This is a genomic window from Nonomuraea zeae (assembly GCF_005889725.1).
Taxonomy (GTDB): domain Bacteria; phylum Actinomycetota; class Actinomycetes; order Streptosporangiales; family Streptosporangiaceae; genus Nonomuraea; species Nonomuraea zeae.
Window position 1 is genome coordinate 1 of the sequence record NZ_VCKX01000008.1, and the last position, 57,106, is coordinate 57,106.

General features: G+C 72.0%; 49 protein-coding genes (1 of these 49 cut by a window edge). 25 read left to right on the plus strand and 24 right to left on the minus strand.

Annotated features, from left to right (window positions below; genetic code table 11):
- Nucleotides 1-931, minus strand: a 931-nt coding sequence (locus ETD85_RS04115) for a dihydrodipicolinate synthase family protein (protein ID WP_138688237.1), incomplete at its 3' end; no start/stop codon positions are given.
- Nucleotides 932-1,127: 196 nt separating this feature from the next.
- Here ETD85_RS04115 and ETD85_RS04120 point away from each other — a divergent pair.
- The 8 genes from ETD85_RS04120 (at nt 1,128) to ETD85_RS04155 (ending at nt 8,457) form a co-directional block, all read left to right on the plus strand.
- Entirely contained in the window at nt 1,128-2,174 is a 1,047-nt protein-coding gene (locus tag ETD85_RS04120; protein WP_138688238.1) for a LacI family DNA-binding transcriptional regulator, read from the plus strand.
- 37 nt (nt 2,175-2,211) lie between these two features.
- The gene (locus ETD85_RS04125) at nt 2,212-3,141 is read left to right on the plus strand and encodes an ABC transporter permease (RefSeq protein WP_138688239.1); all 930 of its coding nucleotides are present in this window, start codon (nt 2,212-2,214) and stop codon (nt 3,139-3,141) included.
- Nucleotides 3,138-4,013 (plus strand): ABC transporter permease, encoded by an 876-nt coding sequence (locus ETD85_RS04130; protein ID WP_138688240.1) that lies wholly within the window; start codon nt 3,138-3,140, stop codon nt 4,011-4,013. The genes ETD85_RS04125 and ETD85_RS04130 overlap by 4 nt, the downstream gene beginning before the upstream one ends.
- Before the next feature lie 61 nt (nt 4,014-4,074).
- Nucleotides 4,075-5,613 (plus strand): ABC transporter substrate-binding protein, encoded by a 1,539-nt coding sequence (locus ETD85_RS04135; protein WP_138688241.1) that lies wholly within the window; start codon nt 4,075-4,077, stop codon nt 5,611-5,613.
- Nucleotides 5,610-6,629, plus strand: coding sequence for an ABC transporter ATP-binding protein (locus ETD85_RS04140; RefSeq protein WP_138688242.1), 1,020 nt, complete (start codon nt 5,610-5,612; stop codon nt 6,627-6,629). The genes ETD85_RS04135 and ETD85_RS04140 overlap by 4 nt, the downstream gene beginning before the upstream one ends.
- Nucleotides 6,629-7,480 carry an ATP-binding cassette domain-containing protein gene (locus tag ETD85_RS04145; RefSeq protein WP_138688316.1) on the plus strand — a complete coding sequence of 284 codons (852 nt, stop codon included), beginning with the start codon at nt 6,629-6,631 and terminating at the stop codon, nt 7,478-7,480. Before ETD85_RS04140 ends, ETD85_RS04145 begins: the two co-directional genes overlap by 1 nt.
- A gap of 47 nt (nt 7,481-7,527) precedes the next feature.
- Complete coding sequence (locus tag ETD85_RS04150; RefSeq protein ID WP_138688243.1) at nt 7,528-7,866, plus strand: hypothetical protein; 339 nt, start codon at nt 7,528-7,530, stop codon at nt 7,864-7,866.
- A gap of 129 nt (nt 7,867-7,995) precedes the next feature.
- Entirely contained in the window at nt 7,996-8,457 is a 462-nt protein-coding gene (locus tag ETD85_RS04155; protein WP_138688244.1) for a nuclear transport factor 2 family protein, read from the plus strand.
- Between the two features lie 56 nt (nt 8,458-8,513).
- Here the strand turns inward: ETD85_RS04155 and ETD85_RS04160 are convergent, their stop codons facing one another.
- Together ETD85_RS04160 and ETD85_RS04165 are read right to left on the minus strand one after the other, a co-directional pair.
- A complete protein-coding gene (locus ETD85_RS04160; RefSeq protein WP_138688245.1) occupies nt 8,514-10,310 on the minus strand; it encodes a hydroxysqualene dehydroxylase in 1,797 nt (598 codons plus the stop codon).
- A 95-nt stretch (nt 10,311-10,405) separates the two neighbouring features.
- Nucleotides 10,406-11,032 carry a TetR/AcrR family transcriptional regulator gene (locus ETD85_RS04165; RefSeq protein ID WP_240778945.1) on the minus strand — a complete coding sequence of 209 codons (627 nt, stop codon included), beginning with the start codon at nt 11,030-11,032 and terminating at the stop codon, nt 10,406-10,408.
- 108 nt (nt 11,033-11,140) lie between these two features.
- Between ETD85_RS04165 and ETD85_RS04170 the strand changes: the two genes are divergently transcribed.
- The gene (locus ETD85_RS04170) at nt 11,141-12,514 is read left to right on the plus strand and encodes an NAD(P)/FAD-dependent oxidoreductase (RefSeq protein WP_138688246.1); all 1,374 of its coding nucleotides are present in this window, start codon (nt 11,141-11,143) and stop codon (nt 12,512-12,514) included.
- On the opposite strand, the gene ETD85_RS04175 is transcribed toward ETD85_RS04170, so the two are convergent.
- The 3 genes from ETD85_RS04175 to ETD85_RS04185 form a co-directional block, all read right to left on the minus strand.
- Nucleotides 12,489-13,121: a LysE family translocator gene (locus ETD85_RS04175; RefSeq protein WP_138688247.1), complete on the minus strand. Its 633-nt coding sequence runs from the start codon at nt 13,119-13,121 to the stop codon at nt 12,489-12,491. The genes ETD85_RS04170 and ETD85_RS04175 overlap by 26 nt on opposite strands.
- Before the next feature lie 143 nt (nt 13,122-13,264).
- Nucleotides 13,265-14,329, minus strand: a complete 1,065-nt coding sequence (locus tag ETD85_RS04180; RefSeq protein ID WP_138688248.1) for a serine hydrolase domain-containing protein — start codon at nt 14,327-14,329, stop codon at nt 13,265-13,267.
- Between the two features lie 168 nt (nt 14,330-14,497).
- The gene (locus tag ETD85_RS04185; protein ID WP_138688249.1) at nt 14,498-15,637 is read right to left on the minus strand and encodes a YbfB/YjiJ family MFS transporter; all 1,140 of its coding nucleotides are present in this window, start codon (nt 15,635-15,637) and stop codon (nt 14,498-14,500) included.
- Between the two features lie 78 nt (nt 15,638-15,715).
- Here ETD85_RS04185 and ETD85_RS04190 point away from each other — a divergent pair, with 78 nt between their 5' ends.
- On the plus strand, nt 15,716-16,309 hold the full coding sequence (locus tag ETD85_RS04190) for a TetR/AcrR family transcriptional regulator (protein ID WP_138688250.1): 594 nt from the start codon (nt 15,716-15,718) through the stop codon (nt 16,307-16,309).
- Nucleotides 16,310-16,884: 575 nt separating this feature from the next.
- Here the strand turns inward: ETD85_RS04190 and ETD85_RS04200 are convergent.
- The 4 genes from ETD85_RS04200 to ETD85_RS04215 all read right to left on the minus strand — a co-directional run bounded on the left by ETD85_RS04200 (nt 16,885) and on the right by ETD85_RS04215 (nt 20,132).
- Nucleotides 16,885-17,739, minus strand: a complete 855-nt coding sequence (locus ETD85_RS04200; RefSeq protein ID WP_138688251.1) for an alpha/beta hydrolase family protein — start codon at nt 17,737-17,739, stop codon at nt 16,885-16,887.
- 97 nt (nt 17,740-17,836) lie between these two features.
- Nucleotides 17,837-18,691, minus strand: coding sequence for an SMP-30/gluconolactonase/LRE family protein (locus ETD85_RS04205; RefSeq protein ID WP_138688252.1), 855 nt, complete (start codon nt 18,689-18,691; stop codon nt 17,837-17,839).
- A 77-nt stretch (nt 18,692-18,768) separates the two neighbouring features.
- Complete coding sequence (locus tag ETD85_RS04210; RefSeq protein ID WP_138688253.1) at nt 18,769-19,386, minus strand: LysE family translocator; 618 nt, start codon at nt 19,384-19,386, stop codon at nt 18,769-18,771.
- Nucleotides 19,383-20,132: a metallophosphoesterase gene (locus tag ETD85_RS04215; protein WP_138688254.1), complete on the minus strand. Its 750-nt coding sequence runs from the start codon at nt 20,130-20,132 to the stop codon at nt 19,383-19,385. The genes ETD85_RS04210 and ETD85_RS04215 overlap by 4 nt, the downstream gene beginning before the upstream one ends.
- Nucleotides 20,133-20,224: 92 nt before the next feature.
- Here ETD85_RS04215 and ETD85_RS04220 point away from each other — a divergent pair, with 92 nt between their 5' ends.
- The gene (locus tag ETD85_RS04220; protein WP_276617166.1) at nt 20,225-20,839 is read left to right on the plus strand and encodes an ABATE domain-containing protein; all 615 of its coding nucleotides are present in this window, start codon (nt 20,225-20,227) and stop codon (nt 20,837-20,839) included.
- Nucleotides 20,840-21,004: 165 nt separating this feature from the next.
- Here the strand turns inward: ETD85_RS04220 and ETD85_RS04225 are convergent, their stop codons facing one another.
- Complete coding sequence (locus tag ETD85_RS04225) at nt 21,005-21,829, minus strand: helix-turn-helix transcriptional regulator (protein ID WP_206058065.1); 825 nt, start codon at nt 21,827-21,829, stop codon at nt 21,005-21,007.
- An 83-nt stretch (nt 21,830-21,912) separates the two neighbouring features.
- Here ETD85_RS04225 and ETD85_RS04230 point away from each other — a divergent pair, with 83 nt between their 5' ends.
- On the plus strand, nt 21,913-22,254 hold the full coding sequence (locus tag ETD85_RS04230) for an iron chelate uptake ABC transporter family permease subunit (RefSeq protein WP_240778947.1): 342 nt from the start codon (nt 21,913-21,915) through the stop codon (nt 22,252-22,254).
- A gap of 51 nt (nt 22,255-22,305) precedes the next feature.
- Nucleotides 22,306-23,100 carry a carbon-nitrogen hydrolase family protein gene (locus tag ETD85_RS04235; RefSeq protein WP_138688257.1) on the plus strand — a complete coding sequence of 265 codons (795 nt, stop codon included), beginning with the start codon at nt 22,306-22,308 and terminating at the stop codon, nt 23,098-23,100.
- Here ETD85_RS04235 and ETD85_RS04240 read toward each other — a convergent pair.
- A complete protein-coding gene (locus ETD85_RS04240; RefSeq protein ID WP_206058066.1) occupies nt 23,018-24,439 on the minus strand; it encodes a cytochrome P450 in 1,422 nt (473 codons plus the stop codon). The genes ETD85_RS04235 and ETD85_RS04240 overlap by 83 nt on opposite strands.
- A 113-nt stretch (nt 24,440-24,552) precedes the next feature.
- Between ETD85_RS04240 and lexA the strand changes: the two genes are divergently transcribed.
- From lexA to pafA, 5 genes are all read left to right on the plus strand, one after another.
- Nucleotides 24,553-25,209, plus strand: coding sequence for a transcriptional repressor LexA (lexA, locus tag ETD85_RS04245; protein WP_138688258.1), 657 nt, complete (start codon nt 24,553-24,555; stop codon nt 25,207-25,209).
- A gap of 116 nt (nt 25,210-25,325) precedes the next feature.
- The gene (locus tag ETD85_RS04250) at nt 25,326-25,916 is read left to right on the plus strand and encodes an ankyrin repeat domain-containing protein (RefSeq protein ID WP_138688259.1); all 591 of its coding nucleotides are present in this window, start codon (nt 25,326-25,328) and stop codon (nt 25,914-25,916) included.
- A 102-nt stretch (nt 25,917-26,018) separates the two neighbouring features.
- Complete coding sequence (locus tag ETD85_RS04255) at nt 26,019-26,591, plus strand: dihydrofolate reductase family protein (protein ID WP_138688260.1); 573 nt, start codon at nt 26,019-26,021, stop codon at nt 26,589-26,591.
- A 123-nt stretch (nt 26,592-26,714) separates the two neighbouring features.
- Nucleotides 26,715-27,890, plus strand: a complete 1,176-nt coding sequence (locus ETD85_RS04260; RefSeq protein ID WP_138688261.1) for a trypsin-like serine peptidase — start codon at nt 26,715-26,717, stop codon at nt 27,888-27,890.
- 186 nt (nt 27,891-28,076) lie between these two features.
- Entirely contained in the window at nt 28,077-29,435 is a 1,359-nt protein-coding gene (pafA, locus tag ETD85_RS04265) for a Pup--protein ligase (RefSeq protein WP_138688262.1), read from the plus strand.
- Between the two features lie 38 nt (nt 29,436-29,473).
- Here pafA and ETD85_RS04270 read toward each other — a convergent pair whose 3' ends face one another.
- From ETD85_RS04270 to ETD85_RS04295, 6 genes are all read right to left on the minus strand, one after another.
- A complete protein-coding gene (locus tag ETD85_RS04270; protein WP_138688263.1) occupies nt 29,474-30,121 on the minus strand; it encodes a response regulator transcription factor in 648 nt (215 codons plus the stop codon).
- Nucleotides 30,106-31,365, minus strand: a complete 1,260-nt coding sequence (locus ETD85_RS04275) for a sensor histidine kinase (RefSeq protein ID WP_138688264.1) — start codon at nt 31,363-31,365, stop codon at nt 30,106-30,108. Before ETD85_RS04275 ends, ETD85_RS04270 begins: the two co-directional genes overlap by 16 nt.
- Before the next feature lie 236 nt (nt 31,366-31,601).
- On the minus strand, nt 31,602-33,716 hold the full coding sequence (locus ETD85_RS04280) for an alpha-galactosidase (RefSeq protein WP_138688265.1): 2,115 nt from the start codon (nt 33,714-33,716) through the stop codon (nt 31,602-31,604).
- Between the two features lie 11 nt (nt 33,717-33,727).
- Entirely contained in the window at nt 33,728-34,585 is an 858-nt protein-coding gene (locus ETD85_RS04285; protein WP_138688266.1) for a carbohydrate ABC transporter permease, read from the minus strand.
- Nucleotides 34,582-35,496 (minus strand): carbohydrate ABC transporter permease, encoded by a 915-nt coding sequence (locus ETD85_RS04290; RefSeq protein WP_138688267.1) that lies wholly within the window; start codon nt 35,494-35,496, stop codon nt 34,582-34,584. The genes ETD85_RS04285 and ETD85_RS04290 overlap by 4 nt, the downstream gene beginning before the upstream one ends.
- Nucleotides 35,493-36,818: an ABC transporter substrate-binding protein gene (locus ETD85_RS04295; RefSeq protein ID WP_138688268.1), complete on the minus strand. Its 1,326-nt coding sequence runs from the start codon at nt 36,816-36,818 to the stop codon at nt 35,493-35,495. The genes ETD85_RS04290 and ETD85_RS04295 overlap by 4 nt, the downstream gene beginning before the upstream one ends.
- Nucleotides 36,819-37,019: 201 nt before the next feature.
- Between ETD85_RS04295 and ETD85_RS04300 the strand changes: the two genes are divergently transcribed.
- The 4 genes from ETD85_RS04300 (at nt 37,020) to ETD85_RS04315 (ending at nt 42,219) form a co-directional block, all read left to right on the plus strand.
- Complete coding sequence (locus ETD85_RS04300) at nt 37,020-38,162, plus strand: ROK family transcriptional regulator (protein WP_170246490.1); 1,143 nt, start codon at nt 37,020-37,022, stop codon at nt 38,160-38,162.
- A gap of 34 nt (nt 38,163-38,196) precedes the next feature.
- Nucleotides 38,197-39,915, plus strand: coding sequence for a beta-galactosidase (locus tag ETD85_RS04305; RefSeq protein ID WP_240778948.1), 1,719 nt, complete (start codon nt 38,197-38,199; stop codon nt 39,913-39,915).
- A 91-nt stretch (nt 39,916-40,006) separates the two neighbouring features.
- Entirely contained in the window at nt 40,007-41,497 is a 1,491-nt protein-coding gene (gene mqo / locus ETD85_RS04310; protein ID WP_240778949.1) for a malate dehydrogenase (quinone), read from the plus strand.
- A gap of 86 nt (nt 41,498-41,583) precedes the next feature.
- Nucleotides 41,584-42,219, plus strand: a complete 636-nt coding sequence (locus ETD85_RS04315; protein WP_138688271.1) for an acyl-homoserine-lactone synthase — start codon at nt 41,584-41,586, stop codon at nt 42,217-42,219.
- 80 nt (nt 42,220-42,299) lie between these two features.
- Here ETD85_RS04315 and ETD85_RS04320 read toward each other — a convergent pair whose 3' ends face one another.
- The 5 genes from ETD85_RS04320 to ETD85_RS04340 all read right to left on the minus strand — a co-directional run bounded on the left by ETD85_RS04320 (nt 42,300) and on the right by ETD85_RS04340 (nt 52,220).
- A complete protein-coding gene (locus ETD85_RS04320) occupies nt 42,300-45,386 on the minus strand; it encodes a DUF5722 domain-containing protein (protein WP_138688272.1) in 3,087 nt (1,028 codons plus the stop codon).
- A gap of 11 nt (nt 45,387-45,397) precedes the next feature.
- Nucleotides 45,398-46,846 carry an ABC transporter substrate-binding protein gene (locus ETD85_RS04325; protein WP_138688273.1) on the minus strand — a complete coding sequence of 483 codons (1,449 nt, stop codon included), beginning with the start codon at nt 46,844-46,846 and terminating at the stop codon, nt 45,398-45,400.
- A gap of 65 nt (nt 46,847-46,911) precedes the next feature.
- The gene (locus ETD85_RS04330; RefSeq protein WP_138688274.1) at nt 46,912-47,736 is read right to left on the minus strand and encodes a carbohydrate ABC transporter permease; all 825 of its coding nucleotides are present in this window, start codon (nt 47,734-47,736) and stop codon (nt 46,912-46,914) included.
- Nucleotides 47,733-48,623 (minus strand): carbohydrate ABC transporter permease, encoded by an 891-nt coding sequence (locus ETD85_RS04335; protein WP_240778950.1) that lies wholly within the window; start codon nt 48,621-48,623, stop codon nt 47,733-47,735. The genes ETD85_RS04330 and ETD85_RS04335 overlap by 4 nt, the downstream gene beginning before the upstream one ends.
- Nucleotides 48,624-48,794: 171 nt before the next feature.
- Complete coding sequence (locus tag ETD85_RS04340) at nt 48,795-52,220, minus strand: glycoside hydrolase family 78 protein (RefSeq protein ID WP_138688276.1); 3,426 nt, start codon at nt 52,218-52,220, stop codon at nt 48,795-48,797.
- Between the two features lie 169 nt (nt 52,221-52,389).
- On the opposite strand from ETD85_RS04340, the gene ETD85_RS04345 reads away from it, so the two are divergent.
- Nucleotides 52,390-53,424 carry a LacI family DNA-binding transcriptional regulator gene (locus tag ETD85_RS04345; RefSeq protein WP_240778951.1) on the plus strand — a complete coding sequence of 345 codons (1,035 nt, stop codon included), beginning with the start codon at nt 52,390-52,392 and terminating at the stop codon, nt 53,422-53,424.
- A 92-nt stretch (nt 53,425-53,516) separates the two neighbouring features.
- Nucleotides 53,517-55,184 (plus strand): DUF5722 domain-containing protein, encoded by a 1,668-nt coding sequence (locus ETD85_RS04350; RefSeq protein ID WP_206058068.1) that lies wholly within the window; start codon nt 53,517-53,519, stop codon nt 55,182-55,184.
- Between the two features lie 35 nt (nt 55,185-55,219).
- Here the strand turns inward: ETD85_RS04350 and ETD85_RS04355 are convergent, their stop codons facing one another.
- Complete coding sequence (locus ETD85_RS04355; protein WP_138688277.1) at nt 55,220-55,993, minus strand: SCO6745 family protein; 774 nt, start codon at nt 55,991-55,993, stop codon at nt 55,220-55,222.
- Nucleotides 55,994-56,169: 176 nt separating this feature from the next.
- Here ETD85_RS04355 and ETD85_RS04360 point away from each other — a divergent pair, with 176 nt between their 5' ends.
- A protein-coding gene (locus tag ETD85_RS04360) for a glycoside hydrolase family 28 protein (RefSeq protein ID WP_138688278.1) crosses the window boundary here: on the plus strand, nt 56,170-57,106 show its 5' portion. 491 nt of this gene lie beyond the right edge of the window; 937 of the gene's 1,428 nt are visible here — the first part of the coding sequence; it begins with the start codon at nt 56,170-56,172; its stop codon lies beyond the right edge, outside the window.

Sequence of the window (57,106 nt, forward strand, 5' to 3'; positions counted from 1 at the left end):
AGATGGGTATAAGAGACAGGTCCAGCGCGGCGCGCAGCGTGGCGAGCTCGGTGTCGTCGAGGGGCAGGAAGGGCGCCGTGGCGTGGGGCGGGCAGAGCCCCAGCAGGTGCAGCGCGGTCTTGATCACGACGATGCCGCTGGCTCCGGGCCGGACCGCGAAGAGCGCGGCCAGCCGGTCGACGTCGCGTTGCAGCGCCGCGGCGGCGGCGTGGTCTCCGTCCAGGACGGCCCTGAACAGGGCGGCGCAGAGGGCCGGGGCGAGCATGCCCACGCCCGGCACCACGCCGGCGGCCCCCGCCCGCAGCCCGTCGGCGAGCTGCCGCTCCGCGCCCTGGGCGACCTGGAAGCCGGGCCGTTCCCCGGCCAGGGCGCAGAACTGGGCGAACAGGGCGGCGTCTCCCGAGCTGTCCTTCAGGCCGGCGACGGCCGGCTCGTCGAGCAGGCGGCGCACCAGGGTGGCGGTGATCGGGTTGCCGGTGTAGCCGGGGCTGTTGTAGATCACTACCGGCCTGCCGTGGCGGGCGAGGTCGCGGAAGTGCGCGTGCAGCTCGCGTTCGGTGTGCCGGAAGTAGGACGGGGCGAGCACGACCACGGCGTCCAGGTCGACCCCGGCCAGGCGGTCCATGCGGTCCAGGGTCTCCCTGGTGCCGGTGCCGGCGGCGGTGACCATGATCCGGGCGGCCGGACCGGCCAGCTCGCGCCACATGGGCGAGACCTCCGCCGCGTACGCCCGGACCTCGCCGGCGGTCAGCAGCGGGCCCTCCCCGTTGGTGCCGGCCAGCATCAGCGTCGTGACGCCGCCGGCCGCGAGATGGGCCAGCAGCGGCGCGACGGCCGGCGGGTCGGGTCGCCCACGACGGTCGAGCGCGGTGACGAGCGGAATGATCACCCCGGCGACCGGATGGTCGGACGGGTCGGAAACGGTGGCCATGGCACCTCCCTCGGCGAATGTCTCCGGACCGTACCCGCGATCTGTGCCGGGCGCCAGATGCTAATAGGCATTAGCAAATTTGGCCGGTCGCGTGACCTGGCTCGTTCGGCGATTTAGCCCAGGTCCATTGACATCTCACAGATGCCAGGGCAAAACTTTGCGTTCACCGAGTTAGGCGCATTAGCAGGAGGCTCAGATGAGTCGCGGACCGGTGCGAAGGCCCACCCAGGCCGACATCGCGCGCCTCGCGGGGGTCAGCCAGGCGACCGTCTCGATCGTGCTGAACGAGCGGAACGACATCCGGATCAGCCCGACGACCCGCGAGCGGGTGCTGGCGGCGATCCGCGAGTGGGGCTACGTCGCCAACGCCTCGGCGCGATCCCTCGCCGGCGGCCAGAACAAGATCATCGGGGTGTACACGTTCGAGCCGGTCTTCCCGACGACGAGCGTCGACTTCTACTTCCCGTTCCTGCTCGGCATGGAGCAGGCGGCCGCGGAGCTCGGCTACGACCTGCTGATGTTCACCAGCGTCGGCGGCCAGCGGCAGGTCTTCCGCGACGGATCCACCCGGCTGTCGCTCGCGGACGGCGCGCTGCTGCTCGGCCGCGACCCGAACGTCGAGGAGGTCGAGCGGCTGCGCGACACCGGCTACCCGTTCGTCTACGTGGGACACCGGGAAGTGTCCGGGGCGCCGGTCTCCTACATGGCGGCCGACTACACCGGAGCCACCCGGCAGCTCACCGAGCGGCTGTTCGAGCTGGGCCACCGGCGCGTCGCCTACGCCCGGATCGGCGACGGCGGCGCGCAGCCCAGCCGGGACCGGGAGAAGGGGTTCCGCGGGGCGCTGCCCGCCGGCGAGACCAGGCGGCTCACCGGCCCGGTGTGGACGCTGGAGTCCCCCGACGAGGTGGCCGGGCTGCTGGCGGAGATCCGGCGCGGCGGCATCACCGCCGTGGTGGCCGAGCAGGTCCTGCTCGCGGAAGAGCTCCAGGCGTGCGCGCAGCGGCAGGGCCTGTCGGTTCCCGACGACCTGAGCATCGTCGTCCTGGGCGACTCGACCGGCTCGCGCCGCACCGGCACGCTCTGGACCGGCCTGGTGGTCCCGCGCGAGCAGATGGGCCGGCAGGCCACCCAGCTGCTGGTCCGCCTGCTGGAGGCCCCCGAGCCGGAGGCCCGCAGAGAGTACGTCGAATGCCCCCTGATGGCGGGCGCGACGGTGGCACCACCAAGGAGAGAGCAGTGACCAGTCCCGCCCCCGCCCCACCGGCAGGGCCACCCACATGATCAAGGTCATCGCCAAACGGTTGCTCGTCGGCGTGCTGGTGATGTGGGGCGCCGCCTCGCTCATCTTCCTCATAGTCCGGGTCGCCCCGGGCGATCCGGCGACGATCCTGCTCGGCCCGGACGCGAGCCGGGAGCAGGTGGCCGAGCTGACCGCGCGGCTGGGGTTCGACCGGCCGGTGCTCGGCCAGTACTTCGGCTATCTCGCCGACGTGGCGCAGCTGCGCTTCGGCGACTCCTACCGGTTCGGCCGGCCGGCGATGTCGGAGGTGCTCGAACGCCTGCCCGCGACCGCCGACCTGATGCTCGCCTCGACGCTCATCGCCGTGACCCTCGGCCTCGTGCTGGGGATGCTGGCCGGCGGCCGACCGGGCGGCGTCGTGGACCGGGTGGTCACCGCCGGCACCATCGCCCTGCAGTCCTTCCCCACCTTCTGGGTCGGCATCATGCTGATCCTCGTCTTCGCGCTGGCGCTGCGCCTGCTGCCCAGCGCGGGGGCGGGCACGCCGGGTCACCTGATCCTGCCGGCGATCACGCTGGCGCTGCCGTTCACCGCCATCGTGGCCCGCCTGACCAGGACCAGCGTCGCGGAGACGATGCGCGAGGCGTACATCCAGACGGCGCGCTCGAAAGGGCTCACCGAGCAGCAGGTGCTGGTCGGCCACGCCCTGCGCAACTCCCTCATCCCCGTCGTGACCGTCGTCGGCCTGCACATGGGCGGCCTGATGGGCGGCGCGGTCGTGGTCGAGAACGTCTTCGCCTGGCCTGGGCTCGGCACGCTCGTGGTGGACGCGGTCTCCAACCGCGACTACGCGGTCGTGCAGGCAGCCACCTTCCTGATCGCGGGCATCGTGATGCTCTTCAACCTCGTCGCCGACCTGCTGTACTCCCAGCTCGACCCGCGCATCAAGCTGGACGGTGCGGCATGACCGCCGTCGCCGGGGTCCGGCCCCGCGCCGCCCGCCGGTGGGCGGCGGGCCGGCGCTGGCTCAGCCGCGTCCCGTACGCCGTGCTCGCCCTCTACGTCGTGGTCGGCGGCGCGGGCCCGCTGCTCATCGACTACAACCCGGTACGCGTCGCGCTCGACGACCGGCTGCTCGCCCCCGGGACGCGGCTGGCGGCGGGCGGGATCGCCTGGTTCGGCACCGACGGCCTCGGCCGTGACGTGCTCGCCCAGGTCGTCTACGGCGCCCGCACCTCGGTGATCATCGGGGTCGCGACGGTCGTCGTCTCCTGCCTGATCGGCGTGACCGTCGGCGTCGCCGCCGGCTATTTCCGCGGCTGGCTGGACACGGTGCTCGCGCGCGGCATCGACATCCTGCTGGCCTTCCCGGCGATCCTGCTGACCATCGTGATCGCGGGAGCCTTCGAGCGCAGCGTCCTGGTGGTGGTGACCGCGCTGTCCGCGACGGCCTGGATCTCGTTCGCCCGGGTCACCCGCGGCGTCGCCCTGTCGGTGCGCGAGCGGGCCTTCATCGACGCGGCGCGGGTCCTCGGCGTCCGGCCGGCGCAGATCCTGGTGCGGCACATCGTGCCGCTCACGGCAGGCCCGGTGGTCGCCCTGGCGACGCTGGAGTTCGCCCTCGTCGTGCTGGCCGAAGCCGGGCTCAGCTTCCTCGGCATCGGCCTGCCCAACTCGGCGGTGTCGTGGGGCCAGACCATCGCCAACGGAAAGCAGTATCTCGAAACCGCCTGGTGGATCTCGGCTCTGCCCGGCGTCGCACTGTCGCTGCTGATCATCAACATCGGGATCCTCGGCGACCAGCTCACCGCCCGGTACGGACGCGGACACCTCAGGTGAGCCCCGACCGGCACCACCCTCTTCCCCTCACACAGCACCCCCGGAAGGCGGGAAGACGTCCATGACCAGATCCCTTGCCCCACGCAGTCCGCGTCTCGCGGCACTGGCCCTCATCGCCGCCGCGGCCCTCGCGATCAGCGGTTGCAGCGCCGCCAGCGGTGGCGGCGGCAGTGCCGGCAGTGCCGGCGGCGAGATCACCGTCGCCGGCACGTACGCGATCGAGAGCCTCGACCCCGACAGTCCCACCAGCGGCGGAGCCACCGGCACCCAGCTGGCCGCCAAGGCGATCTTCAGCCGGCTGGTCCGCCCCCGGTCGGACGGCACGCTGGAGGGCGACCTCGCCACCGCGTGGAAGCCCGACAGCACCGCCACGCAGTGGACGTTCACGCTGCGCCCGGACGTGAAGTTCAGCGACGGCAAGCCCGTCACCGCCGATGACGTGGTCGGCTCGTTCAAGCGGTTCGTGGAGCTCAAGAGCACGAACGCGGCCAACTTCACCGGCTACACGATGGCCGCCACGTCGCCCGCGGAGGTGGTGCTGACGGCGCCGAAGCCGGACGCGGCGGTGCCGTACAAGCTGGCGGTCTTCTTCGTGATGCCCGGCAGCCTGACCGGCGAGAGCCCGGCGTGGTTCCAGACGCCGGTCGGGTCGGGGCCGTTCAAGGTCGAGAAGTTCGACTCGTCGGGGACGCTCGTCCTGGTGCCGAACCCCGGCCACTACGCCGGCGCGCCCAAGGCCGGGCGGGTGACCATCCGCAAGATGCCCGAGCTCGCGGCCCGGCTGACCGCGCTGCGCACCGGCGAGGTGGACCTCGTCTCGGGCATCCCCGACGACCAGCTCGCCGCGTTGCAGCAGGACTCCAACCTCAAGGTCGAGACGGTGCCGAGCACCGCCGTGTTCACCATGTGGTTCAACTCCGGCACGCCGGCGCTGAAGGACGCCAAGGTGCGCCGGGCGCTGTGGCAGGCGGTCGACTTCGCCACCATCATCAAGCGGCTGTACCCGCAGACGGGCAGCCTGGCCGACGCCCCGGTCTCGCCCATCACGCTCGGCCACGTCCCCCAGGAGCCCGTCCGCTACGACCCCGACGCGGCCAAGGCCGCGCTGAAGGACGCGGGCTTCGACTTCTCCGCCAAGCTGCGGCTGCAGTTCGCCAACGCCGAGTTCCGCGCGTTCAACCAGGCGATCGTCTCCGACCTGCAGAAGATCGGCGTCCAGGTGGATCTGCTGGAGAAGGAGCAGGCGGTGTTCACCAAGGACCTGCTCGCCCTGAACTGGGACGTCAACTTCCAGCAGCTGTCGAACCCCACGTTCGACTCGGCGAACACGCTCGGCCGGCTGTACCCCTGCGCGGCCAAGCGCAACGGCTACTGCAACCCGGAGCTGGACAAGCTGCTCGCCGCCGCCGGGGCGAGCCCCGACAGCGACGAGCGGGTCAGGCTGTACGGCGAGGCCAGCAAGATCATCTGGTCGGACGCGGTCGGCATGTTCCCGATGGCCGTCAAGTACGCCTACGCCTGGAACCGCCGCGTCACCGGCGTCACGCCGGACCCGAACGGCCTGCCCGACTTCTCCGGCATGCAGGTCAGCGGCTCATGAGCCGGGCGCGGACATCGCCGGTCGCGGGGACGACGTCCCCGCAACCGGGCGGCCCCCTGCTGGAGGCGGACGGGCTGGTCATCGACCTGCCCGTCGCCGGCGGCAGCGTCCGCGTCGTCGATCGGGTGACGTTCGACATCCCGCCGGCGACGACGGTCGGGCTCATCGGCGAGTCGGGCAGCGGCAAGACGATGACCGCGAACGCGGTGATCGGCCTGCTCCCACGGGGCGCGGAGACCGGCGGGGAGCTGCGCTGGCGGGGCGAGGACCTGCTCGGGGCGAGCCCCGCCCGGCGGCGCCGGCTGCGCGGCCACGAGATCGCGATGATCTTCCAGGACCCGCTGGCCGCGCTCAACCCCACCCAGACGATCGGCCGCCAGGTGGGCGAGATCCTGCGCCGCGCCGGCCGCCCGCGCGCCGAGGTGCGTGCGCAGGTGCTCGAACTGCTCGACCGGGCGGGCATCCCCGAGCCGGCGACCAGGATGCGCAGCTACCCGCACGAGTTCTCCGGCGGGATGCGGCAGCGGGCCATGATCGCTCTGGCGCTGGCGGGCAGCCCGGCCCTGCTGCTCGCCGACGAGCCCACCACCGCGCTGGACGTGACCGTACAGGCGCGCATCCTGCGCCTGCTGCGCTCCATCCAGGAGGACCAGGGCCTGGCGATGCTCCTCGTCAGCCACGACCTGCGGGTGGTGGCGCACGTCGCGCACCAGGTCGTCGTCATGTACGCCGGCCGGGTCGCCGAGCGCGGCCCCACCGCGGCCGTGCTGGCCGGCCCGGCCCACCCCTACACCCGCGCGCTGGTGGACAGCGTGCCCGCCGTGCGGACCCGGACCGCGCTGGCCCACCCGCTGCCGGGCACGCCGGCCACGCCCGCCGGCCGTCCCGGGGGATGCGCCTTCCATCCCCGGTGCCCGCTGGCGCGGGACCGGTGCCGTACCGAGGAGCCGCAGGCCAGATCCGTCGCGCCCGGCCGGTGGGCCGCGTGCCATTTCGCCGAGGAGGTGCTGCCGTGATGGCAGAAGGTCCGGCCGGGGACCTGCTGGAGGTGCGTGACCTGCGGGTCTCCTTCGGCCGGCGCGGCGGGTGGTTCCGCTCGCGCTCGGCCCGGTCCGGGGAGTTCGTCGCGGTCGACGGCGTGAGCCTCACCGTGGCTCCCGACGAGATCGTGGGGCTGGTCGGCGAGTCGGGGTCGGGCAAGACCACGGTCGCCAGGGCGGTCGTCGGCCTGATCAGGCCCGGCTCCGGGAGCATCCTGCTCGACGGGGTGCCCGTGGGCCCGGTCGGGCGGCGGACCACGGCGCAGCAACGGGCCGCGCAGATGGTGTTCCAGGACCCGCGGTCGTCGCTCAGCCCGCGCATGACCGTCGCCGCGATCATCGACGAGGCGTGGCGCACCCATCCGGACTCGGCCCCGGACGGCGACCGCACCGCCGCGCTGCACCGCCTGCTCGACGACGTCGGGCTCGACGCGAGCGTCGCCGGGCAGCGGGCGGAGGAGATGTCCGGCGGGCAGTGCCAGCGCGTCAGCATCGCCCGCGCGCTCGCCGTCCGGCCCCGGCTGCTGGTGTGCGACGAGGCGGTGTCCGCCCTGGACGTGTCGGTCCAGGCGCAGATCCTCCGGCTCCTGGTCGACCTGCGCGAGCGCCACCACCTGGCGATGCTGTTCATCTCCCACGACCTCGGCGTGGTGCATCAGATCGCGGACCGGATCGCCGTCATGCGGCGCGGCGTGGTCGTCGAGGAGGGGCGGGCGACGGACGTGCTCGGCTCGCCGCGGCACGAGTACACCCGCGCCCTGCTCGACGCCGCGCTCGAACTGTCCGCCGCGAACCCCGGGGGCGCGGGCGGGACGGAGGAGGGCTGAGGGCCGAGGCGGTGATTCGGGGGTCAAGATTCGGGCAGTTGCCGGTCATGAACGGACAGGACGAAGACCTCTCGGACGTGCCGGCCGCGATCGGCCAGGTCAACGGGGAGAGCGACACCATCGCCGCCCGTGCAGGGGTGGAGGTCAGGCAGACCCGCCGCCCGATCCCCGCGGAGCCGGTCGAGCAGCCGCCCGACCCGGAGCGGAAGGTCGAGGAGGAGCGGCGCGAGGCGGCCCTGCTGGACGAGATCCAGCCGGTGACCGAGGACCCCGGCGAGGAGGAGGCCCGTCCTGACGCCGAGCCCACCGGCGGGGAGGAAGCTCGTTCTGACGCCGAGCTCCGCGCCGGTGAGGAGGCCCGCTCCGGCGCCGAGCCCACCGGCTGAGCGTACGGCGATCATCAGCGGCGGGCGGCCCCCCACGGGCACCGGCGTCCGCGGTCACCGGTAGATTTGCCGCTTTGCCGTCACCGGGAACGGCACGCTGAAGATCGCCCGTCTCGTCTGGGGGAGACCATGTCCACATCCGTCCACACGCCCGCCGATCCGGCGCCGAGCCACCGGGCCATCGAGAACCTGATCGCGTGTTACGCCGAGTGCGTGGACGACGGCGATTTCGCCGGGCTCGGCAGCCTGCTCGCCGACGCCACCTTCACCGGCAGCGGCGAGCCGGTGAGCGGTCCCGGCGCGATCGAGAAGATGTTCCAGGACACCCTGATCGTCTACGCCGACGGCACGCCGCGAACCCAGCATGTCGTGTCCAACCTCGCCATCGAGGTCGACGAAGCGGCGGGCACGGCGGCCGCGCGCTCGTACGTCACCGTGCTGCAGGCGCTGCCCGGCCTGCCGCTGCAGGCCATCGCCGGCGGCCGGTACCGCGACCGCTTCGAGCGCCGCGACGGCCGGTGGCGCTTCGTCGAGCGGCAGGTCCGCATCAACCTCGTCGGCGACGTGAGCCACCACCTGCGCCAGAGGTAGACCGGCCCGCCGGCCGCGGCCCCGCCGGTGGGCGGAGCCGCGGCGGGCCCGTGCCGTCAGCGACCCGGCCAGTACGGGCTGAACAGGTCGAACTGGTTCGGCAGGCCGAGCAGGTAACGCGCGTCGTCGGTGTTGTAGAGCGCCTTGAACTCGCGCGGCAGATAGAGGCTGAAGAGCTCGGCCCGCGCCGCGGAGGAGCCGGAGGCGTCGAGGATGGCGTTGGCGGCCATGCGCCCGGCCTCGTTGCCGCCCTCCATCGTGGCGAGGTTGATGCTGTTGCGGACGTAGTCGGCGGCGAGGAAGAGGTTGGGGATCTGGGTGACCGCCGTGGGGCGGTTGCTCCAGGACGAGGGCGTGTTGATGAGCAGCGGCTCGTCGTTGGCCACGGCCGGGGTGGCCTCGCCGGTGATCGCCGGATCCACGAACCAGGACCGTACGATCGAGTCGGGCAGCAGCGCCGCGCCGCCGGGCAGGGCCGCCCGGACCTGGGCCAGCACCTCCTGGACGATCTGCGGCCTGGTGCACTGCTTGGCGGTCTTGCCGAAGAGGATGCCGGGCGTGTTCCAGTCCGACAGGTCGAGTGACAGGCAGTCGGTGACCGTGCCGTCCCCGTAGCTCGCCGCGAAATTGCGGCTCCAGAACTGCGCCTGGCTGATCGAGGTGAGCGCCCACGGCGTCGCGGCGTAGATGAGGTGGCCGTTCGCGATCGGGCGGGGCTCCTTGAGGTAGATCATGACCCCGTTCATCCAGTCCGTCTCCAGATGATCCAGGCGGGCCAGGCCGGGGTCGGCCGTCTTCATGGCGGTGGTCAGCAGGGGGCGTAAGCGCTCGACGGGGAGGGCGGCCACGTAGTGGTCGGCGGTGACGGTGCCGGCGGCCCCGCTGGGGTCGGTCACCCGCACGCCGGTGACCCGGCCGCCGGAGTAGTCGAACCCGGTGGCGGTCCATCCGACCTTGAACTGCACGCCGAGACCGGTGAGGTAGCCGATCCAGGGCGTGAGCCAGACGTCGTTGGACGGGCCGTTGAGCACCTGGTCGGGCGGGCCGTACGGGCCGAGGCCGAGGGCGCTGTAGACCAGCGCCTCGAACATCAGGCCCATGGTGCGGGTGTTGGCCTTGTCCGGCTGGGCCGCGACCAGGGACGCCGTGAACAGCCTGACCAGCAGGTCGCGGTACTCCTGCGACATGATGTCGGCCTTGATGAAGTCGGCGAACCCCATGTTCTCCCACTGGCCGAGGCGCCGGCGCGGGCCGCTGGTGACGAAGGTCACGAGCTTGGAGACGAAGAACTCGATCTGCGACAGCGGGACCGTGGTGACGGCCGTCAGGGCGCTGCGTAAGTAGTCCCTGATCGCTTCGGGGGTGAGGGAGCCGCCGATGCTGCCCGGCACCGGCACGCGCAGCTCCTTCCCCTTGTACGCGATCACCGCCAGGCTGGCCGAGACGAGGTTGTCGCGTACGGTGCCGGACCCGTAGGGGATGCGGCTCATGGTGTCGGGCAGGTTCTGGTAGAAGCCGGGGAAGAACCGGAAGCCGTGCTCGCCGGGCAGGTCCTGCCTGCCGCCGGTGCCCGTTCCCGGGACGGGGATGCTCCTGGACTTGCCGCCCAGGGCCTTGCGCTCGTAGACGGTGACCTGGAAACCGCGTTCGGCCAGCTCGTGAGCGGCACTGAGCCCGCCCATGCCGGCGCCGAAGACAGCCACGCTCTTGCCCGCGGCGCTCACCAGGGACGGTGTCGCGTTGGCCGGCGCCGTGCCCCACAGCGGCCCGGCCGTCGCTCCGGCCGCCGCTGCCATGGCGCCGGTGACGAAGCTCCGGCGCCCGATCCCGTTCCGATTCTCTGGCTGGCCCATGACGGAACCTCCCGCCTAACCGACACTTGTGTTGGTTTAGTTAGGCGAACGATGAACGCGTGGCTCACATCTGTCAATACGTGAACGTGATGGGCTCAGGGAGAGTCGGGGCCGGGAATCTGGGACAGCCCGTTCCACAGCACGAGCATGGCGGACTCGACGAGCTCCTCCCGCGACACCGCGGGATGCCGGGCCCACCACTGGGCCAGGCCGTCGGTGCCCGAGATCAGCAGCTCGACCACCGCCTGCGCGGTCTCGGTCTCGGGGTCGAGTCCGAGCCGGCGCAGATCCCGTCCGAGCATCGCGGCGACCGAGCGGGTGCGGGTCTCCCTGATGCCCCAGCGGACGGCCTTGATCTCGGGATCGTCCTCGTCGGTGTGGTCGAACAGCAGGCGACGTGCGGCCGGGCTGCCTTCGGCGAAGCTGAAATAGGCGTCCAGGGTCGCGCGCAGCCGCCGTCCGGGCGAGCCCGAGCCGGTGATCCGGGCGCCGACGTGCTCCACCAGCAGGGCGTTCTGCTCCTGGAGTACGGTGATCATGAGCACCCGTTTGGACGGGAAATGGTCGTAGAGCACCGATCGCGTCACCCCCGCCGCGATCGCGATCTCCTCCATCGCCGTGGCGTGGTAGCCGCGCCCGGCGAAGACCTCCAGAGCCGCCTCGACGATCCGGACCCGGCGGGCCGAGCCCGGCATCCGCTTCTTCAGCTCCCTGCTCGCCATGCCGTGCACACTACCGCCCGGAGGGAGGTTGACTCCGGACTTCGGGCCGCTTACCGTCCATACAACCGACACATCAGTCGGTTAGCGGGCTGTCTGCAAGGAGGTCCGATGGCCGAGCAGGCCGACGTGGTCATCGCCGGAGCGCGCTGCGCGGGCTCGGCCGCCGCCGCCACCCTCGCCAGAGCGGGGCGCCGGGTGATCGCGGTCGATCCGGTACGGTTCCCCGCCACCACGGTCTCCACCCACCTGCTCTTCGCCGGAGGCGTCGCCGAGCTGGCCCGCGTCGGCGCCCTGGAACGCGTGGAGAAGATCGGCGCCCCCCGGCTCTCGCGCGCCTTCATCGGCGGCCCCGGCCACGCCGCCGACGGCTCCTACACCCCGGTCAACGGGATCGACTACGGCCTGTGCGTGCGGCGCGCGCCCCTCGACCAGGCCCTCGCCGAGACCGCGAGCGAGGCCGGAGCGGAGATCAGGCAGGGCCATCGCGTCACGGGCCTGCTCTGGCAGGACGGCCGGGCCGTCGGCGTGCGCGTGCAGGACCAGAGCGCGCGCGGGCAGGGCGGCAAGGAGTACGAGATCCGCGCCGATCTGGTCGTCGGCGCGGACGGCCGCCGCTCGACCGTCGCGCGCCTGGCCGGTGCCGAGCGCCCGCGTATCGCCCACGCCAACGGCCGGGCCTGCTACTACGCCTACTACGAGGACCCGCATCGGGACTGGCGCTCGACCGCCGCGATGTGGCTGACCGGCCGCGAGCTGGGCAACGCCTTCCCGTGTGACGACGGGCTGACGCTGGTGCTGCTGATGCCGCCGGTCGAGCGGGTGGCGGACTTCCGCGGCAACCTGGAGGCGGAGTTCGACCGTACCGTGGGCCTCGTCCCCGGGCTGGCCGAGCGCCTGGCGGGCTGCGCCCGGAGCACGCGGATCGTCAGCTCCGCCGAGCACCCGTCGTACTTCCGCCGCTCGGCCGGGCCCGGCTGGGTCCTGATCGGCGACGCGGGACACTTCAAGGACCCCGTCACGGCGCAGGGGATCCGCGACGCCGTGCGGTTCGGGCGGTTGCTGGGGGAGAGCGTCGCGGACGTCCTGGGCGACCCCGCCGCGCTCGACCGGGCCACGCTCGCGTGGGAGCGCACGCGCGACGCGCAGTGCGTGCACACCTACCACTGGACGAACCTGCTCGGACGCGGCGACGGCCTGGCTCACGTCCAGTTCGAGCTGCTCAAGGCGCTGACCGAGGGGCCGGACGGCGTCCGGAACGTCCTCGACGTCTACTCCCGGATCCGCGACCCGCGCGAGACCCTCGCCCTGCCCGGCCTGATCAAGGCGACCACCCGCGCGCTGCGGCTCGGCGCCGGCTCGCGACCGGCCATCGTACGGGCGGTCGGGACCACTCTCCGCGAGCTCGCCGGGCACCGGGCGGAGGCCAGGCGGCTGCTGGCCGACCGGACGGCTCCGGTCACCGGCTCCACAGGGCCTGGCTGAGGAGAAGCAGGGCCAGCACGCCGAAGGTGAGGCCCGCGCCCACGCTCAGCGCCGTCGCGCCCCGGCCGCCGCCGGCCAGCGCGCCGCCCAGCCGGCCGGCGAAGAGGCCGACGACGCTGTCCCAGCCGAGGCCGACGGCCAGGAAGATGAGGCCGAGCGTGAGCATCTGCACCGGGAGCGGGCCATGGCCGTCCCGGGTGAACTGCGGCAGGAAAGCCGCGAAGAACAGGATGACCTTGGGGTTGGACAGGTTGGTGAGCACGGCTCGCCCCAGGATCCGCCCGTCGGACGGCGGGACGCGCGCGGCGGCGCCCGGCGTCCCGGCCGACCGCAGGGTGCTCACCGCCAGCCAGCCGAGGTAGAGCGCGCCGAGCACTTGTACGACGATGAGCGCTCCCGGCGCCGTCCGCAGCAGCACGGCCAGGCCGAGCGCGGCGGCGGCCACGTGCACCACCATCCCCAGGGCCATGCCGACGGCGGACAGCATTCCCGCGCGCAGCCCCCGGTCCAGTGCCACGGCGACGATGTAGATGTTGTCCGGTCCCGGGGCGACGGTGACGAGGAACGCCGCCAGGAGGAAGGCGGGTAGCACGGCCAGATCTACCATGGCGGTCCTCCTCGTAACGTAATGCTGGGATTTATTACGTTACACGGGCGGACTGGAGAACTGCAACGCATATCCGAGGTTTATCGCGTTACATGGACATCCGGGCGTTCCCGAGCGGCCTGTCCGGCAGAAGTCGTGCCCGGTCACGTGGAGCAGAGGGCGGCGTCCAGGGTGGCGAACAGGTGGCTGTCGTCCCTGGGGGTGCCGGTGACGTACACGGTGGCCGCCTTGCCCGCGCGGTCGCGACCGCTGAGCACCCGCAGCCCGGGCAGGCCACCGTCGTGCATCAGGGCCGGCCCGCAGCTCAGCTCGTAGGTGTAGAGGCCGAGGCCGTACCGGCTGCCCTTCGGGTCGGTGCCGGCGACCGTGCGGGAGAGCATCGCCCGCAGGGTCCGCTCGGGGATGGCCTGCCAGAAGCGGTTCAGGTCGGCCGGCGTGGTGACCAGGCCGCCCGCGGCGCCGAAGGCGTAGCCGGGGAGCCGGGTCACGTCGGTGACTCCGGCGTCCGGGTCGACCGGGTTCACGCCGTAGGTGTGGGCGTGCTCGCCGCGGATGTCCGTCTCGCCGTTCTTCGGCCAGTAGGTGGCGTGCAGCCCTTTCAGCACGCCGTCCTGGGTGACGTCGCGGAAGTCCCGTCCGGTGACCTTCTCGATGAGCATCCCGGCGACGAGGTAGTTGGTGTTGGAGTAGGACCAGCGCTCGCCGGGCTTGCCGACCGGCGGCCGGGCCAGCGCCAGGGCGAGATGGTCGGCGGGGCCGCCGGGCTCGGCCCAGTCCACGAGGTCGAAATACTCCGGCAGGCCGCTGGTGTGCCGGAGCAGCTGGTCCACAGTGATCTTCCTGCCCTGGAGCAGGCCCGGCAGGTAGTGCTCGACCTGCCGCTTCAGGTCGATCTTCCCCTCGGCCGCCAGGTTCATCACGGTCACGCCGATGACGGACTTGGTCACGCTGGCGGCGCGCATCCGGCCGTCGGCGCCGACCATCGGCCTGCCGGTGCCTCGCTCGGCCGTGCCCGAGGACCAGGTGGTCTCGTGGCCACGCCGGTCGCGGACCGCGATCACCGCGCCGGTCAGGCCGTCCTGTCCGGTCAACCGGTCGGCTTGCCGGCGTACGGCGTCAGGCCGCGAATCGGCGGCGGCCAAGGCGGGGGAGGCGACCCCGGCGAGCGCGGCGGTCGCAATTCCGGCGGCGAGCAGCTTGCGTATCATCAGCATCTCCTTGAAGGGGTGACGCACCGATTCTTCGGCTTCCGGCTTTCCGGATCAGTCACGTCACCGGCCCTCTGCCGGTAGGGCTGCCCCTACTCGGCTCGGTCGGGGCGCGATCGGCCGCTGACCGCGGCACGCACTGCCTGGGGGCGCGTACGCGAGAAGGCGTCAGCGGCGGGAGCGGCCCGCGAAGGCGGCGATGGCGGCCGCCGAGCCGCACAGGATCGCCGTCCACGCCAAGGTCGCGTCGGTCGAGGTGTGGTCGGCGGCGAGCCCGGCGAGCCATGGCCCCGCGGTCTGGCCGGCCGCGAACAGGGTGGTGAAGGCCGCCAGCGTGGCGGTCCACCCGGCGGGCGGGGTGTTCTTCCTGATGAGCGCGGTGACCGCGGCGGGGACCCCCATGAACGTCGCCCCGTAGACGAGCGCGGAGACGAGGATGACCGGGGGTGTCGGCGCCGTCAGCGCCAGCGCCGATCCGCCGGCCAGCAGGCCGAGCAGCGCGGCCAGCGCCCGGGTGCCCGGCCAGTGGGCGGTGGGACGGCTCCAGATCGCGGGCGCCGCCACCACGGCCAGGCCCAGCGCCGTCCAGGTGAGCACGACCTGGCCGAGCGGGGCGTGCCGGTCGGCCAGGTAGGCGGACAGGAAGGTGATGTAGGTGATGTAGCCGGCGGAGAACAGCAGGTAGGCCAGGGCGATCCCCCAGAGCGGGCGCACGCGCGCCCGCCCGGTCGCGGCCGGCTCCTCCCGTCCGCCCTCCGCGGCGGTCCAGCTCACGAGCGCGGCCAGGGCGGCTGCGACGCTCAAGCCGGCCCAGGCGAGGCTCCAGTGCTCTCCCAGCGGCGGGATGGTGCCGCCGCTGAAGACGATGCCCAGCCCGGTCCCCGCGAAGTAGACGGTGATGGGCGTGCCGGAGGCGGCGCGGGCGGCGATGCCCGACGCGATCACGCCGCCGGTGATGAACACCGCAGCCCCGCCGGCCCCCGCCGCGAATCGCGCGGCCAGCAGCATCAGGGGCGCATCGCTGACCGCCGTCGCCGCCAGCGCCAGCGCGGTGAGGACCATGCCGCACCGGAACGTGGCCGCCGTTCCCCAGCGGCGAACGGCCCCGGCGGTCACCAGCGCGCCGAGGAGATAGCCGAATCCGTTGGCGGCGCTCATCGCCCCGGCCTCGCCCAGCGACCAGCGCAGGTCGTCGCGCATCGCGGGCAGGAGCAGCCCGTAGGCGAAGCGTCCCAGGCCGAGCGCCGAAGCCGTGCCCAGAGCCAGCCGCGCCGCTTGCCGCGTCGGCCGGCTGATGACGAGTGACATGACGAACCTCCAGATCGAACCGCTCGGTACGATCTGTGATCGTATCGAGCGATAGAACCGGTTGGTACCATCCTGGGTATGCCGGTTCCCAAGGGCTCGACGATCGACCCGGAGCGCACGCGCGCCACCATCCTCGAAGCGGCCACTCCGCTGCTGTACGAGCGCGGGCTCGACGGCATCGGCGTCGCCGAGCTCTGCACCCTGCTCGGCGTTTCCAAGGAGACGCTCTACCGGCACTTCGGCTCCAAGGACGGGCTGGTGGAGGCCATGCTGGCGGCACGCAGCGCGCGAGTGGTGCGCTGGCTGGCCGACGCCGTCGAGGCGGCGGGAGACGACCCGCACGACCAGCTCGTCGCGCTGTTCGGGGCGCTCCAGCGGTGGTACGACGATCCGGCCTTCCGCGGCTGCGCCATGCTGAACGCGGCCGCGCAGCACCATGTCGAGGGCGTACGCGCGATCACCGCCCGTCATCTCGGCCGCCACCTCGAGCTCCTGACCGGCATCGCCGAGCGCGCCGGAGCCGCCGATCCGGCGGCGCTGGGGCGGCAGCTGCTCGCGCTGATGGAGGGCGCCACCGTCCTGGCGGCGCACCACGAGGCGGCCGGCGCCGCCGATCATTCCTGCCAGGCCGCGCTCGCCCTGCTCTCCGCAGCCTCCCGGACCGGCCGCTGAGGCGGGGCTCCGCCGGTCGATCTTCCTCTTCTGCCTGGCCCGCTCAGGGACCACCCGTGGTGAATCCTGGAGAGCGGTCCACCTCGCCCGTGCGCACGACGACGCCGGCCGGTTGGACCATGCGCCGGCCCGGACACGCGGTGCCTGGCATTTTCCGGGATCCGGCATAGTTCCGTGGCGCTCGCTCGTCCTTGCTGGGTGACATCACGAGGAGGACGGGTGGATCCAGGCTTTGAGTCGGCCCTGCGGCAGTTCGTCATCGACAGGTCGGGCGCGCTGTTCCGCACGGCGTACCTGCTGACCGGCGACCGGCACGCCGCCGAGGACCTCGTCCAGCCGGCCCTGGCGAAGACGGCCGCGCGGTGGCGCGGGGCCGAGTCGCCCACCGAGGCCGCCATGCCGAAGGTGGCCCGCGTCATCCACAACCGCCTGGCTCCGTTTCGTGGTCACCGACCCGAAGCGAGGCACCTTGGGGTTCGCCACGTCCGAGGAGGAGTACCACGAGCTCGTCGAACGGGCGCGGCGGTCCGGTTAGCGCGTCGTGCAGCAAGAGTGACCGGGCGGATGCCTGGAGGTCAGGCGGTGGGCTGCGCGAAGTGGGTGCCGAGGAAGGCCAGGATCGCGCGGGTCAACGCCACCCGGTGGTCGGACAGGGCGTGATCGGTCGGGAAGAGGTGGTGTTCGAGCCGCTCGACCGGATGCGCCTGATAGGCGGCCAGGACCGGCTCGTAGTGCATGGGGGCAGGGGTGACGGGGTCGAGCCCGGTGCCGATCAGCAGGACGGGGCGGGTGGACAGCCGCTCGGCGAGCGCGGTCAGGCTCCAGTCGTCGCCCGCCGCCTCCATCTCGGTGACGAGCGCCTCCCCGCTGGTGCCGCGCAGAGGCAGCAGCTCGTCGTCGAACGCCTCGACGTACGCCGCCCGGGTCTCGGGGCTGTGGCGGCAGGCCGCGGCACTCGCCCCGCTGTCGAACGCGGCGGCGGAGGCCACGGCCGCGATGGACGGGTCGGCCGCGGCGGTCATCAACGCCGCGAACCCCCCGAAACTGTGTCCGACGAGCGCCACCCGGTCCCGGTCCAGCCGGTGTTGCGCCGCCGCGGCGGGATCGCGGACGAAGGCGACGGCCGCGGCGGTGTCCGCCAGCACGTTCGTCCACGAGTACGTCCCGCCCACGCCCCACGAGCCGCGGTAGTGGAAGACGAGCGCGGCATAGCCGGCGCGGCGCAGGCTCTGCGCCACGTCGAAGTTCCGCTCGTTGCCGGGAAAACCGTGCGCGAGCACCACCACCGGGTGCGGCCCGGGCCCCGCCGGCACGTGCAGCACCCCGAGCAGCGGCACGCCGCCGCTGTCGAAGGTGACGGCGGGCGTGGTGGCGGCGGGGGCGAGGCCGGCCGGCGGGTCGGTGATGAGCGGGTCTGCGGCGCTGGTCATGACGGCTCCGGAGCTGATCGAACCAATCGGTACGAAGTGACGCTAGCAGCTTCCCGAACCGATCGGTACCATCCATCGGCGGCCGGCGACCTGATCGTCAGCGGGGCAGCGCCGGGCGGGGCAGCGCGGGCGCGGCCACGTCCAGGGGAAGGCGGACGATGTTCGGGCTGTGCCGGGAGCCGAGCATCCCGAGGCTGGTCACGAGAAGCCCGTCGCCGGTGACCGCAATCGCGCTCGGCCCGTCGAGACCGTCGGCCTCGGTGGCCAGCACGGTCCTGGCGCCGTCCGGGGTGATGCGGAGGATGGTGTTCTCCGGGTGCACCGCGAGATACAGGGTGCCGGCGGAGTCGAAGGCGAGGTCGTCGGCGGGTATGCCCGCGTGCACCTGCGTGATCTCGCCCGGACCCTCCGCCTTGACGCCGATGCGCAGGACGGTGCCCTGGGCCGTGTTGGTCGCCCACAGGTCGCCGTCCCAGACCTTGAGCCCGTTCACGCCCGTGGCCGAGACCGGGTCGTCCTGCGAGGTCGTCGCGAGGCGCTCGTCGATGAGCCAGCGGCGGAGCGTGTCCTCGCCGGGGGGACAATAGAGGATCTCGCCGCGCTCGGAGTCCGCCGCGTACAGGGTGCCGTCCTCGGCGAAGGTGATGCCGTTGAGCCCGGCCTGCGGAGGCGCGGCGGCGAACCGGACCCAGCGCCGGGGCGCCTCGCGCCGCCAGATTCCCACCACGGTTTCATCGGTGCTGCGCAGCGCGGCGTAGAGCCGGTCGTGGGCGTCCACGGCGAGGCCCACCGCGAGTGCGTCGGCCCCCTCGGGGGCCACCCGTTCGGACTCGCCGCCGGACAGCCAGACGTCGCCCGCCAGCAGCAACGTCGCGCAGACCGTGCCGTCGGCGAGCACCACGATGTTCTCCGGCGTCTCACCGGCGCTGTGATCGAAGGCTTTGATGATCATAAAATCAACCGTCCAAAGATCTGGCCCGTATTTCCTGACAAATCATGATTCTCCCCGAGCGGTCGTGGTGGCGGCGGTTACGTCGTGGCGGCCCGGAGCCCGAGGACGACGAGCATCACCGCCGTCACCCTGCCGACCACGCGTTTGAAGCGGGCCTTGCGGACGATGTTCGCCCCCTGGTGGATCAGGACCGACCAGGTCAGCAGCCATACCGCCATCAGCAGGGCGTGAGCCGTGGCCAGGGTGAGGATCTGCCCGGCGAGGGGACGGCCGGACTCGACGAACTGCGGGACGAGGGTCAGGTAGATGGAGGCCGCCTTCGGGTTGAGCACGTTCGCGAGGAGGGCCTGGGTGTAGACGGAGCCGGTCCGTCTCGGCGGGTCCGCCCGCACCGGAGGCGGGGACGAGGCGGCCGAACGCCAGGTCCACAGGCCCAGGCCGATGAGGTAGGCGGCGCCGAGGAGCTTGACGGCGGTGAAGGCCTGGCTGGAGTGCATGATCAGGGCCGACAGGCCGGCGACGGCCAGAGCGGCGTGGACGTACAGGCCGGTGATCGTCCCGAGGGCGACGGGGAGTGCCTGCCGCCGGCCGCCGGTCGTGACGTGCTGGATCAGCAGGGTCATGCTGGCGCCCGGAGTGGCGATGACGGGCAGGATCGCCAGGAGGAACGCGGCGGCGGCGTACGGGTGGATCATGCCGGGAGCACGACGCGGTAGTGGGTCGTCAGGCGGCGGTCGTCGTCCAGGATGTGGAAGGCGAGGCCGGGCGGCTGCTCGCGGTCGGCGGGCCGGTCGCCCTCCCAGGGCAGGCGCAGGGTCCAGGTGGCGGCCGGCCCGACGATCAGCGGGCGGCCGGCGAAGGTGGAGGCGGCCGCGGTGTGGGCGTGCCCGGTGAGCACGGCGACCACCCCGGGGTACGCGTCGAGCAGCGCGGCCAGGTCCTCGGGCGACTCCAGCCGCCCGGAGTCGGGCAACGGGTGGTGCAGCACGACGGGCGGCTGGTGGAAGGCGATCAGCGCGGGCGTGCCCGGGGCGAGCCCGTCGAGGGTGGCCCGCAGCCAGGCGAGGGTCTCGGCGTCGAGGCGGCCCTCGTCGCGGCCCGGGATGGTGGAGTCGCACATCAGGATGGCCGTGCCGGCGATGTGGTGGACCTCGTTGACGGGCCCGGGGCCGGGTGGCCGGCGCAGCAGCGCCTTGCGGTAGGCCGGGCGGGAGTCGTGGTTGCCGGGACAGGCCAGCACCGGGAAGGGGGCGGCCAGGATCCGGGCGGCCTCCTCGTACTCGGCCTCCTCGCCGTGATCGGCGATGTCACCGGTGACCAGCAGGGCGTCTACCGGGCGGGGCAGGGCCCGCAGGTAGTCCATCACCAGGGTGGCGCGCCGGGTCGCCCGGTCGGTGCCGTCGAGGTGCAGGTCGCTGATCTGGGCCAGCAGCAGCGTCATCGTCTGATCCCACCGTCTAATGGTTAAATTGGATTAAGCGTTAGAGACCATAGGGTACGGGTGAGGGTGCGGGCAACCGGGAGGTTCGAGTGGTGCGATGGCCGGCGCTGGAACTGGTGAGCACGATTCGCCACGACGGCGACGGCGGCGTGGCCGACGACCTGGCGACGTCGCAGAGCGCCGCCCGCTGGGTCCACCAGCAGGCCGAGCTGCTGGACGGGCACGTGGACGTCGCGCGGATCGCGATGGACGAGGAGCTCAGGAACGAGATCGTCAGGCTGCGCCGGGCCGTGCGGGCGTTGTTCGCCCACGCCGTCAGCCCGGCGCCGCCGAGCCGGGCCGACGCCCACCGGCTGATGCCCGTGGAGGAGGCGCTGGCCCAGCTCAACGCGGCGGCCGCCCGCGAGGCCGTCGTCCCGCGACTCGACTGGCCCGCGGGCGAGGCGCCCAGGGCGGGGGTGCTGTCCGCGGAGCCCGACGCGAACGTCCGGCTGATCGCCGCGCTGGCCCGCGCCGCCATCGATTTCCTCAGCGGTCCGCAGCGCGAGCAGCTACGGGCCTGCAACGCGCCGCGCTGCGTGCGCTACTTCGTCAAGAGCCACGGCCGGCAGGAGTGGTGCAAGCCGTCGTGCGGCAACCGGGCGCGGGTGGCCCGCCACTACCAGCGCCGCAACGCGGTGGACGCGGGCGACCTGGCCGAGCCCTGACGCGCCCGCCCGGGCTCGCGGCCGGCCTGCTCAGAAGGTGTCTCTGCACCCGATCGCCCGGAGTCGACCATCGTGGCTCTCCGGGAGCGGCTCCCGAGGGCCCGATCCGGCCGCCGGCCCGCGGCGAGGCGGTCACCGCCCGGCACCGCTTCAGAGGTGAGGGCGTCAGAGCTCGTGCCCGCGCCCGGCGTAGCGGCCGGGCGTGCAGCCGTACTCCTTGGTGAAGGCCGTGATGAACGCCGACGGGCTGGAGTAGCCGACGCGGTGCGCCACGTCGGCCACCGGCCGGGTCTCCAGCAGCACCCGCGACGTGCTGAGCCGCAGCTTGGTCCGCACCTTCGAGTACGGCATGCCGAACTCCCGCTCGAAGTCGCGCTGCAGCGTCTTGACGCTGACGTGCAGCCGCTCGGCCCACTCCGCCAGCCCGGCCTCGTCGCCCGGGTCGTGGGAGAGCGCCCGGGCCACGGTCAGCGCGAACCCGGTCCCGGTGGCGTGGTGGCCGACGAAGTCGGCGGTGGTCGGGCCGAGCCCGGCCATGATGCGCGTGCGGGCGGCGAGGGCCTCGCTCTCGTCGCAGGTCCGGCGGGCGATGGCCTGGATGAGCCGGGCCGCCTCCGGGTTCACCGAGACCGCGCCGGCCCGCAGCCCGCCGAGGGCCGCGGGCACCTCGCGCAGGCAGAGCCGGTAGACGGTCTGCCGGTCGGCCGCGCGGACCTCGTGGGTGACGGCTCGATGCGCCCAGAACGCCTCGCGCTGCCCCACGAACTGCGTGCGAGCCCCGTACCTGCTCGACAGCATGCCGTCGGGGGACCAGTAGAGCTGGTGCAGGAAGTCCTGGCGGTTCTCGCCGAACTCCAGCGCGCCGGCGGAGCGGTACTTGAGCACGAGGATGCCGCCGGTCCGGCCGAGGCCGTAGCCGTACTCCTCGCACCAGAGCGGATCCGTGGTGACGGGCTCGGTGACCGATACAGAGTGGCGTCTCGGCGACATCGGTTGACCTCCCAGAGACATCAGCGGCAACTTTGGTAAGGGTAGCCTAAGCTTCCTCTCCACTGTTGAAGGAAGCCTTGTTCATGCACCATGTCCAGCTCCGGCACGCCGCCGGAGCCACCGTCATCATGCTCGCCCTGGTGGCCGGCTGCGGCTCGGCCGGGTCCGGCGAGCAGCCGGCGTCCGCCGCGCGGGCCGTCGCGCTGGCCGCGCCGCAGATCGGCCGGCTGCTGACGGGCGCGGCCGGCGTGGCCCTGGCCCCGGCGGCGCTGTCGGGCGCGGTGCTGCTGCTGACCGCCGACGTGGCCGCGCAGCTCCTGCTGGCCCCCGTCGCCCTTCCCGTGGGGGTGGTGACCACGGTGATCGGCGGTTGCTATCTCATCGCGCTGCTGGCCAGAAGGGCCAGACGCGACGGGGCCCGGTGACCGGCCCACCCGGCCCCACATCGCGGGCGAGGCGAATGGCAGGCTGCCACCATGTCGAGCGAAACGTTGATCGTGGCAGTCGCCCAGCAGCCCGCCCGGCCGGGCGACGTCAGTGCCAACGCGCGGGCGGCGGCCACCGCCATCGAGACGGCCGCGGCGGCCGGCGCGAAGCTGCTGCTGTTCCCCGAGCTGTCCCTCGTCGGCTACGACCTGGACCTGTTCGCCGGGCCCGCGGACCCCGCGGTGCTCGTAACCGAGAACGACCCGCGCCTGGACCAGGCCCGGCAGGCCGCCAAGGACCACGGGCTGACGGCGGTGCTGGGCGCGGCCTGCCGCAGGCCGGACGGCGAGGTCTGGATCGCCTCGCTGGCGCTGCTGCCGGGCGGTGAGCTGTACGTCCACGGCAAGCGGAACCTGCACGGGCGCGAGCGCGAGCTCTTCCAGCCCGGAGGCGAGGGGCGGATCCTCGACGTGGACGGCTGGCGGGTGGCGCTCACGATCTGCTACGACGCCGGCGTGCCCGCCCACGCCGCGGACGCGGCCCGCCGGGGCGCCGAGGTGTACGCGGGGTCGGTGCTGTACACGATGGCGGAGACCCGGCGGTTCGACCTGCACTTCGCGGCGCGGGCCATGGACCATCGCATGTACGCCGTCGCCGCGAACTACCCGGACGCCGGGCCGGGATGGGTGTCGTGCGGCGGCAGCGGCGTCTGGCATCCGGACGGCACCCGGCTGACGCAGGCGCCGACCGGTCCGGGCCTGTTCACGGCTGAGCTGTCCCGCGCCGAGCTGCGGGCACTGCGGGAGAAGGACGCCCGCGCCGGATATCCCCGCGGAGCGGCATAAGACGCAACGAACCCCGGCGGAACGATCGGCGACCGCCCGGTCCCCGGGCTCCACGATCGGGGTCGTGGAGCTGTGGCAGCGTTCCGCGACGCTCGATCTTCTCGACGAGCTGCGGGGGAGAGCACGCGGGGCGGGCGGGTGGCGGTGGTCGCCGGAGAGGCGGGCATCGGCAAGTCCCGTCAGGCGGCTCGGAGAGGGAGGTGCGCCAGGGTCCTGAGCCAGTTGTTGGGGCGCGGACGGGGTCGCCGGCCGGTGACAGCGTGCGGACCTGGCGGACGAGGGCGGTGAGGAGGATCTCGGCCTCGAAGCGGGCCATCGCCGCGCCGACGCAGGCGTGGACGCCGGTGCCGAAGGACAGGTGGCCCGCCGGCCGGCGCAGGTCGAAGTCGTCGGGGTGTTTCCACACGCGGGGGTCGCGGTTGGCGGCGCCCAGGAAGCACAGCACCTTCTCGCCCGCCGGGATCCGGGTGCCGGCCAGCGTCGTCTCCCGCGTCGTGGTGCGGAACAGCAGGGGCGAGGGCGAGGCGTGGCGCAGGCTCTCCTCGAAGGCGGGCCGGACCAGCGCCGGGTCGGCGCGGAGGGCGTCCCAGACCTCGGGGCGGGTGGACAGCAGGCGCAGGGCCCAGGCCACGCCGTGCACCGTGGTGTCGATGCCGGCCGACAGCAGCGAGCGGATCAGGAGGGCGGCCTCGTCGGCGGTGATCTCGCCTCGGTCGGTGGCTTCGTACAGGTGCGCGCCCAGCCCGCCGGGCTGGAGCATGTCGCGCCGGCACTGGTCGGTGAGCCAGGCGGTGATCCGGGGAGCCTGCGCCATCGCCGCCTCGAAGAGCCGGTTGCGGGGGCCGAGGGCGTTGAAGACCATGTCGCCGTACAGGAGCAGGTTCTCCCTGTCGTGGGCGGCGATGCCGACGGCGTCGGCGAAGACGCGCAGGGGGTAGGGCTGGGCCAGGTCGGTGACGGCGTCGAACGTGCCCTTGCCGACCGCCGCACTGACGAGCCGGTCCGCGTGCCGCTCGAACTCGGGCCGCAGCGCCTCGATGGCGCGCGGCGACATCACGCGGGCGATCACCCTGCGGACGGTCGTGTGCGCCGGCGGGTCGGCCTCGAGTAACAGGCTCCGCGTCCGCCACGGCTGCTCCTTCAGGAAGTTCGCCAGCCCGATGCCCGCGGAGGAGCAGAAGGTCTCGAAGTCGCGGATGACGTGCTGCGTCTCGGCATGGCGCGCGGTGGCCCAGATGCCGTAGGAGTCCAGGAAGAACACCGGGTCCGCGTCGTGGAGCTCCTCGTAGAAGGGCTCCGGGTCGTGCTGGAAGGCCGCTGAGAAGGGATCGACATCCATGGCTCTCACATCCTTTGCACGCGAGTGGTACCTGCCAGGAAACCCGCCCGCGCCGCGTCAGGCCAGCCACGCCGATGCTTCCGCGACGGGCGACGGCGTCTAGCATTTCGCACGTGACCACCTACGACGATCCTGACGCGTTCGAATATCTGGACTTCTCGGCCCTGCCGCAGCGCCAGCAGCGGATTCTGGCCACGATCCGGGATTGGGTGGTCAGGCACGGCTATCCGCCGAGCGCGCGCGAGATCGGCCACGCGGTCGGGCTGCGGTCGTCCTCGTCGGTGTCGAAGCACCTGAAGAGCCTGGAGGAGAAGGGGTTCCTCCGCCGGGGCCCGGCGATGACCCGGCCGATCGACGTGCGGCTGTTCCTGCGGGCCGCGGCGCCGGAGCCGGCCGACGTGGTGACCGTGCCCGTGGTCGGAGACATCGCGGCCGGCACCCCCATCCCGGCCGACGAGTACGTGGACGGCACGCTGACCCTGCCCCGCGACCTCACCGGCCGCGGCACCGTGTTCGCCCTGCGCGTGCGGGGTGATTCGATGATCGACGCGGCGATCTGCGACGGCGACATCGTCGTCGTACGGCAGCAGCCCGAGGCCCACTCGGGCCAGATCGTCGCCGCGATGATCGACGGTGAGGCGACCGTCAAGGTCTACCGCCGGCGCGACGGGCATGTCCATCTCGAGCCGCGCAACCCCCGCTACGACGTCATCGACGGCGACGGCGCCGTGGTGCTGGGCATCGTGGTCTCGGTCCTGCGCAACGTGTGAGGCGGTCGCCGGGCGCGTCTCGGCCCCGGTCAGAGCGCCGGGTACGCTCTGACCAGGCCCGAGGCGGGGCGTGACGCCCGCGGCGTGCGGTGGCCGGAAGGTGAGAGGGGAACACTGTGCTCAACGAGGAACTGCTGGCGGGCGCGGCACGAGGGGACGCCGTCGCCGTAAGGGACGCGCTCGGCTCAGGGGCGGACGTCGAGGCCCGCGACGGGCAGCGTCGCACGGCTCTGCTGCTGGCCGCGGCGGCCGACCACGTCGAGGCGGCCACCGTGCTGGTCGCGGCCGGGGCCGACCCCAACGCGCAGGACTTCCGGCACGACACTCCCTGGCTGGTCACCGGGGTCACCGGAAGCGTCGCGATGCTCAGGGTCCTCCTCCCCGCCAAGCCCGACCTGACCCTGCGCAACCGCTACGGTGGCGTCTCCCTGATCCCCGCGTGCGAGCGCGGGCACGTGGACTACGTCCGCGAGGTGCTGACGACCGGCATCGACGTCGACCATGTCAACGACCTCGGCTGGACCGGCCTGCTGGAGGCCGTCATCCTCGGCGACGGGAGCGAGCCGTACCAGGAGATCGTCCGGCTGCTCCTCGCCGCGGGCGCCGACGCCGGCCTCGCCGACCGTGACGGTGTCACCCCGCTCGCCCACGCCGTGGCCAAGGGCCAGACCGAGGTGGCCCGCCTGCTCCGCGCGGCCGGCCGGTAGTCTCCGCGAGGAATTTTCCTGGGCCGTGTCGATTCCGGCGACGCGCGATCGACGCGTTGGTGAAAGGGCGAGGACGAGCCCCCGGAACACTCAGGAGATGTGATGAGCACCGTGGTGATGCACAACGTGGTGTCGGTCGACGGCTTCATCGCCGATGCGAAGGACCAGGTCGGCCCGCTGTTCGACTGGTACTCCAACGGCGACGTCCAGCTCGGCGGAGCCGGCCGGGTCTCGCGGGCCTCGGCCGACTACGTCCAGCCGATCTGGGCGAACATCGGGTCGATGGTGATCGGGCGGCACCTGTTCGACATGACCAACGGCTGGGAGGGGAAGCCGCCGACGGGCGAGCACGTCGTCGTGGTGTCGCACCGGCCCAAGCCCGACGGGTGGCACCCCGAGGCGTCCTACCACTTCGTCGCTGACGTGGCCCAGGCGGTCGCGAAGGCCAGGGAGCTCGCCGGCGAGCGCAACGTCGCCGTGGCGGCGGGCGACGTCGGCGGGCAGGCGTTCGCCCGCGGCCTGGTGGACGAGGTGGCGATGGACGTCGTGCCGGTGGTCTTCGGGTCGGGCAAGCGGTACTTCGGCTCGGCCGACGGCCAGTACCTGCTGGAGGACCCGCACACGGTGATCCAGGGCGACCGGGTGCTGCACCTGCTCTATCGCGTCCGCCGCTAGCCAGCGGGTTCGGCGGAGTTGACATTCCGGCCTGAAGATCTCGTCTGGTTCGACGAAGCGGGGTCCGCCCGCCGGTTCCTAGCCTGAGGCCGACGTCTCCGTCTCCGTCTCAGGGAGGCTTTGGTGAGAGCAGCACGCCGGCTGGCCGTAGTGGCCGCCGCAATGTCACTGATCGTCGCAGGGCCGGCCGTCCCGGCACAGGCGGCCGCCACGCAGCTGCCACTCGAATGGCAGGTGAACGGCCAGCCCGCGACCCCGCAGCAGGTCGTCGACTACTGGACCCTGGGCTTCCTCAAGTTCGCCAACGAGCAGGGGAACAACACGCTCACCGACGCGCAGGGCAACCCCCGGCCGGCCGTGTCGTCGGGGCACGACGACGCGCTCAGCAGCCCCACCCCCAAGACCGGCCTGTCGGGCAAGACGGTCGGGAAGCTGTTCATCCTGAAATCGACGAACAACACCACCGAGGTGCCGGCGGGAGTGATCAAGAGCACCTGCTCGGGGAACGTGGCGGCCAGCGCCAACAAGAGCGTCGTGCTGACCGCCGGGCACTGCGTCAAGGTCGAGATCCCCTTCTCCACCAGGGAGGTCATCCTCAACGGGATCTTCATCCCCGGGTTCGACGGCACCACCTTGGACGCGAAGGCGGCGGCCAATCCGAACGGCTACCCGGACGCGCAGATCGCGCCCTACGGGGTGTGGGCGGTCACCAACGTGTTCGTCACCTCGACGTGGGGCAGCGCCCCGTACTTCGTCTTCGGGCAGGACATGTCGGCGCTGACCGTCAAGAAGCCGGGCAGCTCGCAGCGCATCCAGGACGTCACCGGCGGGCAGCAGGTGGGGTTCAACCGGGCCAGGGCCGGGCAGCGGACGGTCATCGGGTATCCGCAGGACGACTCCCGGTTCTGGTATCACGCCGTCAGGAACACCCCGGGCGCGCCGATCAACTCGACGCCGCCGGCGCCGATCAATCACGGCGTGCCCGTGTCGGACCAGCGGGAGAACGACGGCAAGGTGATGCTGCAGACCGTCGGGGAGGCGTGGCAGGGCAGCGTGCCCTACCTCGACTCGCGCCTGGTCAGCGCGCTGTCCGCGGGCTCCAGCGGCGGGCCGTGGTTCGAGGAGTACAACCCGGCCACGGGGGCGGGGATCCAGACGGCGGTGTCCAGCCGGTTCGACGGCGATCCCATCGCGCCGAACATGATCGCCGGCTGGTACGAGGGACCGCACATCGTCGGGACCTACTTCGAGTCGCAGGAGCAGGAGGCGTACCAGGCGGCGGCCGCGGCCACGCCGTGAGCCTGATCGATGAACCTTTCCTCTGGCTTGAGAACCCTGGCGGTAACTTGGGGTGACTCCGAGTAATCAGGCAAGTAAGGTCGGTACGTACCGTACCTGCCTCACCAGCGTGGACCCTTCGGCGCCGACCACCGGGTCCACGCCGACCACCTGGGCGAGACCTTGATGGGGGAGTAGCGTGAGGCAATGGATCGTCGCATCTTCGGCCTGGAGAACGAGTACGGCGTCACATGCACGTTCCGGGGACAGCGCAGGCTGTCACCGGACGAGGTGGCCCGCTACCTGTTCCGGAGGGTCGTGTCCTGGGGCCGGTCGAGCAACGTCTTCCTCCGCAACGGCGCGCGTCTCTATCTGGACGTCGGCAGCCATCCCGAATACGCCACGCCCGAGTGCGACAACGTGATCGAGCTGGTCACGCACGACAAGGCGGGGGAGCGCATCCTGGAGGGCCTGCTCGTGGACGCCGAGAAGCGGCTGCGCGAGGAGGGCATCGCCGGCGACATCTACCTGTTCAAGAACAACACCGACTCGGCCGGCAACTCCTACGGCTGTCACGAGAACTACTGCGTGGGCCGGCACGGCGAGTTCGGGCGGCTGGCCGACGTGCTGATCCCGTTCCTGGTCACCCGGCAGATCATCTGCGGGGCGGGCAAGGTGCTGCAGACCCCGCGCGGCGCGGTCTACTGCGTCTCGCAGCGGGCCGAGCACATCTGGGAGGGCGTGTCGTCGGCCACCACCCGGTCCCGGCCGATCATCAACACCCGGGACGAGCCGCATGGTGACGCCGAGCGGTTCCGCCGCCTGCACGTCATCGTGGGCGACTCAAACATGAGCGAGACCACCATGCTGCTCAAGGTCGGCGCGACCGACCTGGTGCTGCGCATGATCGAGGCGGGCACCGTGATACGCGACCTGTCGCTGGAGAACCCGATCCGGGCCATCCGCGAGGTCTCCCACGACATGACCGGGCGGCGGCGGGTGCGCCTGGCCAACGGGCGCGAGGCCTCCAGCCTGGAGATCCAGCAGGAATACCTGTCCAAGGCGAAGGACTTCGTCGACCGCCGCGGCGGCGACGCCATCGCCCACCGGGTGCTGGAGCTGTGGGAGCGCACGCTGCACGCGGTCGACACGGGCAACCTCGACCTGGTCTCCAGGGAGATCGACTGGGTCACGAAATATCAGCTCATCGAGCGCTACCGGAAGAAGTACGACCTGCCGCTGTCCTCGCCCAGGGTGGCGCAGCTCGACCTCGCCTACCACGACGTGCACCGCAAGCGCGGCCTGTTCTACCTGCTGCAGCGCCGCGGCTCGGTGGAGCGGGTGGCCTCCGACATCAAGATCTTCGAGGCCAAGTCGGTGCCGCCGCAGACCACCAGGGCGCGGCTGCGCGGCGAGTTCATCCGCAAGGCGCAGGAGAAGCGCCGCGACTTCACCGTGGACTGGGTGCATCTCAAGCTGAACGACCAGGCGCAGCGCACGGTGCTGTGCAAGGACCCGTTCCGCAGCGTCGACGAACGGGTGGACAAGCTCATTGCCGGCATGTGACCGAGCGGCCGCCGTCCCCGCCTTCGGTCGCGGGAGCGTCAGGACTCGTCGAGGTAGGCGAGGACGGCGAGGACGCGGCGGTTGCTGTCGTCGTCATCGGTGATGCCGAGCTTGCCGAACATGGACGTGGTGTATTTGCTGATGGCGCTGTCGCTGAGGAAGAGCCGCCGGCCGATGGCCTGGTTGGACAGCCCTTCGGCCATGAGGCTGAGCACGGAGTGCTCGCGTTCGGTGAGCCGGGCGAGCCGCCGGTTCGAGGACCCGCTGGACAGCAGCCTGGCGATGACGGCCGGGTCCATGGCGGTCCCGCCGGCCGCCACGCGCTCCAGAGCGTCGATGAACTGGTCGGCGTCGAACACGCTCTCCTTGAGGAGATAGCCGACGCCACCGGCGCCGTCGGCGAGGAGCTCGCGCGCGTACAGCTGCTCGACGTGCTGCGAGAGGATCAGGACCGGCAGCCCGGGCAGCTCGCCGCGGGCGGCGAGCGCCGCCCGCAGGCCCTCGTCGGACTGGGTCGGCGGCATGCGGACGTCGACGACGGCGACGTCCGGCCGGTGCTTCAGCAGCACGTCGAGCGTCTCGGGCCCGGTGGTCGCCGTCGCCACCACCTGGTGCCCGTACGCCTCCAGGAGGCGGACCATCCCGTCGCGCAGGAGGTAGAGGTCTTCGGCTACAACGATTCGCATGGCACCGCCATCCTCACACGGGTCGGGCCGCCCGCCGGACTGGTGATCTCCAGGGTGCCGTCGAAGACCGCGAGCCGGCGGCGCAGCCCGTCGAGCCCGCCGCCGGGGCTCATGCTCGCCCCGCCCCTGCCGTCGTCCTCGACCTCGACGAGGATGCCGGTGTCGTCACGTGCGACGGAGATCCGCGCCCGGGCGGCGCGGGCGTGCTTGACCGCGTTGGTCAGCAGCTCGGCGACCCCGAAGTACACGGCCGACTCGATCGGCGGGTCCAGGCGGCCCTGGACGCCGGCGCTGATGGACGTTTCGAGCGGGCTGTCCAGGGCGAGAGCGCGGACGGCGTCCACGAGGCCCCGCTCGGTCAGCACGGGCGGGCTGATCCCCTTGACGAGCTCGCGGAGCTCGGTCAGTGACGTGGCGGCGCCGGCCCGTGCTTCCCGCATCAGCTGCCTGGCCTGGTCGGGGTCGGTCTCCATCAGCTTCTCCGCGGTCGCCAGCGAGAGCCCGAGCGCGACCAGGCGGGCCTGCGCCCCGTCGTGCAGGTCCCGCTCGATCCGGCGGATCTCGGCGGCCTGCGCGATCGTGGTGTCCGCGCGCTGGGCCGTCAGCTCGTCCACCCGGTCGGCCAGCGCCGTCGCGGGCGGCGGGCTCAGGAAGCGGACGGCCACCGGCTCGACCGCCCGCCAGGCGTACGGGGCGGCGGCGACGGCCGCGACCGCGCCGAGCACGCCGGCGGCCCGCAGGGCGGGTGACGGCTGGAGCAGCCCGAAGACCGCTGCCACGGCCCCGGCCGGCGGGACGGCGGCGACCACGCCGGCGGTGATCGGGACGATCGCGGTGAACCGCAGGTCACGCCAGATGGCCGGATCGCGCCACCGGGTCCGCCACTGCTGGTCCATGCGGGCGTCCCGGCTGGTGCGCTCGTAGGAGTAGCCGTTCCACCAGTACCCGGTCGACATCTGCGTCACCGGCCCGGGCTGCCGGTACCCGGCGGGGATGACGGTGCCCGTCCATTTCGCGACGCGGGAGCGGATCATCCGGCACACGGGGCGGGCCAGGGCGAGCGTGCCGATGCAGGCCCACAGGAACGGCACCGTCCCCGCCCACGGGTCTCCGTCCCACCACCAGATCCACAGCGTCGCGGCGGCGGCCCACACGGCCGGGACCAGCATGCTGACGGCCACCACGACGCAGGCCCGCCCGAACCCCGCGCAGGCGCCCGCCGCCCACGACACCAGCTGTCGCATGATCTTTCCTTCTTACATTTGCTGTGGCACCTGGGTGTCCCCGCTATGTGCCGGTATGGCGTTATGTATCCACTTTGCACCCCACGCCGCCCTGGTCCCGCCGAATCGGCCCGGGAGTGGGTCCAGCCCCACCCACCTGTGCGTCCAGGCCCCATGCCGCACCACCCTTGCGCCCCGTACCACGAGCGCGCCCTGGCCCGCGCAGCCGGCGGCAGGGCGCGCTCCCCAGCGCGTGGTCATGGCCGGCTCGTGGCGACGACGTGGACCAGCACGGACTCGTCGGGGAAGAGCGGCGGCACCGCGATGCCCGAGGCGGCCAGCGCCGAGCCCGGCAGGGCGAAGTCGCCGCTCGTCCACGCGGGGGCGCTCCCGTGCGAGGTCACGGGCATGAGCGGCCGCACCGAGTAGACGGTCGCCGGGTCGAGCCCGGGCAGCCGGAGCTGGCCGGGCGGCCAGGTGGACGGGCGCTCCAGCATGGCGATCTCGTAGATCGCCTCGGAGGCGTCGGCGGCGACGACGCCGTGGGCCTGCACGCTCTCGGGGGCGTCGTCCACGCGGACCACCACGCCCGAGTGCAGCAGGTGGCGGTGGCGTTTGTGCAGGGCCACCCACGAGGCCAGGTCGTCCAGCTCGCCGTCGGTGAGCGAGGTGAGATCCCACTCGATCCCGTAGTGGCCGAAGAACGCGGTGGCGGCGCGGAAGGCCAGATCGTGGCGGCGGCCCGTGGTGTGGGAGCGGTCGGCGCCGATGTGGCTGCCGATCAGCTCCGGTGGCAGCAACTGCCCGGTCCAGCGCATGATCTGCTGGCGTTCGGCCGGGTCGATGCAGTCGCTGGCCCAGACCCGGTCGGTACGCTCCAGGATGCCGAGGTCCACCCGGCCCCCGCCGCCCGAGCAGGACTCGATCTCCAGGCGCGGGTGCTCGGCCCTGATCTCGTCGAGCAGCCGGTAGACGGCGTGGGTCTGGGCGTGGACCGAGGCCCGGCCGCCCCTCGCCGTGGAGCCCGCGTCCACCAGGTCGCGATTGTGGTCCCACTTGATGAAGTCGAGGTCGTACTCGCTGATGACGGCCAGCAGCCGCGTCCTGACGTACGCGTACGCCTCGGGGTTGGTCAGGTCGAGCACCTGCTGGTCGCGGGCCGGTGGCGGCAGGCGGTCGCCGGTCTGCATGATCCAGCCGGGGTGCGCGCGGGCCAGGTCGGAGTCCGGGTTGATCATCTCCGGCTCGAACCAGAGCCCGAACTGCATGCCGAGCTCCCTGACCCGCTTGACCAGCGGCGTCAGCCCGTCCGGCCAGACGGTGGCGTCCACGGTCCAGTCGCCGAGCCCGGCACGGGCGTCGCGGCGGCCGTGGAACCAGCCGTCGTCCAGCACGAACCGCTCGACCCCGACCCTGGCCGCCCGGTCGGCCAGCTCCAGCAGGCGGTCGAGGTCGTGGTCGAAGTAGACGGCCTCCCACGTGTTGAGCATCACGGGCCGGGGCGTGGACGGGTGCGCGGGCCGGGCCCGCAGATGCTCGTGGAAGCGGCCGGCCGCCGCGTCCAGGCCGCGCCCGTAGGTGGCGTACAGCCACGGGCCCTGGTAGCTCTCGCCCGGGGCCAGGATGACCTCGCCGGGCAGGAGCAGCTCGCCGCCGCCCAGCATGGTCCGGCCGCTGGAGGTGCGCTCGGCGTAGTGGCGATGGTTGCCGCTGAAGCCGACGTGCAGGCCCCAGGCCTCGCCGCGCCGGAAGCCGAGGTCGGAGGTGCCCGCGAACAGGACGGTGGCGGCGTCGGGGCCGGTCCGGCCGCGGCGGTTCTCGCGCAGGTGGACGCCGGTGGTGAGAGGGCGGCGCTGCGGGATGCGCTCCTTGGCCCACCGCCCGGCCTGGTCGAACAGGTCGGTGGGGGTGCCGGGGACGGGGAAGGCGAGGTTGAGCGCGTCGAGGGCGTAGGGAGAGCCGGACTCGTTGCGCAGGTCGGCGCGGGCCCGCAGGAGGCCCGAGTCGCCGAGCTCGGCGACGATCGTGAGGCCGAGCCGGGCGTGCTCGTCGCGGGCGGTGGCGGTGAGGGTCCGCCCGGTCCGCCGGTAGTCCACGCTGGTGAAGGCGGGTGACCAGTTCTGTCCCATGTGGTGCCCGGACAGGCCGGGCAGACCCATCCAGCCGGTACGCGCCTCAGGCACCAGCGGGACCCGTACGGGCACGTCCACGCTGACGTCCGGCCGCGGACGCAGGCCGGCCGACAGGCAGGCCAGTGCCGCGTCGTCGAGCGGTCCCAGGTCCGGCCCCCAGTGCAGGATCGCGGGCAGGGCGTCGGGCGGACACTCGATCACCACGGACACGCCGGCGGCTCGGAAGTGCAGAATCTCCATGGACGGCGGGTTCATCCTTTCAGTCCTCCGCTGAGCAGATCCAGCCGCCAGAAGCGCTGCAGGGTCAGCAGCAGGACGATGAGCGGGATCACCGACACGGCGGCGCCCACGATGGCGATGCCGTACAGGGTGGGCTGGCCCGAGCCCTTGCTGAGCACGGTGTACAGGCCCACGGTGATCGGGAATTTGGACTCGTCCGAGAGCATGATGTACGGCAGCAGGAAGTTGTTCCAGATCCCGACGAACTGCAGCAGGAAGATCGTCACCATGCCGGGGACCATCATGGGGAACCCGATCGAGCCGAGGATGCGATATTCGCTCGCTCCGTCGATCCTGGCCGCCTCCATCGTCGCGTCGGGGACGGAGGCCATCGCGTAGACCCTGGCGAGATAGATGCCGAACGGCGAGATGAGGCTCGGCAGCAGGACCGCCCAGTAGCCGCCCACCAGGTTCAGCTCGGACATGATCAGGTACTGCGGGATGGCCAGCGTCATGCCGGGCACGAGCACGCCGGCCAGGATGGCGTAGAACAGCAGGTTCCGGCCGCGGAACTCGTACTTGGCCATGGCGTACCCGGCCAGTGCCGAGATCAGGGTCGAGGCGGCCGCGCCGACCACGGCGTACAGGACGCTGTTGGCCGCCCACTGCAGGTAGAGGCCGTTCCCGTAGGTGAACAGGTCGCGCAGGTTGTCCAGCAGGCCCGTGCCCGGCGCGAAGGTGAACGTCGAGAACAGCTCGCCGCTCGACTTGGTCGAGGCCACGAGCACCCAGGCGACGGGCACCAGGCAGTAGACGGCGCCGAGGAGCAGGACGAGGGTGGGCAGGATCCGGGCGCGCCGGCTCGGGAGCGCGCGGTCCACGGCGCTCACTGCATGCCTCCGAACGCGCGCTTCTGGGTGACCTTCAGCAGCACGACCGAGACCACGAGGGTGCCCGCGGCCAGCAGGACGGAGGCGGCGGAGGCCAGCGGCAGGTCGTCGCGGGTGAAGGCGTCGCGGTAGATGTGCATCAAGGGCACCCAGTCCTGGGAGATCTCCGGGGTCATCGGTCTCAGGGTGGTCGGCTCGCCGTACACCTGAAGCGTGCCGATCAGCGCGAACAGCCCGGTGAGGACGAGGGCGGGCGCCACCAGCGGGATCTTGATCCGCCAGGCGATCTGCCACTCCGAGGCCCCGTCGATGCGCGCCGCGTCGTACAGCGCCGACGGGATGCCGCGCAGCGACGTGAAGATGATGATCATGTTGAAGCCGACGCCGCCCCACACCGCGATGTTCGCCAGCGACGGGTAGATGGCGCCCGCCCCCAGGAACGGGATCTCGCCCAGCCCCAGCTCCCTGGTCAGGAAGCTGAACGGGCTGGTCGAGGGCAGGTACATGAAGCCCCACAGCAGCGAGGCCGTCACGCCGGGCACGGCGTACGGGATGAAGATCGCCGTCCGCGAGAACCTCTTGGCCCGCGCGCCGGCGTGGTCGAGCAGCAGCGCGAACAGCAGCGCCAGCCCGAGCATGAGCGGCACGCTGATCAGGCCGTAGAGCGCGAGCCGGCCGAAGCCGGCGAAGAACTCGGGGTCGGTGAGCGTCTTGACGTAGTTGTCGAGCCCGACGAAGACCTCCTCGCGCGTGCCGAAGATGCCCTTGCCGGTCAGCCGCAGGCCACGCGCGCTGAGGTAGAGCGCGTAGCCGATGGGGACCGCCAGGAAGGCCACGAAGAGCAGCACGGCGGGTGCGACGAACAGATAGGGAGCCCGGGACCTGCGCTCCGCCCTGGGCTGGGCGGTCACGGGCCCGCGACCTTGAAGCCGGTGGTCTTCATGTCCTCCACCACGAGGTTGTGCGTCTTCGTCAGCGCGTCCCTGAGCGGGGTGTGATCACGGACGGCGGCGGCGACGGCGTCCTGGTAGGCGCTGCTGGCGGTGCTGACGTTCGGGCCCCAGCTGATGTGCGGGATCGTGCTCTGGGCGGCCTTCGTGGCGATGTCCCAGTAGTCCTTCTGGTTCGCCGTCAGCTTGGGCGGAGCGCTGCTGCTCGCGGCCTGCTGCCCGGCCAGCGACGCCGGGTACTCGCCGAGCTCGATCTGGACGTCGTACGCCGCCTTGTCGGTGTTCATCCACTTGGCGAACGTGGCCGCGGCCTCGGCGTGCTTGGAGGTCTTGGTGACCGTCAGCGCGGAGCCGCCCTGGAAGGCCACCCGGGCGTCGCCCGCCGTCCACTGGGGGAGCGGCGCGATGGCCCAGTCGCCCGCCTGCTTCTCCGCGATGCCGTACAGCACGCCCGGCGCCCAGAGCGCGCTCGGCCAGGTGAGGATCTTGCCCTTGTTCAGCCTGTTGTTCCACTCCGGGGTGAGCAGCGGCTCGGCCTTGACGAGGTCCTTGTCGATGAGCCCCTGCCAGTAGTCGGCCACCGCGAGTGACGCCTGGTCGGCGATGCCCACGGTCCACGTCTGGTCCTGGACCTTCCACCAGGAGGCGCCGGCCTGCTGGGCCAGCCCGGCGAAGTTGCCGAACTCGGCGGGGGCGAAGCTCGCGAGGTAGGTCTCCGGGTCCTTCTTGCGCACGTCGGCCGCGACCTTGGCGAAGTCCTGCCACGTTGCCGGCGGCTCGATCTTCAGCTCCTCGAAGCGCTTCTTGTTGTAGACGAGGACCATCGGGCCGACGTCCTGCGGGACCCCGTACACCGCGCCGTCGAAGCTGGTCAGGTCCCACACCTCCGGGCTGAAGGCGGTCTTGACGTCGCCGGTGTGGGCGGAGATGTCGGCCAGCGCACCGGCCACGATCATGGAAGGCAGCGTTTCGTATTCGATGCAGGCGGCGTCGGGGCCGTTGCCCGCGCGGGTCGCCGTGAGCAGCTTGGCCGCGGTGTCCGTGCCGCCCCCCACGTCGGTCTGCTTGACCTGGATGTCGGGGTGGGCCTTGTTGAACGCCTCGACCTTGGGCTTCTGGGTCGTGCCCCAGCACCAGAACTCCAGCGAGACCGGCCCGGCCGCCGCCGGAGTGCCGGTGCTCCCGGACGCGCCGGTGCTCCCGGACGTCCCCGACGAGCAGGCCGCAAGGACGGCGGCCGTGCCGAGCACCGCGATCGGGCCGGCGAGCCTCGTGATACGCATTCGTGCCTCCTTCATGCAAAGCGAGCTGGCTTTGCAACAAAGCCAACCTAGAGACAAGGTGAGAGGCATGTCACTACTTGTGCATAGATTTCAGAGGTGTTATGTGAGCGCGTCGTGACGTGCCGGACATGCTAGCTTTGCCGCGAAATCAAGTAAGAGAGGCTGGCGCTGATGCGGGTGAAGCCCCAAAGATGGTGCGGCATGTGGGACGTCTTGCCCGACGCGGCACGCTCCATCGTCAAGGAGCTCATCATCCACGGTCCGCAGTCCAGGACCGCGCTGGCCAGGACTCTGCGCCTGTCCACAGGCAGCCTCACCAGGCTGACCAAGCCCATGGTCGACGCCGGGCTCCTCGTCGAAGGCGACGTGGTGCACGACCCGGTCAACGGCCGCCCGACCCGTCCGCTGGACGTGGCCGCGGGCGAGCACCGCTTCTTCGGCGTCAAGCTGACCGCGGACCGCGTCCACGCGGTCATCACCGACCTGCGTGCCCAGATCGTCGCGGCCCGCGACGAGCCGATCCCCGACCACGCTCCCCAGGCGGTGTGCCGCCAGGTCAGGCGGCTGCTCGACGAGCTGTCCGGCGGCGAGGAGGCGCCGGTGGGCGCGGGCGTCACGCTCGGCGGCGACGCCCGCTCGGCGGCCCAGCTCGGCGGTGAGCGGCTGGTCGACTCGTCGTATCTCGGCTGGCGGCAGGTGCCGCTCAAGTCGCTGCTGGAGGAGGCGCTGGGCGTCCCGTGCGTGATCAAGAACGACGTGGCGGCGCTGAGCCATCAGCACCACTGGTTCGGCGCGGCCCGCGGGCTGCGCGACTTCGCGCTCGTCTCGATCGGGGCGGGAGTCGGCTACGCCCTCGTCGTGCACGACCACCTGGTGCCGGCGGCCGAGTCGGACCTGGGGATGTTCGCCCACCTGGTGCTGAACGGCGGCGGGCCGATGTGCGGGGAGGGCCACCGCGGGTGCGCCTCCGCCTACCTGGCCAGCGAGTCGATCGTGACCGCGGCCAGGCAGGGCCTGCGGCGGCCGGTGACGTACGAGGAGGTCATGCGCCTGGCCGCGGACGGGGACAAGGTGTGCCTCGGCGTCGTCGGCGAGGCCGCGGACGCGCTCGGCAGGCTCATCGCCCAGGTCGCGACGTACTCCATGGTCAAGACGGTGATCGTGGCCGGTGAGGGCGTGGAGCTGGCCCGCGTGGCGAAGGACGGTCTCGACCGGGCGCTCAGCGCGAACCGGCGCGGCCGGCCGGACTCGGTCGACGTGCTGATCGAAGTGGACGACTTTCGCGAATGGGCCCGCGGCGGCGCGGTCGTGGCCATCCAGAGTTTCGTAACCGGCAGCGACTGACGGCGCGGCCGTGACATCCCCTGATGGAGAGAACATGTATTTCGGCGGAGACTACAACCCCGAGCAGTGGCCCGAGGACGTCTGGCTGGAGGACGTCCGGCTGATGCGGGAGGCGAAGGTCAACCTCGCCACCGTGGGGGTCTTCTCCTGGGGCCGGCTCGAGCCTGCCGAGGGCATGCACGACTTCGGCTGGCTCGATCGCGTCATGGACCTGCTGCACGACAACGACATCCAGGTCAACCTGGCGACCCCGACGGCCTCTCCGCCGCCGTGGTTCGGTCTGGCCCATCCGGACGCGATGCCGGTGCGGGCCGACGGCACCCGGCTCACGCACGGCAGCCGGGACACGTACTGCGTCAACGTCCCCGCCTACCGGGCGGCCTCGCGCCGCATCGCGACGGCGCTGGCCGAGCGGTACGGCGCGCACCCGGCGACGGTGATGTGGCACGTGCACAACGAGTACGGCACGACCTGCTACTGCGACCACTGCGCGGCGGCCTTCCGCGACTGGCTGCGCGACCGGCACAAGTCCCTCGACGCGCTCAACGACGCCTGGTCCACGGCGTTCTGGAGCCAGCACTACTCGGCGTGGGAGCAGATCATGCCGCCGCGGGTCACCCAGTACCGCTCGAACCCCGCCCACCTGCTGGACTACCGGCGCTTCTGCTCCGACGCGCTGCTCGCCCACTACCGCGAGCAGCGCGACATCCTGCGCGCCCACGGGCCGCAGCCGGTGACCACCAACTACGTCATGGCCGGGTGGACGCCGCTGGACCACTGGAAGTGGTCGGCCGAGGTCGATCTCGTGGGGATCGACCACTACACCGACCAGCCCGGCGACGACGGGCTCGCCCAGGTCGCACTCGCCTCCGACCTGGCCCGCTCCTGGGCGCGCGGGAAGCCGTGGCTGCTGATGGAGCAGGGGGTCGCGGCGATGTACACCCCCGAGCGGACGCTCGCGCTGGAGCCGGGGGAGCACGTGCGGCGCAGCCTCGACTACGTGGCCCGCGGGGCCGCCGGAGTGCTGCACTTCCAGTGGCGCGCTTCGCAGGGCGGGGCGGAGCAGTGGTGCCAGGGCATGGTCCCGCACGCCGGCCCCGACAGCCGGGTCTTCCGCGAGATCACCGAGCTGGGCCGGACGCTCAGCTCGCTCGCCCCGGCGGAGCCCGAGGCGGCCGAGGTGGCCATCCTCTGGGACGACGAGGCCGCCTGGGCGCTGCAGAACCCCGCCCTGCCCACGGCCGGGCTGGACTTCCGCGCGTCGGTGGAGCAGGCGCACCGGGTGCTGTGGCAGCGGGGCATCGCCACCGACTTCGTCCACCCTTCCCACGATATTTCGCGCTATCGGGCTGTGCTGATGCCGTCCCTCTACCTGATCTCCGACGAGGCGGTCGCCAACCTCACCGCGTACGTCGAGGGCGGCGGCACCCTGGTCGTGTCGTACTTCAGCGGCATCGCCGACCCCGACACCCGCGTCCGGCTGGGCGGCTACCCCGGCGCCCTGCGCGACCTGCTCGGCGTCCGCGTCGAGGAGCTCCACCCCCTGACCGCCCCCGTCACGCTGTCCGACGGGACGATCGGCACCTTCTGGAGCGAGACCGTCCACCTGACCGGCGCCACGGCGACCGCGACCTACCCCGGCGGGGGCCCGGCGATCACCCGGCACCAGGCCGGTGCGGGCACCGCCTGGTACATCTCGACCCGGCTGGACGCGTCCGGGCTCGGGGACGTCCTGGCACAGGCCGGCGTCTGACCGCCTGACGCCGTTTCGCGGGCACGCCAGCCCACCTGTTATACAAGTCAGATACTCGTATGACAGGTGGCGGGCCGCGAGAGGACATCAGGTGAGCGGGCGAGGATCGAGCTACGACGTGGTGCTGGTGGGCGGCGGGATCATGAGCGCCACCCTCGGCGTGCTGCTGCGGCGCGTGCAGCCGGACTGGTCGATCCTCGTGCTGGAGCGGCTGGACGGGCTCGGCCTGGAGAGCTCGTCGGCCTGGAACAACGCAGGCACCGGCCACGCCGGGCTCTGCGAGTTCAACTACACCCCGCTCGGTGCGGGCGGCTCGATCGACGTCAGCGGCGCGATCGCCGTCAACGAGCAGTTCCAGCTGTCCCGGCAGCTCTGGGCCCGGCTGGTGGAGGAGGGCACGCTCGGCGATCCGGCCGGCTTCATCCGCTCGGTCCCCCACTTCGGCTTCGGGCACGGCGCCGCCGGGGTGGAGCACCTCCGCCTGCGCCACGAGGCCCTGCGCGGGCACCCGCTGTTCGGCGGGCTGGAGTTCACCCGCGACCGGCAGGTCATGGCGGAGTGGCTGCCGCTGATGTTCGGCGGCCGTCCCGGCGGCGGGGACGTCGCCGTCTGCCGCACGCGCGGGGGCACGGACGTCGACTACGGAGTGCTCACCCGGCGGCTCTTCGCCGCCCTGGCGCGCGACGGCGTCGAGGTGCGCTCCGGGCACGAGGTGCGCTCCCTCAGCAGGGACGACCGGTCCTGGCGCCTGCGGGTGCGGGATCTGGCGGGAGCCCGCGACTACGGCGTCCGCGGGTCCTTCGTCTTCCTCGGCGCGGGCGGGGGCACGCTGCCGCTGCTCCAGAGCGCGGGCGTGCCGGAGACCAAGGGGTACGGCGGCTTCCCCATCAGCGGGCGCTTCCTGCGTACGGACCGGCCGGAGCTGGTGGCCCGCCACCACGCGAAGGTCTACAGCCACGCGGAGCCCGGCGCGCCGTCGCTGTCGGTGCCGCACCTCGACACCCGTGTCGTGGACGGCCGCGCCTACCTCATGTTCGGCCCCTTCGCCGCGTTCTCGCCGCGCTTCCTCAAGCGCGGCCGCCTCACCGACCTGCCACGGTCGGTGACCCGCCGGAACGCCGGGACGCTCGTGGGCGCCGCACGGGACAACCTCGGCCTGCTGCGCTATCTCGTCGGGCAGCTCACGCAGACGGAGAGCGGCCGGCTGCGGGCGCTGCGCCGGTTCGTCCCCGACGCGCGGCCGGAGGACTGGGAGGTCGTCACCGCCGGCCAGCGGGTGCAGGTCGTCAAGCGGGTGGCCGGCCGGGGCTCGATCGCCGGGTTCGGCACCGAGGTCGTGACCTCGGCCCACGGCGGGCTCGCCGCGCTGCTCGGGGCCTCGCCCGGCGCCTCCGCCTCAGTGGCGATCATGCTCGACGTGCTCGAACGCGGCTTCCCCGATCGCCTGCCGGGCTGGCGGCCCGCGCTGCGCACCCTGGTGCCCGCGTACGGCACCCCGCTGGCGGACCGTCCCGAGCTGCTGGCGGAGATCACCGGACGCAGCGCCGCCGCGCTCGGCCTGGAGGACGGCGCGGCCGGATAACGAAGTGCGGCCCCCGTGGTCCGCGGACCGTCGTCCCGCGAACACCAGAAGCAGGCGATCATCGGGATCATTCGCGGAGGGTGCTCGTGAAGGCTTCACCGGGGGAGAAATGCACGCAACGGGTCGTGGCCGGGCGGGCGGGCGAGCTGCCCGCGTGGCTGTTGGACGGCATGTTCCGCCTTCGCCACGAGGTGTTCTACGAACGCCTGCGCTGGGACGTCCGCAGCGCGCACGGCAGGGAGCGCGACCGCTACGACGACTGCGATCCGGTCTACGTGATCGGGTACGCGGACGGCTGCGAGGAGATCACGGGCTGCTGCCGGCTGCTGCCCACCGACGGTCCCTACATGCTGCGCGACGTCTTCTCCGAGACGCTGCGCGGCGGCCACGCTCCCTGTGACCCGGCCGTCTGGGAGCTCAGCCGCCTGGCCGCCGGCCGCACCTGGTCACGCGGGCTGGCGGCCGGCTTCGGCCCGCTGGCCCGCGCGCTGATCTGGGAGGCGTTCCGCTGGGTCGACCGGAACGGCGACACGGTGATCGGAGTGTCCAGCGTCGCCGTGGAGCGCAGCGTGAACGCCATGGGCATCGCCACCCGGCGCTTCGGCGACGGCAGGGCGACGCGCGTCGGCAACCTGCTCTGCTCGGCCTACGCCACGTCCACCAGGGATTTCCTGGAGAACGCGCTTCCGGTGCCAGAAGGGGAGCTGGTCTGCGGCTCCTGATCACGAGCCCCCGCCTGCCCGCGCGCCGCGGGCAGGCGCATGGCCGGGAGGCGGAGCCGCTCCCGGCCATGGCCCCGCTCTCAGGAGATGCTGCGGCCCTCCACCGCGTCGAGCACGAGCGGGGTCGCCCCGCCGTCACCGCGCACGCCGAACCCGTAGCGGTAGCCCGCCCGCACGTCCGGGTCCGACAGCTTCGGCAGGTGCTCCAGCGTCGCCGCCGTGACGAGCTTCCAGCCCGACCCCGAGTCGGCGTACATGGCGGCCCGGTTGCCCACCAGCGACAGCGCGAACCGGCCGCCGTCGGGGACGGTGACGCCCTGCTTGATCCCGAAGACCGCCAGCCCGCCGGGCACCTGCGGCCCACGCACCTCGAAGCCGGCGAACTTGTGGGTGTTGACGTAGAACGCCACCACGTCCGTCTTCCCGTCCTGCACCAGGCCGGTGTAGACGGTGTCCATGTCGGTGGAGCTCTGCTGGAACTTCCTGATGGTGATCGCCGTGCTGAACGCCGGGTTGCGCGGGGAGACGCCCGACGACATCAGCCCGAACCAGCTCGCCGACGGGTGCCCCGCCGACAGCGCGCCGCCGTCGTAGCTCACCTGCGGCAGCTCCTTGCCCTCCGGCTCCACCTTGTGCACCTGGTACGCGCCCGCCGCGTCGAAGCCGTCGGCCAGCTCCTGGTTGGCGAAGGCGTCCGGCGCCGGCGGCACGTAGGCGGCCTCGGGCGGCAGCCGGAACGTGACCCGCTGCTCCTGCCGCAGGTAGGACGCGCACACCACGGGATAGTCCTGGTTCGCGGGCCCGTACGCGGTCAGCTTCGTCTCGAACGTGCGGCTCGCCCCGGTACGCAGGCCGGTCACGGACAGGGCCGCCGGGTCGACGCCCACGCCGTCGCAGGCGGTGAGCCTGACCTTGCCGGCCATCGGCAGCACGTCGCGGTTGGTCACGGTGAACGTGACCGTGGAGCCGATCCGGCCGCGCTCGGCGGTCGTCGCGGCCACCTCGACGTTGCGCCGGTCGAGGTCGGGCAGCGCCGCCGCCGCCAGGCTCAGCCGGTCGATCTCGTACGAGCCCGCCCAGTCGGAGCCCACCGAGCCGCGTACCCACACCTTGACCCGGGAGATCGCCTTGCGCGGAGCCCAGCGGGACAGGTCGAGGGTGAGCCGGTTCCAGCCGAGCGCGGGGTCGATCGCACCCACGCCCTCGGCCACCGCGCCGTCCCGCCCGTAGACCCGGATCTTGGCGGAGAAGGCGTTGCCCGGCTTGAAGCGGTCGTCGGCGCTCTCCGGGACCCGGATCGAGACCGAGACCTGCGAGCTGCGCGTGGCGTCGAGCGGCCGGTCCAGCAGCAGGTCGGCGCCCTTGTACGACTTGGCGTACTGCGACCAGCCGGGCAGGTCGCGGTCGAAGCGCACGCGCAGGGCGTGCCCGCCGTCCACGGCCACCTGTTCCACCGCCGCGGCGTTGTCGGACGGCCGCCAGCCGCCGGTGTCCTGCTCGAAGTCGGAGATCACCCGCTCGGCCACCGGCTTGGCGTCGAGCTGCACCCCCACCACGGACGGCGGCTTCCTGACGGCGAGCTTGGCCGCGTCGAAGCCGGGGATGACGTCCTTCCAGTCGGAGATCCCGATGATCTCCTTGGCGAACTCGGTCACCTCCAGCGACCGCGCGGTGTCGATGTCCTCGAACACCTCGTGGATGGGCTTGCGCTCGCCGGCGTTGGACGGCGCCGGGTGCTCCTCGTCCCACGTCCACAGGCCGAGCCTGAGCCCGCCCTCCTGCTTGTGGTCCACGTGCCGGTGCAGGATGAAGGAGTCGATGCCGTCCGCGAAGGCGACCTTGTAGTAGGCGTACGCGTAGGCCGCCGCCTGCAGCTTCAGCTCCTGGTCGGAGTAGTCCTGCGAGTTGAGCCCCTGCTCGGACAGGATCACCCGCCGCCGCTCACCCCGGTAGGTCAGGGCCTCCTGCGCGAGGTAGCGCGGCAGGACGTCGATGTTCTTAAACGTGATCCGCAGCGAGTCGAAGCTGTCCGTGGCGGTCTTGTCGTGCCAGAACGCCGGGTTGAAGAGGTTCTCCGGGTACGGGTGGTAGGCGATGTTCCAGTCGAAGTCGCCCTGCCGCTTGGTGAGGGCGTTGAGCCCGTCGACCACGTCCCTGCCCTTGTAGGTGTACTTCGGGTCGTCGTTCGCCGCACCCGTCCAGAAGTGCGTGAGCGAGGTGTAGACGCGCGCGGCGGCGTCGGCCTTGCGCACCGCCTGCCAGGTCAGCCGCATAGCGCGGGCGTAGTGATCGAGGAACACGTCCCGGTCCTGCGGGCCCATGTTGTACCAGAACTGCTGGGCGTCGATCTCGTTGCCGACGATCCAGCCCCACGCCCGCCCGTACTTGGCGTCGGCCCGGCTGTAGCGCTGGGCGAAGAACTCCATCGCGGCCGTGAAGTACCCCTCGCCCTCGGCCGTCTTGGTGTTGAACGCGTACACCGTGCCCTTGCCCAGCTCCGCGTCGGGATGGATGAGCTTGGCCGCGGCCGAGTTGGGCGCCGTGCTGTTGTAGACCAGCACGATCAGGTTGACCAGCACGCCGTTGTCCGACAGCGGCTTGACCTGGGCGTCCAGGCCGGCGACCGCGCCCCGGTCGAAGTGGTAGGTCCGGCCCTGCGAGACGAACTCGATGGTGTTGCCCGGCGCGCCCGGCCCGGCCATCATGACCGAGTCGAGAGCCAGGTTGATGCCCGCGTGCTGGACGCCGATCTCCTCGGCGTCGTCGGTCATCTGCACCTGCAGGCCCTTCTTGCCCGGCAGGTCGGGGTAGGGGGCCTGGCCGGTCGAGGCGAAGGTGAGCCGGTCGGCGTAGTGCACCTCGCCCAGCGGGCCGTCCGCCCCCACGGTGCGGAACTTGTCGTAGAGCCGGTCCTGGTCGCCGTCCATGCGCGGCACCTCGACGCGGAACTCGCCCGCCTCGACCGTCGCGACCGGCGTCTCTCCGGTGTGGTCGTCCTGCCAGGTGTCCAGGGCGTACAGCTCGGCCCGTCCGGGGACCGAGCCGGTGACGGTGATCGTGCTCTCGCCGACCTCGACCCCGGTCACCCCCGTGTCGGCCGCGGCGTGCGCGGGCCCGGTCACGAACAGCGCCGGCACGGCCAGCACCAAGGCGATCAATAAGCGCATCCCAACTCCTCCTACTTGGCCCAGTCCTCGTCGCCCCAGGCGTTCTTCTTGATCCCGGCCTCGATCCCGCGCTCCCACCACTTCGCCAGGTCGGCCAGCTCCTCCTCCAGCGAGCGCTCGCCGAGCAGGTAGCCGTCGAACACGTCGCGGAACGAGGTCCCCTCGGGGCCGCCCGGCAGGGCCGTCACCCGGTACGACTTGCCCCACTCGCCCGACAGGAGCCCGGCGGTCTCCGGCGAGGGCTCGACGCCCTGGATGGCGGGCAGGCCGCCGGTCGCGTCCAGCCACGGCTTGATCGCCGGCGAGCTCATGTACTGCAGGAACTTGATCGTGGCGGCGTACTTCTCGTCCTTGACCGTCGAGGGGATCATGTAGCTGGTGCCGCCGATCGATGCGCCGTACCTCGCCGGGACGTCGGTCGACAGCGGGGAGCTGGCCTTGGTGATCGTCGGGAACGGCATCGTGCCGAGCCCGAACTTCGCGTCCTTCTTCAGCGCCTCGACCGCGAAGTCGGTGCCCCACGACATGGCGGCCTTGCCGGAGACGAAGTCGCGGTAGCCGACCGTCGCGCCCCCGTCGGCCACGCCGGTCCAGTTGGGCGTGCCGCAGTCGAAGAACTCCTTGTAGAGCTTGAGTGACTCGGCCACCTCGGGCGTCTTGGTGGTGAGCTCGCCCTGCTTGATCGCCTTGCTGATCGACTTCTCCGTCACGGTCGGCGCCTGGCCGGGCTTGCCGGTAGCGTCGAACTGGTTCCACTTGTCGTAGTACTTGTCGATGAGCTGGGTGCTGATCGACTCCCACGTCCAGCCCGGGGCCAGGCCGCCCTTGTCGAGGGCGATGGGGTCGAAGCCGGCGTCCTTCAGCTTCGTGCAGGCGGTCCTGAAGTCCGCCCAGGTGGCGGGCGGCTGGTCGATGCCCGCCTTGGTGAAGGCGTCCTTGTTGTAGAACAGGCCGATCGCGACCAGGTTGAACGGGATGTACTCCAGCTTCCCGCTCTCCTTGCTGAGCGCCTTGGAGACGTCCGGGCCGAAATACTCCTTCTTGAACACGTCGAGCCAGCGCTGGTTGCCCGGCACGTACGGGTTGGGCTTCTGCAGCTCGGCGTCGAGCGCGTGCACCTCGTGCGCCTTGTGCGGCGGCTGGTTGAAGACCAGCTCGGGCGCGGTGCCGGCGGCGAGCTGGGTGGTGATCGTCTGGGAGAAGCCGTCGAGGGGGAGCACCTGGGTCTTCACCTCGATGCCGGGCTCGCGCTTCTCGAAGGAGTCGACGAGCGCCTCCCAGGCGGGGCCGAAGCTGCTGCCGCTGGCGTTCCACTGGTTCGGCCCGGCCAGCGTGATCGTGACCTTGCCGTCGGTCCCCGATTCAGCCTTGTCGCCGGTGCCCAACAGGCCGCAGCCGCTGCCTGTGAGCGCGAGCAGCACGGCTGAGGCCGCGAGCCCGCTCTTGGGGGGTGTTCTCATGGGAGCCGGTCCTTTCTATTGATACGTTTCAATCACGTCGTACGCCTCGGCGAAGGGGAGCGAGCTCACTTGCCGGAGACGATGCCGCCCTGGATCCCGGCCAGGAACCACTTGGACAGGAACGTGAACAGGATCAGCAGCGGCAGGCTGGCCAGCGCGTAGCCGGCGAACAGCGGGCCCCACTGCTGCACGTTCTGGTTGGCGAAGAAGGCCAGGCCGGCGGGGATCGTGCGGAACTCGTCGGTCTGCACGGTGAGCAGCGGCCAGAAGTAGTCGTTCCAGACGCCGAGCACGGTCATCAGCGCCACCGTGCCGATGACCGGACGCGCGAGCGGCAGCATCAGGGCGGCGAACACGCGGATCCCGCCGGCGCCGTCCACCCGCGCCGCCTCGAAGATCTCCTCCGGGATCTGCGCCATGTACGTGCGCATGATGACGATCCCGAAGACCGTGTTCGCGGTGACGTGCGGGACGATCAGCACCAGGCGGCTGTCGAGGATGCCCAGGTCCCGCATCAGCACGAACAGCGGGATCAGGCTGGTGACGGACGGCACCATGAGCAGCGCCGCGACCAGCCCGAACAGCGCGTTGCGGCCGGGGAAGCGGTAGCGGGCGAAGACGTACGCCGCCGCCGGGGCCAGCAGCAGCGTGCCCGCGATGGCCAGCGCCGCCACCACGAACGAGGTGAACAGGTACGGGCTGACCTGCTCCCAGGCCACCGCGTAGTTGCCCAGGTGGATCGGCCAGGCCGGCGACCAGTAGCTGGTGAAGAACTGCTCGTTGTCCTTGACCGACGCCGCCACCATGAACAGGTAGGGGAACAGCCCGACGAACGCCAGGACCGACAGCGCGGCGCCGGCCACCAGGTTGGTTCTGCGCGTACGGCTCATGCCTCCGCCTTCCTGCCGAGCACCAGCGCGAGGACGCTCACCCCGAGCGTCAGCGCGAACAGCACGGTGCCGAGGGTCGCCGCGTATCCCCAGCTCGTGTCCACGAAGGCGGCGTCGAGCATGCGCAGCACGGGCACCTGAGTGGCGTTGTCGGGGCCGCCCTTGGTCATGATGTGCGCCTGCATGCCGTACTGGAGCACCGAGATCACCGCCAGCACGAACAGCAGCTTGACGTCGCGCAGCATCATCGGCAGGTCGATGCTCCAGAAGCGGCGCAGCCGGCCGGCGCCGTCGACCTCGGCGGCCTGGTAGATCTCGGCCGGCACGTTCTGCAGCGCCGAGAGGAAGACCAGGAACGGCAGGCTGGCCACCCAGGGGAAGCCGATCGTCATGAGCGCGACGAGCGCGGTGTCGGGGTCGCCGATCCAGTTGCCCGCCAGGCCGTCCAGGCCCACCGCGCGCAGCAGGCTGTTGATGACGCCGTCGCGCGGGTCGTACATGAACTGCCAGAGCAGCACGTTGACCACGGCCGGGAAGGCCAGCGGGAGGATGAGCAGCGTACGGAAGACGAAGCGCAGCCGCTCGCTGGACAGCGACATGACCAGCTCGGCGGCCAGCAGGGGGAAGACCCACATGAGCGTGACGGCCCAGACGAAGATGATCCCGATGTTGCGGAAGGAGGACCACCACAGGTCGTCGCCGAGCATCGTGCGGTAGTTCTCCAGCCCGGTGAAGGGGGAGTCGAAGCCGGGCCGCCACTCGAAGAGCGAGTGGATCATGCCGTTCAGTGCGGGGTAGTACGCGAACGCCGCGAGCAACGCAAACGTGGGGAGGAGGACGAGGTAGACGCCCCACGGAACCCGGCGGCGCACCTTTCTGCTGGTCACGATGGAACTGCCTTTCGCCTTGCCGTGCGCTGTCCCGATTTAAACGTTTCAGCCACGTTTCGAGTCTCGCTATGCCGGGATATTTGTGTCAATAGCCTGGGATAACGGTTTGTTCACCGCGACGGCCGAATCTCGACATTTCGGGACTTATAGGGCTATCGCGGTGAAACGTTAAAACGTGCGGAACGCGTACGAGCCGGACCCGACCCGGTACACAGCGCCCCCGCGACCCGCGCGACCGCCGCCGTCCCCGGGACCTACGCCATCTCCGCGACCTTCGCCGTCCTCGCGACCTTCGCCGGACTCGCCGATCGGGCTGTGGCCCTCACTGGCGTCGGCGAGCCGGTCGAAGGTCACCCCTTCCGCCTCCGACGCGGGCCGGCCGCCCTCGGTGACCCGCTCGGGCGGCGCCGGCAGGTGCACCTCGGCGCGGGTGTTGGGCGGCACGACCACGTCGAGGGCGAACTCCGCGCCCTCCTGCCGCCAGGCGATCTCCACCCGGCCGTGCGGGGTCCGGTGCGCGGTGGTCGCCCACGTGATCCCGCCACCGGGGCGCGGGCGCACGACGATGTCGGCGTAGCCGGGCGAGCCCGGCGCGAGCCCGCCGACCGTCCGGTACATCCAGTCGCCGACGGCGCCGTAGGCGTAGTGGTTGAAGGAGTTCATGCCCGGGTCCTGCAGCCCCCGGTGGTGGCTCCAGGAGTCCCATCGCTCCCACATGGTCGTCGCGTCCCCGTGCACGACCGGGTAGAGCCAGGACGGGAACGTGTCCTGCGTCAGCAGCCGGTAGGCCACGTCCAGCCGCCCGGTCGAGGTGAGCGCGTCCAGCAGGTACGGCGTGCCGAGGAATCCGGTCGACAGGTGACCGCCGCGCGCCTCGATGTCGCCGGCCAGCCGCGCGGCGGCCCTCGGCAGCTCGTGCTCCTCCAGCAGCCCGGCCGCGATGGCCAGCACGTAGGCGGTCTGGGTGCCGCTCGCCACCACGCCGGGCCCTTCGACGAAGGCCGCACGGAACGCCTTGCGCACCCGCCCGTACAGCTCCAGAAGCTCGCGCTCGTCCCCGTCGCGGCCGAGCGCGGCGGCGAGGCTCGCGAGCTGCCGGGCGGACAGCGCGAAGATCGCGGTGCCGACGAGCCGCTTGGGGGTCTCGGCGCCGATCGACAGCCAGTCGCCGAACCCCTCCTCGGGGAAGACCCCGCACTCGGAACGCCGCTCCAGGTAGCCGAGCCAGCGGCGCATCGGCTCGAAGCAGGCCGCGGCGACGCCGGTGTCGCCGCGCAGCCGGTGCAGCGTCCACGGCAGCATCACCAGCGCGTCACCCCAGCCGGGCGAGCCCGCCTCCTTGGGGTTGGGCGACAGGCCGCGCCCCGACAGCACGTCGGGCGCCACGTGCGTGACCGCGCCGTCGTCGCCCTGCGCGTCCACCACGTCGGCCAGCCAGCTCCGCAGGAACGCGGCGGCGTCGTAGTTGAACAGCGCCGTGGGCGCGAACGCCCAGATGTCGCCGGTCCAGCCGAGCCGCTCGTCGCGCTGCGGGCAGTCGGTGGGGATCGCCAGGAAGTTGCCCCGCTGCCCCCACACGATGTTGCGCTGCAGCCGGACGAGCCGCTCGTCGGAGCAGGCGAACTCGCCGGCCGGCTCCATGGCGGCGTAGGCGACCCGGGCTGTGATCGACTCGGGAGCCCCATGCAGCCCCGACACCTCGACGTAGCGGAACCCGTGGAAGGTGAACCGCGGCTCGAACGTCTCGGTCTCGAACGCCGCCGCCCCGCCTTCGTGCGGGCCGGGTGTCCCTGTTCCTTCGTGCGGGCCGGACGTACCTGTTCCTTCGTGCGGGCCGGACGTACCTCTTCCTTCGTGCGGGCCGGGCACGTGGGCGCGGGGGAGGAACTCGTCCGTGGCCCTGGCCGAACGCAGGTTCGCCAGGTGCAGCTCGCCCTCGTGGTCCAGCACCTCGGCGTGGCGCAGCACGACGGGCCGATCGCGGCTCGCGCGGCCGGTCAGCCGGACCCACCCCACCACGTTCTGGCCGAAGTCCGCGAGCCACACGCCGGGCCGCCGCTCCCACACGGCCACCGGCGCCAGCTCCTCGTGCACCCGGATCGGCGGGGCGACGGCCGAGGTCAGGCGGCCGCCGGGCGGGCTCACGGGCACCGCGGCCGCCCACCCCGAGTCGTCGAACCCGGGCGCCGTCCAGCCGGAGGGCTCGGCGGCCAGGTCCTGGCGCTCGCCGTTCTGCAGGTCGGCGTAGCGGATCGCGCCCGACCCCGCCCGCCACTCCGGGTCGGTGCACACCCTGGTCACGGTGCCGTCGTCGTGCAGGATCTCCAGCTCGGCGCGAAAGGCCAGTCGCCTGCCGTACTGGAAGGGGCCGAACCAGCTGATGTTGCCCGCGTACCAGCCGTCGGCGAGGATCGCGCCGAGCGCGTTGCGCCCTTCCGACACCAGCGCCGTCACGTCGTAGGTCTGGTACGTGACGCGGTGGCGGTAGTCGGTCCAGCCGGGCGCGAGGTGGTCGGCGCCCACCCGGACCCCGTTCAGATGCGTCTCGTAGACGCCGAGCGCGGTCGCGTACAGCCTGGCCCTGCGCACCGGCGATGGCACGTCGAACTCGCGCCGCAGGTAGGGGCTGGGCCGGTCGCCGATCGCCGCGCGGCCGTGCGGCGGGTCGCCGTGCAGCCCGGTCTCCTCCGCCAGCGCCCACCCGGAGTCGTCGAACCCCGGCCGCTCGAACCCGGCGGCCGGGTCGTCACTGGTCCGCCACCGGCCGCTCGACGTCACGGTCACCGCGGTCTCCCCGGCCACCGGCACGAGCTGCGGCAGCACCGGCCGGCCCTCGACGACGACCTCCAGCCGCACGCACAGCCCCGACCCGCCGGACCTGATCGCCAGCACGTTCTCGCCGGGGCCCACCAGGTCGCCCGCGTCGGCGACGAATGCCCCGTCCCGTGTCTCACCCGGCACCGGCACTCCGTTGAGATGCACCTCGACGCCGGACCCGCCGCCGATCACCAGCCACGCCGACAACGGCCGCGCGCCGCCCGGCACGGCGAACCGGGTACGGAACGCCCCCGTCGCCGACGCGGACGGCCCGAGCCGGTCGGCCACCCAGATGCGCGGCACGTTGTCCAACGACGGCAACCGCTGCGACCCCGGCACCGCCGGCGTGCCGATCCAGTCCGCCGTCCAGCCGGTGGCGTCGATCAGCCCGGTCTCGAACCAGTGCGCCGGGCTCCACCCCGACCAGGCGCCGCTCTCGTCGGCCACCCGCACCCGCCACTGGTAGCGGGTCCGCGGGCGCAGCTCCGCGCCGGCGTACGGGATGTCGTACGTAGCGGCCGAGGTCACGACGCCACTGTCCCAGACCCGTCCCGCGCCCACGCTCTCGTCAGCGTTCTCGTCTGCGTTCTCGTCGACGGGGCCGCCGACGGGGTCGTCAACGGGGTCGCACTCCCGTGCCACCACCAGCCGGTACGCACTCTGCGCCCGCCCACGCCCGGCCCCGGCGAGCCGCCACGAGAACGCCGGGGCGCCCGTGTCCAGGCCCAGCGGCTCGGCCAGTCCGTCCACCCGCAGATCGGTCACGGCCAGATTCATGAGTGACCTCCAGATATTGAAACATTTCAATCGAAGGCACCGTAAGCAACGCGAGGTCTCTCCGTCAATGCTCCGCCGACCGGCCGTCGTGGGGACGTCACTTCTCTGAAACATTTCAACAGATAGACTGGTGACCCACCTACCGTGTGATCAGAAGGGCTGTCCGCCGGTGATCGACATCCACAAGCCGGGCGAGCGCCGTCGGCTCAGCATGGTCGACGTCGCGGCCCATGCGGGCGTGTCCGTGGGCACGGTCTCCAACGTGCTCAACCGGCCCGAGCTGGTCGCGGAGCGGACGCTGCGCCGGGTCAGGGCCTCGATCAAGGCGCTCGGCTTCGTGCCCAGCGCGCCCGCCCGGCAGCTGCGCGGCGGCTCCGGCCGCTCGGTGGGCGTCATGGTGCGCGACATCGGCAACCCGTTCTTCTCCGAGGTGCTGCCCGGCATCGAGACCCGGCTGTCGCAGGAGGAGCTGCTGCTGGTGCTGTGCAGCTCCAGCGACTCGATCGAGAAGGAGGCCTACTACCTCCAGATCCTCGAGCAGCACCGCGTGCCCGGCATCCTCATCACGCCCGCGGGGCAGGACATCTCCCACCTGGTGGAGCTGCGCAGGCGCGGGATCGGCATGGTGCTGCTCGACCGGCCCGACCCCGACTCGCAGCTCTGCGCGGTCGCGGTCGACAACGTCAGGGGCGGCGAGCTGGCCGGCGCGCACCTGCTCTCGCTCGGCCACCGGCGCATCGGCTTCTTCAACGGGCCGTCGATCGTGCGGCAGTGCGCCGACCGCAGGGAAGGGCTGATCAAGGCGGTCCGCGCGGCCGGGCTCGACCCGGCCGAGGTGATCACCGAGATCACCCTGCCCGCGCTGACCCCCCGGGAGGGCGAGGCCGCGCTGGAGCGGCTGCCCGGCAAGCACCGGCCGACGGCGCTGTTCTGCGTCAACGACACCGTGGCGCTGGGCGCGCTGCGCGGGCTGGAGCAGCGCGGCGTCCGGGTTCCGCACGACATGGCGGTCATGGGCTACGACGACGTCGAGTTCGCGGCGCTGCTGTCGCCGTCGCTCACCTCGGTCCGCCAGCCGAAGCATCAGCTCGGCCAGGCGGCGGCCGAGCTGCTGCTGACCGACGCCAGGGGCGACGCGAGCCACTGGCATCAGGAGATCGTCTTCCAGCCCGAGCTGGTGGTCAGGGCCTCGACGACCGCCTAGACACGTTTCAACGGCAAGCTGCCCAGATAACTGGGGGTTGCCCGGTGCCCGTTCCCGGGTCATTGTTGAGACGTTTAAATTCAGGAGGTCTCATGCGCTGGGTCGTCCATCTCGCCGTCTTCCTCTTACTCCTCGCCGGCCAGCTCGCCGCCGGACCCGCACAGGCCGCACAAGCCGCGCGTGTACAAGCCAGGCCCGCACAAACCGCACAGGCCGCGCCCGCACAGGCCGGGCCCGCGCAAGCTAGGCCCGCACGAGCCGCGCCCGCGCAGGCCGCTGCCGCGCTCCCGTACCCGACTCGATCCGACTACCGCATCAAGGGCCTGCAGCCCGACTTCTGGCCGGACAAGAACGAGATCGCCGGCAACAACACCGGCGGCGTCGCCATGAACCTCATCTGGGCCGACTGGGAGCCCAGCGTGAAGACGCCGCCCTGCGCGGCGGGCGCCCAGGAGTTCGGCGGACGCTGCTACACGGTCAGCTCCGCCGTCGACGCCGCGATCAAGGACTGGACGAGCCGCGGCCTCGTCGTCACCGCCGTCGTCTACGGCACCCCCGCCTGGGCCAGGCAGGGCCGCGTCTGCACACCGGCCGCCCCCGGGTTCGAGCTGTTCTGCGTGCCGAACGACCCCGCCGAGTACGGACGCTTCGCCGGCATGCTCGCCCAGCGCTACGACGGGCAGCACGGCAACGGCCGCATCGCCGACTTCGTCATCATGAACGAGGTGAACAGCAACGCCTGGTTCGACATCGGCTGCGGCCAGGGCACGGCGTGCGACACCACGGCCTGGCTGAACACGATCGCCTCCGTCTACAACGCCGCCTACGACGCGATCATCGCGCAGCAGTCCACGGCCAAGGTGCTGACCTCGCTCGACCACTACTTCGGCACGGCCTACGACCAGCCCGCGAGCTCCGAGGCCAAGCTGTCGGGCATGACCGTGCTCCGCGGCCTCGCCGCCCGCGCCGGCGGCCGGGCCTGGCGGGTGGCCTACCACCCGTACCCGCCGAACCTGCTGGCGCCCGCGTTCTCCGCCGACGACTTCCCGCGGGTCACCTACGGCAACCTCGGTGTCCTGCTGGGCTGGCTGCGGCAGCAGTTCCCGAGCACGCCGTCGGCCTGGCAGGTGCAGCTCACCGAGAGCGGGGTCAACTCGCTGTCGCCGTCGTCGGAGTCCGCCCAGTCCTCCCAGCTGTGCAACTCCTTCCGCAACGTGCTCGGCACGCCGGGCATCGAGAGCTACATCTGGCACCGCATGTCCGACCATCCCGACGAGACGGCCGCCGGGCTGGGCGTGGGCCTGCGGCGGGCCGACGGGTCCGCCAAGCCGGCCTGGGCCACCTGGGCACTGGCGAACCGGAACGACCTGTCGCCGCCACAGCTGTCGTGCGGCTTCGAGGACCTGCCCCACACCCGGCTCCGCCGCGGCTACAACGCGAGCAAGGGGCACGTGGCCAGCTCCCGCCTGCTGCCGGCCGGCTTCACCCAGGAGCGCACCTGGCGGCTGCTGCGCAACCAGGCCGCCGGCACGGTGCCGCTCTACGAATGCAAGGTCGGCGCCCACACCCTGCTCACGCGTGACCCCGGCTGCGAGGGCCAGTTCGCGATGGGCCCGGTCGGGCACGTCCACACCACGCAGGTCTCCGGCTCGGTCCCGCTCTACCGCTGCCGCGCGGCGAGCGGCGACCACCTCGTCACCGACAACGCCAACTGCGAGGGCCTGATCTACGAGCAACTGCTGGGCTACGCGCTGCCCTGATCCCGTCAGCTCCCGTCAGCTCCCGTCAGCTCCTGTCACTTCAGGTCGGTGCCGGCGGCGAGGCTCTGGCGATGTCGCCGGTGAGCCTCGCCGACCTGGCCCAGGAGATCGACCAGGTCGGCGCGTTCGGCGGGGGTCAGGGCGGCGTACGGCGCGGCGGCGAGCTGGTCGGTGAGCCTCCGCGCTCCCACCAGAGCGGCCGCGGAGCCCGGTGGCAGGGCGGGCCAGGGCAGGCGCCAGCCGTTGGCCTCGGCCTTGCCCACCCCGGGGCCGGCCAGGATGGTCGTCAGCGGAGTGAGCCCATGGGCCAGGACGGCGGTCAGGTGGCAGCCGCCTCGGTGCTCGCGCAGACGCAGCAGCGCCAGCCCCGCACGTGCTGCCGGGTCGCCGTCCTGGACGACATGGGCGCGCCAGGCGGCGAACAGCGGCAGCCCGGCCGGCTCCGCCGCCGCCACGACCATCTCGGCCAGGCCGGCCAGCCGCTCCAGCCCCGGCAGCCCGCCGTAGACGGTGCGGGCCCAGCGCGCGCACTCCTCGACGTCGGCCCGCACGATGGCGGCGAGCGGGAGCGCGGCCCTGGCCGCGTCCCACGAGTCGTGTACGAGATCGGGCGCAAAAAATCCGCAGGCGGCGGCGACGACCTCGGGCCCGACCTCGCCGAGCACCCCGGCCCGGCCGCCGAAGTAGAACGGCCAGCGGGAGAGCCCGAGTTGCCGCCCGCGGGCCCGGTAGAGCGGGTCATGGCCGAACGCCGCCCCCGCTTCGGTCACGACGTCCTTGGTGTGCCGGACCACGTCGTCAGGCGTCATGCGGACGCCACCCCCCGCCAGATGCACGGCAGTGCCTCATGGGGACATCCTGCCGCAGCCGAGGCGATCAGCAACCGATTGCAGCTTGTTTCCAGGCCATATGTCGGGAATACGGCTAGATCACTGCAAGGGGTCGACATATCATCCGGGATGTTCCGAGCGGGTTGGGAGCCCTCATGCTGAGCCGCCGCAACGCCATGCGCGCCATGACCATGTCCGCCTTGACCATGTCCGCCTTCGCCGTCCCGTCGCTCGCCCCCGAAATCGCACACGCACTGACCGGAGACGATCCGTGGGCGCGGGCCGACCGCGTCGCGGCGCGGGTGCGCGGGCCGAAGTTCCCGCGCCGCCGGTTCGACATCAGGAGGTTCGGCGCCGTCGGGGACGGCGTGACGGACTGCACGGCGGCCATCCGCTCCGCGATCAGGGCGTGTCACGAGGCGGGCGGCGGGCACGTGGACGTGCCGGAAGGACGGTTCGCGACCGGCGCCGTCCACCTGCTGAGCAACGTGGACCTGCACGTCGCCGCCGGTGCCCGGCTGCTGTTCAGCACCGACCCGAAGGCGTACCTGCCGCTGGTGCTGACCAGGTTCGAGGGTGTCGAGCTGTACAACTACTCGCCGCTGATCTACGCCTACGGGCAGCGGAACATCGCGGTGACCGGGCAGGGCGTGCTCGACGGGCAGGCGGACAACGATCACTGGTGGCCGTGGAAGGGCTCGGACAGCTACGGCTGGGAGCCCGGCGAGCCGCGCCAGGCGGAGGCCAGGGCCGCGCTCTTCGCCCAGGCCGAGCAGGGGGTGCCGGTCGAGCGGCGGGCGTACGGGGAGGGCGGCTACCTGCGCCCGTCCTTCGTCCAGCCCTACCGGTGCCGCGACGTGCTGATCGAGGGCGTCACCATCGTCAACTCGCCGATGTGGGAGATCCATCCCACCCTCTCGGAGAACGTGCTCGTGCAGAACGTCACGGTCGAGACGCACGGCCCGAACAACGACGGCTGCAACCCGGAGTCCAGCCGGATGGTGGTGATCCGCGGCTGCACGTTCGACACCGGGGACGACTGCATCGCGATCAAGTCGGGTCGCAACGCCGACGGACGCCGGGTGAACGTGC

Coding starts and splice junctions, on each gene's coding strand:
- ETD85_RS04120 (WP_138688238.1), top strand. CDS start 1,128: ATGAGTCGCGGACCGGTGCGAAGGCCCACCCAGGCCGACATCGCGCGC.
- ETD85_RS04125 (WP_138688239.1), top strand. CDS start 2,212: ATGATCAAGGTCATCGCCAAACGGTTGCTCGTCGGCGTGCTGGTGATG.
- ETD85_RS04130 (WP_138688240.1), top strand. CDS start 3,138: ATGACCGCCGTCGCCGGGGTCCGGCCCCGCGCCGCCCGCCGGTGGGCG.
- ETD85_RS04135 (WP_138688241.1), top strand. CDS start 4,075: ATGACCAGATCCCTTGCCCCACGCAGTCCGCGTCTCGCGGCACTGGCC.
- ETD85_RS04140 (WP_138688242.1), top strand. CDS start 5,610: ATGAGCCGGGCGCGGACATCGCCGGTCGCGGGGACGACGTCCCCGCAA.
- ETD85_RS04145 (WP_138688316.1), top strand. CDS start 6,629: ATGGCAGAAGGTCCGGCCGGGGACCTGCTGGAGGTGCGTGACCTGCGG.
- ETD85_RS04150 (WP_138688243.1), top strand. CDS start 7,528: ATGAACGGACAGGACGAAGACCTCTCGGACGTGCCGGCCGCGATCGGC.
- ETD85_RS04155 (WP_138688244.1), top strand. CDS start 7,996: ATGTCCACATCCGTCCACACGCCCGCCGATCCGGCGCCGAGCCACCGG.
- ETD85_RS04160 (WP_138688245.1), bottom strand. CDS start 10,310: ATGGGCCAGCCAGAGAATCGGAACGGGATCGGGCGCCGGAGCTTCGTC.
- ETD85_RS04165 (WP_240778945.1), bottom strand. CDS start 11,032: ATGGCGAGCAGGGAGCTGAAGAAGCGGATGCCGGGCTCGGCCCGCCGG.
- ETD85_RS04170 (WP_138688246.1), top strand. CDS start 11,141: ATGGCCGAGCAGGCCGACGTGGTCATCGCCGGAGCGCGCTGCGCGGGC.
- ETD85_RS04175 (WP_138688247.1), bottom strand. CDS start 13,121: ATGGTAGATCTGGCCGTGCTACCCGCCTTCCTCCTGGCGGCGTTCCTC.
- ETD85_RS04180 (WP_138688248.1), bottom strand. CDS start 14,329: ATGATACGCAAGCTGCTCGCCGCCGGAATTGCGACCGCCGCGCTCGCC.
- ETD85_RS04185 (WP_138688249.1), bottom strand. CDS start 15,637: ATGTCACTCGTCATCAGCCGGCCGACGCGGCAAGCGGCGCGGCTGGCT.
- ETD85_RS04190 (WP_138688250.1), top strand. CDS start 15,716: ATGCCGGTTCCCAAGGGCTCGACGATCGACCCGGAGCGCACGCGCGCC.
- ETD85_RS04200 (WP_138688251.1), bottom strand. CDS start 17,739: ATGACCAGCGCCGCAGACCCGCTCATCACCGACCCGCCGGCCGGCCTC.
- ETD85_RS04205 (WP_138688252.1), bottom strand. CDS start 18,691: ATGATCATCAAAGCCTTCGATCACAGCGCCGGTGAGACGCCGGAGAAC.
- ETD85_RS04210 (WP_138688253.1), bottom strand. CDS start 19,386: ATGATCCACCCGTACGCCGCCGCCGCGTTCCTCCTGGCGATCCTGCCC.
- ETD85_RS04215 (WP_138688254.1), bottom strand. CDS start 20,132: ATGACGCTGCTGCTGGCCCAGATCAGCGACCTGCACCTCGACGGCACC.
- ETD85_RS04225 (WP_206058065.1), bottom strand. CDS start 21,829: ATGTCGCCGAGACGCCACTCTGTATCGGTCACCGAGCCCGTCACCACG.
- ETD85_RS04230 (WP_240778947.1), top strand. CDS start 21,913: ATGCACCATGTCCAGCTCCGGCACGCCGCCGGAGCCACCGTCATCATG.
- ETD85_RS04235 (WP_138688257.1), top strand. CDS start 22,306: ATGTCGAGCGAAACGTTGATCGTGGCAGTCGCCCAGCAGCCCGCCCGG.
- ETD85_RS04240 (WP_206058066.1), bottom strand. CDS start 24,439: ATGGATGTCGATCCCTTCTCAGCGGCCTTCCAGCACGACCCGGAGCCC.
- ETD85_RS04255 (WP_138688260.1), top strand. CDS start 26,019: ATGAGCACCGTGGTGATGCACAACGTGGTGTCGGTCGACGGCTTCATC.
- pafA (WP_138688262.1), top strand. CDS start 28,077: ATGGATCGTCGCATCTTCGGCCTGGAGAACGAGTACGGCGTCACATGC.
- ETD85_RS04270 (WP_138688263.1), bottom strand. CDS start 30,121: ATGCGAATCGTTGTAGCCGAAGACCTCTACCTCCTGCGCGACGGGATG.
- ETD85_RS04275 (WP_138688264.1), bottom strand. CDS start 31,365: ATGCGACAGCTGGTGTCGTGGGCGGCGGGCGCCTGCGCGGGGTTCGGG.
- ETD85_RS04280 (WP_138688265.1), bottom strand. CDS start 33,716: ATGGAGATTCTGCACTTCCGAGCCGCCGGCGTGTCCGTGGTGATCGAG.
- ETD85_RS04295 (WP_138688268.1), bottom strand. CDS start 36,818: ATGCGTATCACGAGGCTCGCCGGCCCGATCGCGGTGCTCGGCACGGCC.
- ETD85_RS04300 (WP_170246490.1), top strand. CDS start 37,020: ATGTGGGACGTCTTGCCCGACGCGGCACGCTCCATCGTCAAGGAGCTC.
- ETD85_RS04305 (WP_240778948.1), top strand. CDS start 38,197: ATGTATTTCGGCGGAGACTACAACCCCGAGCAGTGGCCCGAGGACGTC.
- ETD85_RS04320 (WP_138688272.1), bottom strand. CDS start 45,386: ATGCGCTTATTGATCGCCTTGGTGCTGGCCGTGCCGGCGCTGTTCGTG.
- ETD85_RS04325 (WP_138688273.1), bottom strand. CDS start 46,846: ATGAGAACACCCCCCAAGAGCGGGCTCGCGGCCTCAGCCGTGCTGCTC.
- ETD85_RS04330 (WP_138688274.1), bottom strand. CDS start 47,736: ATGAGCCGTACGCGCAGAACCAACCTGGTGGCCGGCGCCGCGCTGTCG.
- ETD85_RS04340 (WP_138688276.1), bottom strand. CDS start 52,220: ATGAATCTGGCCGTGACCGATCTGCGGGTGGACGGACTGGCCGAGCCG.
- ETD85_RS04350 (WP_206058068.1), top strand. CDS start 53,517: ATGCGCTGGGTCGTCCATCTCGCCGTCTTCCTCTTACTCCTCGCCGGC.
- ETD85_RS04355 (WP_138688277.1), bottom strand. CDS start 55,993: ATGACGCCTGACGACGTGGTCCGGCACACCAAGGACGTCGTGACCGAA.